This window comes from Coriobacteriia bacterium (assembly GCA_030652115.1).
Lineage (GTDB): Bacteria > Actinomycetota > Coriobacteriia > Anaerosomatales > Anaerosomataceae > UBA6100.
The window spans coordinates 1-54,362 of record JAUSBK010000002.1 but is presented as its reverse complement, the minus strand read 5'-3'; the positions used below and the strand labels follow the sequence as shown (position 1 = coordinate 54,362).

The 54,362-nt window shown below is 63.6% G+C and carries 41 protein-coding genes; 1 reads left to right on the top strand and 40 read right to left on the bottom strand.

Translation table 11 applies throughout. The annotated features are described in order from the left end of the window. Window positions 1-530 precede the first annotated feature (530 nt). The 29 genes from Q7W51_02755 to Q7W51_02615 all read right to left on the bottom strand — a co-directional run bounded on the left by Q7W51_02755 (window position 531) and on the right by Q7W51_02615 (window position 43,035). Entirely contained in the window at window positions 531-4,214 is a 3,684-nt protein-coding gene (locus tag Q7W51_02755) for a DNA-binding protein (protein ID MDO8847295.1), read from the bottom strand. A 439-nt stretch (window positions 4,215-4,653) separates the two neighbouring features. Then, window positions 4,654-4,890: a hypothetical protein gene (locus Q7W51_02750; protein ID MDO8847294.1), complete on the bottom strand. Its 237-nt coding sequence runs from the start codon at window positions 4,888-4,890 to the stop codon at window positions 4,654-4,656. 370 nt (window positions 4,891-5,260) lie between these two features. After that, window positions 5,261-5,926, bottom strand: coding sequence for a hypothetical protein (locus Q7W51_02745; GenBank protein ID MDO8847293.1), 666 nt, complete (start codon window positions 5,924-5,926; stop codon window positions 5,261-5,263). A 95-nt stretch (window positions 5,927-6,021) separates the two neighbouring features. Then, window positions 6,022-8,595: a DEAD/DEAH box helicase gene (locus tag Q7W51_02740; GenBank protein ID MDO8847292.1), complete on the bottom strand. Its 2,574-nt coding sequence runs from the start codon at window positions 8,593-8,595 to the stop codon at window positions 6,022-6,024. Between the two features lie 984 nt (window positions 8,596-9,579). Next, complete coding sequence (locus tag Q7W51_02735) at window positions 9,580-12,969, bottom strand: hypothetical protein (protein ID MDO8847291.1); 3,390 nt, start codon at window positions 12,967-12,969, stop codon at window positions 9,580-9,582. 209 nt (window positions 12,970-13,178) lie between these two features. Continuing rightward, window positions 13,179-14,042: an NgoMIV family type II restriction endonuclease gene (locus Q7W51_02730; GenBank protein ID MDO8847290.1), complete on the bottom strand. Its 864-nt coding sequence runs from the start codon at window positions 14,040-14,042 to the stop codon at window positions 13,179-13,181. Beyond that, window positions 14,042-14,998, bottom strand: a complete 957-nt coding sequence (locus tag Q7W51_02725; GenBank protein MDO8847289.1) for a DNA cytosine methyltransferase — start codon at window positions 14,996-14,998, stop codon at window positions 14,042-14,044. Before Q7W51_02725 ends, Q7W51_02730 begins: the two co-directional genes overlap by 1 nt. 740 nt (window positions 14,999-15,738) lie before the next feature. Next, window positions 15,739-16,380, bottom strand: a complete 642-nt coding sequence (locus Q7W51_02720; GenBank protein ID MDO8847288.1) for a hypothetical protein — start codon at window positions 16,378-16,380, stop codon at window positions 15,739-15,741. A gap of 1,024 nt (window positions 16,381-17,404) precedes the next feature. Then, a complete protein-coding gene (locus Q7W51_02715) occupies window positions 17,405-18,082 on the bottom strand; it encodes a DUF5063 domain-containing protein (protein MDO8847287.1) in 678 nt (225 codons plus the stop codon). Beyond that, window positions 18,079-19,974, bottom strand: coding sequence for a hypothetical protein (locus Q7W51_02710; protein ID MDO8847286.1), 1,896 nt, complete (start codon window positions 19,972-19,974; stop codon window positions 18,079-18,081). The genes Q7W51_02715 and Q7W51_02710 overlap by 4 nt, the downstream gene beginning before the upstream one ends. Next, on the bottom strand, window positions 19,971-20,429 hold the full coding sequence (locus Q7W51_02705; GenBank protein ID MDO8847285.1) for a hypothetical protein: 459 nt from the start codon (window positions 20,427-20,429) through the stop codon (window positions 19,971-19,973). The genes Q7W51_02710 and Q7W51_02705 overlap by 4 nt, the downstream gene beginning before the upstream one ends. A 14-nt stretch (window positions 20,430-20,443) precedes the next feature. Then, window positions 20,444-20,596 carry a hypothetical protein gene (locus Q7W51_02700; protein ID MDO8847284.1) on the bottom strand — a complete coding sequence of 51 codons (153 nt, stop codon included), beginning with the start codon at window positions 20,594-20,596 and terminating at the stop codon, window positions 20,444-20,446. Window positions 20,597-20,674: 78 nt separating this feature from the next. Further along, window positions 20,675-21,148: a hypothetical protein gene (locus tag Q7W51_02695; GenBank protein MDO8847283.1), complete on the bottom strand. Its 474-nt coding sequence runs from the start codon at window positions 21,146-21,148 to the stop codon at window positions 20,675-20,677. Window positions 21,149-21,336: 188 nt separating this feature from the next. After that, a complete protein-coding gene (locus tag Q7W51_02690; GenBank protein ID MDO8847282.1) occupies window positions 21,337-22,854 on the bottom strand; it encodes a CHAP domain-containing protein in 1,518 nt (505 codons plus the stop codon). Between the two features lie 89 nt (window positions 22,855-22,943). Beyond that, entirely contained in the window at window positions 22,944-25,382 is a 2,439-nt protein-coding gene (locus tag Q7W51_02685; GenBank protein MDO8847281.1) for a type IV secretion system DNA-binding domain-containing protein, read from the bottom strand. 334 nt (window positions 25,383-25,716) lie between these two features. Beyond that, complete coding sequence (locus Q7W51_02680) at window positions 25,717-25,866, bottom strand: hypothetical protein (GenBank protein MDO8847280.1); 150 nt, start codon at window positions 25,864-25,866, stop codon at window positions 25,717-25,719. A 240-nt stretch (window positions 25,867-26,106) separates the two neighbouring features. Further along, window positions 26,107-27,399: a ThiF family adenylyltransferase gene (locus Q7W51_02675; protein MDO8847279.1), complete on the bottom strand. Its 1,293-nt coding sequence runs from the start codon at window positions 27,397-27,399 to the stop codon at window positions 26,107-26,109. After that, window positions 27,393-27,977 (bottom strand): Mov34/MPN/PAD-1 family protein, encoded by a 585-nt coding sequence (locus Q7W51_02670; protein ID MDO8847278.1) that lies wholly within the window; start codon window positions 27,975-27,977, stop codon window positions 27,393-27,395. Before Q7W51_02670 ends, Q7W51_02675 begins: the two co-directional genes overlap by 7 nt. Then, on the bottom strand, window positions 27,977-28,705 hold the full coding sequence (locus Q7W51_02665; protein MDO8847277.1) for a hypothetical protein: 729 nt from the start codon (window positions 28,703-28,705) through the stop codon (window positions 27,977-27,979). The genes Q7W51_02670 and Q7W51_02665 overlap by 1 nt, the downstream gene beginning before the upstream one ends. Window positions 28,706-29,257: 552 nt before the next feature. Beyond that, entirely contained in the window at window positions 29,258-30,010 is a 753-nt protein-coding gene (locus tag Q7W51_02660) for a ubiquitin-conjugating enzyme E2 (GenBank protein ID MDO8847276.1), read from the bottom strand. A 135-nt stretch (window positions 30,011-30,145) separates the two neighbouring features. After that, window positions 30,146-30,403, bottom strand: a complete 258-nt coding sequence (locus tag Q7W51_02655) for a hypothetical protein (protein ID MDO8847275.1) — start codon at window positions 30,401-30,403, stop codon at window positions 30,146-30,148. Window positions 30,404-30,463: 60 nt separating this feature from the next. After that, window positions 30,464-31,066, bottom strand: a complete 603-nt coding sequence (locus Q7W51_02650; GenBank protein MDO8847274.1) for a 4Fe-4S single cluster domain-containing protein — start codon at window positions 31,064-31,066, stop codon at window positions 30,464-30,466. Window position 31,067: 1 nt separating this feature from the next. Beyond that, entirely contained in the window at window positions 31,068-32,267 is a 1,200-nt protein-coding gene (locus Q7W51_02645) for a hypothetical protein (GenBank protein ID MDO8847273.1), read from the bottom strand. Window positions 32,268-32,283: 16 nt separating this feature from the next. Further along, on the bottom strand, window positions 32,284-34,191 hold the full coding sequence (locus tag Q7W51_02640) for an ATP-binding protein (GenBank protein MDO8847272.1): 1,908 nt from the start codon (window positions 34,189-34,191) through the stop codon (window positions 32,284-32,286). A 1-nt stretch (window position 34,192) separates the two neighbouring features. After that, window positions 34,193-35,443, bottom strand: a complete 1,251-nt coding sequence (locus Q7W51_02635; protein ID MDO8847271.1) for a hypothetical protein — start codon at window positions 35,441-35,443, stop codon at window positions 34,193-34,195. Window positions 35,444-36,149: 706 nt separating this feature from the next. After that, window positions 36,150-36,968, bottom strand: a complete 819-nt coding sequence (locus Q7W51_02630) for a hypothetical protein (GenBank protein MDO8847270.1) — start codon at window positions 36,966-36,968, stop codon at window positions 36,150-36,152. Window positions 36,969-36,987: 19 nt separating this feature from the next. Next, window positions 36,988-37,146, bottom strand: a complete 159-nt coding sequence (locus Q7W51_02625; protein ID MDO8847269.1) for a hypothetical protein — start codon at window positions 37,144-37,146, stop codon at window positions 36,988-36,990. Window positions 37,147-37,309: 163 nt separating this feature from the next. Continuing rightward, on the bottom strand, window positions 37,310-39,325 hold the full coding sequence (locus Q7W51_02620) for a sigma 54-interacting transcriptional regulator (protein MDO8847268.1): 2,016 nt from the start codon (window positions 39,323-39,325) through the stop codon (window positions 37,310-37,312). Continuing rightward, a complete protein-coding gene (locus Q7W51_02615; GenBank protein ID MDO8847267.1) occupies window positions 39,322-43,035 on the bottom strand; it encodes an ATP-binding protein in 3,714 nt (1,237 codons plus the stop codon). Before Q7W51_02615 ends, Q7W51_02620 begins: the two co-directional genes overlap by 4 nt. 110 nt (window positions 43,036-43,145) lie before the next feature. On the opposite strand from Q7W51_02615, the gene Q7W51_02610 reads away from it, so the two are divergent. Then, window positions 43,146-44,138: a hypothetical protein gene (locus tag Q7W51_02610; protein ID MDO8847266.1), complete on the top strand. Its 993-nt coding sequence runs from the start codon at window positions 43,146-43,148 to the stop codon at window positions 44,136-44,138. Window positions 44,139-44,523: 385 nt separating this feature from the next. Here the strand turns inward: Q7W51_02610 and Q7W51_02605 are convergent, their stop codons facing one another. From Q7W51_02605 to Q7W51_02555, 11 genes are all read right to left on the bottom strand, one after another. After that, window positions 44,524-44,976, bottom strand: a complete 453-nt coding sequence (locus Q7W51_02605; protein MDO8847265.1) for a hypothetical protein — start codon at window positions 44,974-44,976, stop codon at window positions 44,524-44,526. Beyond that, window positions 44,976-45,407, bottom strand: a complete 432-nt coding sequence (locus Q7W51_02600; protein ID MDO8847264.1) for a DUF4065 domain-containing protein — start codon at window positions 45,405-45,407, stop codon at window positions 44,976-44,978. Before Q7W51_02600 ends, Q7W51_02605 begins: the two co-directional genes overlap by 1 nt. A gap of 504 nt (window positions 45,408-45,911) precedes the next feature. Further along, window positions 45,912-46,478, bottom strand: coding sequence for a hypothetical protein (locus Q7W51_02595; protein ID MDO8847263.1), 567 nt, complete (start codon window positions 46,476-46,478; stop codon window positions 45,912-45,914). A 113-nt stretch (window positions 46,479-46,591) separates the two neighbouring features. Further along, entirely contained in the window at window positions 46,592-47,353 is a 762-nt protein-coding gene (locus tag Q7W51_02590; GenBank protein ID MDO8847262.1) for a hypothetical protein, read from the bottom strand. 105 nt (window positions 47,354-47,458) lie between these two features. After that, window positions 47,459-48,226, bottom strand: a complete 768-nt coding sequence (locus Q7W51_02585) for a hypothetical protein (protein MDO8847261.1) — start codon at window positions 48,224-48,226, stop codon at window positions 47,459-47,461. Between the two features lie 125 nt (window positions 48,227-48,351). Then, entirely contained in the window at window positions 48,352-49,683 is a 1,332-nt protein-coding gene (locus tag Q7W51_02580) for a hypothetical protein (GenBank protein ID MDO8847260.1), read from the bottom strand. A 75-nt stretch (window positions 49,684-49,758) separates the two neighbouring features. Continuing rightward, window positions 49,759-50,220, bottom strand: coding sequence for a hypothetical protein (locus tag Q7W51_02575; protein MDO8847259.1), 462 nt, complete (start codon window positions 50,218-50,220; stop codon window positions 49,759-49,761). 116 nt (window positions 50,221-50,336) lie between these two features. Next, entirely contained in the window at window positions 50,337-51,071 is a 735-nt protein-coding gene (locus Q7W51_02570) for a hypothetical protein (protein ID MDO8847258.1), read from the bottom strand. Window positions 51,072-51,182: 111 nt separating this feature from the next. After that, entirely contained in the window at window positions 51,183-52,091 is a 909-nt protein-coding gene (locus tag Q7W51_02565; GenBank protein MDO8847257.1) for a hypothetical protein, read from the bottom strand. A 62-nt stretch (window positions 52,092-52,153) separates the two neighbouring features. Then, complete coding sequence (locus tag Q7W51_02560) at window positions 52,154-53,200, bottom strand: DUF4238 domain-containing protein (protein MDO8847256.1); 1,047 nt, start codon at window positions 53,198-53,200, stop codon at window positions 52,154-52,156. A 104-nt stretch (window positions 53,201-53,304) separates the two neighbouring features. Then, the gene (locus Q7W51_02555) at window positions 53,305-54,117 is read right to left on the bottom strand and encodes a hypothetical protein (GenBank protein MDO8847255.1); all 813 of its coding nucleotides are present in this window, start codon (window positions 54,115-54,117) and stop codon (window positions 53,305-53,307) included. Window positions 54,118-54,362 lie beyond the last annotated feature (245 nt).

Below are 54,362 nucleotides of genomic sequence, written 5' to 3'. Positions count from 1 at the left end.
TACACACCCTCTGACCTGCGCTTTTAGCCTCCAACCGCTTTCGGCCCGAAGACAATTGTGGCCCGATTTCACGCTCGAAATCGGGCCACTCAGGCACTCTGACCTGCGGTTTTATGGTGCCCCCAAGGGAATTCGAATCCTGATTGTGCTTGTGACTATTGGGACTCGTTGGGACTCGTTGGTACAGCGGAGCTGCGGCGAGTCCCAATAGGTACCAACGAGTACCAATAGTCACCATGTATTTGGGCAACAAATCGGGCAACAAATCCCGGACAGACACAGAGTGCGCCGCCGTAAGACGATTACCGTGCGCAACGGCGTGTTGTCGTTCAGTGGCCAGACTTAGTGGGCGCGTTTGTGTGGGCGTTGGCAGCGGTCGCTGTCTGAAGTCGAGGTGTCAACAAGAGCGGGGCAACTCCAACTCCACTATTGACTGTTGAGTTGTTGCGGAGCTGACCAGTGCTGTCGTTCTTCCCCCAGCAGGAAGGATGTAGACCTCTTCGGTCGGCAGGCGCTCTTGCGGTTGGCCACTAGGCCTTCCTCATGTTGACCCTGAGCTTATTGCCGACAACCTCATGTGAGCTCACGATTCCCAACTGCTTGAGTCGGTCGATCAGCGCAAGATTCGATTCAGTGTTGACCAGTTTCGGCCGTCTGCCGTTCCGTGCCGACACGGCGGCATAGTCACCACCAAGGGAGACCAGTAGTTGCGTCAGCTCGGCCTCCGACACACCCAGCAACATGTTGGACAGCAATTGCACGACCAGGGCAGATTCGACGCGGGCACACGCCCATCGATTCAGCTCCGCCACGGGAACTCGCGATTCCTCTTCCAGTGCGTACTGAGCGAGCACCGTCAGCGTTACCCGATCAGCGTCCGCCGTGAACTCGGCCGGGCGAGCGAGCAATGCGGTCTTCACAACCTTGGGGATGATTGAACTACGAATCAGCGGCGCAACCTCGTCCTCAGGGATCTGCGCGGGGGTCATGTACGAAACGAAGTCCTTTGACTTGCTGATCAGGTATTCGCGTGTTGCCCAGTCCATGTCCGCCGCAAGTTCGAAGGTGTCTTCGTCGTCGGCAACAACCTTGGCCTCAACGAGTATGCCGATGAGTTGGCCCGACTCCTTCGGAACCGCGTCCCCCGGCAGCCAGTCGCCCAGTCCGAGGCTAACGACCAACTGTGTCCGAATAGCGGGATCTGGCAGCACATCCTTGGCGTCAAGGATGTACTTGGCCAAGGCTGTCTTGTAGGACTCTTCGGTATCCTCGGCGACGACGATCGATTCCGCCGCTGTTAGCAGACCCGCAAGATGCTCGTCGAGCCGTCCATCCTGCGCGACATATGCGAACACGTTTGCAGAGGTTGCCGGAAAGCGATTGCCCTCGGCCAAGAATGGCCATGCGACCTGCGGAACTTCCTCGAGGTCTTGGATCATGCAATCAGGCGCGGCCAGAGCGATCACCCGAGCGAGCTGACTTCCATCGTGCTCAGCGACGTCACTCAGGATGGCTCCGAAATCGTCGGCCGTGACGATTGAAACGGACGGTTCATCCTCGACCAGTGCCTCCAAGTAGCCAGGCAGGTTGTCCATGACGTAGGCGTAGACAACCTCGTCCGTCGTCTTGATGGTATCGAGGGCCAAGCTCGCAGGCTCACCCAGAGCAAGCACAAGATTGTCGCGACTGATGATGTAGCGATTTGAAGCCACCATCGCATAACGCACCTCGGGAGCGATCCCAATGAGCTCCGCAATACGTACGTCGGCTGCCGCGAATAGCTTCGCAACAATCGCCGCGCGTTCGGCAGTCGTGTCTTCTGAAGTGAGCACTTGGAGTTCTGCATAATAGCCCTCAAAGTACTCGCGAACGGCTTCATCGCTCTCGTATTCGAGCTCATCAACGATGCTTCCAAGAGCGACGTTTACCAGGCGAGACTGTACTTCATCTCCAAGTTGAGCGTCATTGAGAATGAATCTAAAGATGGCGGTCCATCTCTCCGCGAGCTTGCGGACGAGAGCGTCCAGTTGAGCCCCACCCGCGAAGTAGGAAACGAGGAACACTCGCTCATCTTCGCCATCGATCATCAAAGACCGCACGAGAGCCTCAACCCTTGTGTCCTTCTTCTCTAGCAGGTGGTCCAGCACGTTGATGTTGTACATCCCGCGCTGACGCAGAACGGACTCGCCGCGCTCGCGGAATACCGCCTGCACATCGGCCGAGCTCAGCTCGAAATGCGGATCCATCAAGTTCGGATCGATGTTGTGAATCATGAAGTTCATCGCCTGCGAACTGACTCTGTTCGCGTAGTAGGTCGAGGTGTAGAGAGTGAAGTTGCGGTCGATGTAACCGGCCGCAACGAGTTGACGCGCCAGGTTCGAGCCCAGATGATCGGCCACAAGTTCACGGAATGAGAATTGCCCCGCATCCACCTTGGTCAGCTTGAACTCCTCGCGATCAAAGAGATCGCGCATACCAGCCGACCGAAGGAATTCGCGATCCTGCCTGATCTTCTGGAGACGCTCTCGCAGCTGCGCTCGATCGCTCATCTCCCAGTTCTTCGGTGAGAGCGACTTGCCAAGTGCCAACTCCAGCTCGGCACGGGTCAAGCTGAACGCTGCTATATGGTTGTTCGGCTGCCGCATGTTCACCACAACGGGCTGTTCGCCAGCCAAGAGGCCTTCCCAGAACTCCTTGGTCTTGAGGTGGTCGGCATTGATGTTTGCATTCGCATACGTGAACACAGTCTCATTGGCGCTCAACTGTCGCTGGAGTCGATCGATGTAGTCCAATAGATCTTGTCCGAGAGCCGCACTTCGACTCTCGACCGAGTCAAGACTAGCCACGCGCCGTCGCACGTTGGCCTCATCCGACGCTAGCCCGGCCATGTTCTCTGCTACCAGCTGTCGATAATCCTCATAGAGAACATCAAGTCGGCTTTCGCGGATCTTGATGTTCTCGAAGTCTTTCAGATGTGTGCTCTTGTAGAGCATCATGGCGAACAGGGCGTCCTCGCTCAGGCCAAGCCCGCCACCCTCACCATCGAGAACCTTTGAGCGAAAGATCACAAACTCGTTATGTACGTTCTTGATCAGCCGCATGTCGACCAAGTGCTGAGCGGACAGGTCAATCAGCTCGCTCGATATCGTCGAACCGGACTGCTTCATCACCCGATCCATGAGGTCCCGAGCATTGCGGTGAGTGATGAACGGGACGACAGGAATGACAAGGTCAAAGAACTTGGTGCGGTTGGTCCGAGCCATCTCGCGATCAACCGCATCGACTCTCTCGGGCGAATCACTGTCACCCTCTTCGGCGGCGGCCCGCACGCCGAGCTTGTCGAAGATGCTGTCTTTGATGGCATAAATGAAGCGAATCTTGCGACCCTTCAACTGGCCCGCGCGATTCAGCAAGCTATTGAGTGCTCGGAGGGTCTCGAAGATATGAGGATCGTCGAAACGATCGATGTCCTCGAATATGACGATGTCTCTACCAGTGATCTCGAAGAAGTAGACGATCTCATCTAGGTACTCGTCGAAGTACGTCCCCGACTCCCCAGACAGGGCGATGGTAGCCGCGCCAGCAGAGAGCTTCTCAATCCGGATGCGATTGTGAAACAACCATTCAAGCGCAAGCGCAAGAGCTGTCGCAGCGAAGAACACGGCCGCGTGCGCGTAACCGCCGAGCTTGATATCCGACGGCACGAGAACAATTAGTCTTTGAGTCCAGCCCGCCAGAAAGAATACGAGTGTTGTGACGAAACCAACCAGCGCGGCTTCCAAGGCCTGACGCCAGAACTTGAATCGGCCGATGCGACGAAAGCGCGAGCCGGGCATCTTGGCCGGATCTTCCCTGTAGAGCAGCTGCTTGACGATCTCTTTCTGTATCAGGTTCGTCTTCGTAACTGGCGCACCTGAAGCGGAATCCGACTTCGGCAGATCCGAGAAGCCGAGGGTCGAGAGGGATACCTGCACGACTTTGTCGTCATGCCGGTCGGCAACCTCTTGAAGAATGCTGCTCTTCCCCACGCCATAGCTGCCCGTAAGGGCGATGTTGCGGATGGCAGAGCCGCTGTTCTCCTTGAGGGCAGTCTCGATGGCATTGACATACGTTTCGTGATCAGAGGTGACGTAGATGGGAGTAAGAGGCAGAAGGGCTGCATGTGCGACCGAGTCGCGTGCAGTGTCTCCTGCGTCTTTGCCCTTCCCCTTCACTGGTGGCCACCTTGAGCGTCCGCCATCGTGAATAGACGGACCGCCCTGTCAAAGTCCTCGGCCATCTGACTCGACCGCACTGCGTAATCAAGCTCGCCGCTGCTGTTGCGGTCGGTCCAGTAGTGTCCTCTGAGTCTCGTTGGCACTTCCCCAGTGATCCCGAGAGAACACGATCCGCGATGAATTCGGTCAGCTTCACGAGCTTGGCGATGATTTCGGCGGTGGTAGGCGCCCGGCTCGTGTCCAACGTAGGGTGCGGTCGCGAGCAGGTCGACCTCGTCCAGGTCAACTTCGGAGTCAGCGATGTAGCGCAGCCGCAGAATGCGCCTCTCTTCGAGCATGCCATTCCCCCGTCAATGCGCAGACCATGCAGTCACCCCGAGTCTACGCCATGAGCGGCAGTAGAGCTCACGGCCGAATAGTCGGCTGTGAATCTCGCCTAGTCTAGACCCCAGAATGGTTCCTGGTAGAAAGTGGATCCGAGAGTATTGCGCCGAACCGACTCGACGAAAGCTTCCTCAGGCTTCCAGGGCTCATCGAAGAGATACACCCGCTCCTCAAGACCCTTGTGTGCGAGCAGCACCCTGCCGAGATCATGTTCCATGGCCTGAGCGATCTCACCCGCCACGCCAAACTCACGGTATACGTCGTCGCGAGTTTCCACAGTTGCGCCCATCGTCTGGTCCTCTGGACGGACTACTTCCTATTCCGCAATCCAAGGTAGAGACCTACCCCAATGGCGACTCCAGCCAAGACTATGGCTCCGCCGTAGATCAGGGCTGATTGTGTCGCGGCACTCGCCGCAGTCGTTGCAGCCGCCCGAGTGGCGTTCGCATTCGCATAATCACTGAAGTCAGCGTTAGCGAGTGCGGGCCATGCGATGAAGAACCAAGCGGAGATTGCGAGCTCAAGGATGCGTCGCCGCATGTGGCTTTCCCCCTCTGCAGTGTGCCTAGCGTAGTTGCGCATCACCCGCAAACACCAGCCCATACGCTTCCCTTCAGCCTACCGCTCTCCGCTGCGGTTTGTCGCGGTGGACGCGCGGGTTAGGCCAAGGATGCCGACTGGCCGCCGAACTTCTCCAAGGCTCCCGCTACAACCCCCGAGTAGTAGTCAATGCCGATTCGGGCCACGGTGGCCGGAGAGGCATCCTGAAGTAATTGGCCCCGATAGGCTGTGGGAGGTGCGAACCTGCCGCCGTGTTTCTTGTTCTCAATCAGCGGCAGATGTGGGCGACCCGGTGAGTGGATGAGAGTCGGTGACGGTACAGATGGGTGAGCTGGCACAGCGTCGATTTCGAATGTCCCGTCCTCAAACGCCTGGAACCCCCGGATTGCACCAGAGAACCCGGGAGCCACCTGTAGCCGACCCTCCTCCCAAACAAGAGCTATCCTGCCGTGCTGGCTCTGGTGTCTCGCCTGGACGAGATACTGGAGCAGGGGCTCGGACTTCCTGAAGGACAGCACCGCGCCCGCCCACGGCTGGAAGCTCGGAAAACGGGACTTCCCCTCATCGAAGAAACGCGCCCAGAACTCCTCCAGAGAGTCCACGAGGCGCGTCCATCCCGCTTCAAACTCAATCCTGTCTTGTGCTGCGCCCATTTGTTCTACGGCGGCAGTCGCTTCGTCGAGCTTCTCGACCGCAGCTACCCAGAGATCGCGCTGCACGGGCGATATGCCGCCGGGCTCCATCTCGATCTTCTGGCGCGCCACGCCTCCCCCTTCGGCCTAACGTTCCTTGAGATGAGAGGCGACGCGGAGCGTTGTCCGCTCGATCTCAGGGTTGGACGGGGCCGCTATTCCCACAATTATGCCACCGGCAGCGACGAAAGCGACGTGTTGACAAGTCGCTTGCGCAGGTCGACCGCCGACAGACCTCGCTGCGAGTACACACTCGTTATCAGAGAAGCGAGCGAGTCATGCATGGTGCTGGTCGCGACGGCTCGTATCTCACCGAGCGCGATTGCAGCAACGTCTAACAGCGCAAGTGCGTCCGCAGGCGCTAGTACACGTATGTTGCCAGCGATCTTGGCGGCCTCGCGGTCGATCGTGGCCTGTGGCGTGAGAAGGAGTGTGTCCACCGGGAGACTGCCGAGCTGGCTGTCAGCTCGCACCCGCGTCTCATGCGTCAGGGTCTGACGGACCGTGTCGATGGAGACAGCCCTGTCAGGGCTGGAGTCGCTCTTGGCCTCGAGCACCACTGCGAAGGTGTCAAAGACCCACAGACCGTCTGGTGCGCCGCTGCCCGTCGGCCGCGATGCCTGCGCACCGAGCATCTGGCCCAGTGACTTCAGGCCGCGCTCGAAGTCCTTGGCAACGGAGCTTGTGAGCAGCCCACGCGTCTCGCTGACTCGCGAATCGAATCGGGATCCCAGCAAGCGATACTTGTCGAGGAAACGCGTAACCTCAGCGACAAGTACTGCGGATTCTTGTGCTGGCGCACTCTCGAGCTCGAGCGTACCGACAAGCATCGCCTCGACTTGAGAGAGCCAAGTAACCGTGTGTGAGCATGCCTTGGCTCCGCGTATAAGTTCTATGCACTTGTCCCGGTGCTGCGACTGGCCGCTATCCTTCCATGCGAGGAAGGATGCAACCGCTGCCGCGTGGTACCAGAAGCCACGGTATGGGCGCAGTTCCTCTCCGCCCTCCAGCGAGTCGAGCACCTTCACGGCGGCCGCGAGTGCTCCTGCGTAGTCGGCACGCCACATCAAGTGCGAGTAGTCAATCTCGTAACGTGCAGCCACCACGAGTTGCCCCGCCTCCGCATCGCTTACCTTGGTGCAGCGGTCACGGAGAGCCCGCACGCCCCGGTCGACCTCCTGCCTCGTGTCTCGCTCATCCAGGAAGGACACGCACAGTTCAACGAACTCGTCCTCGGTAGTCTCAAGAGAGTTACTCGCTCCAAACTGAATCTCCGCTTGGCTCTCGGGGTGCATGCCCCGAGTGTTCGCAGGTATTGCGAGCCAGTTGTGCAGCGATCCACCCACTACCAAGACAAGCGAGTAGTCCGTCTCGTCTCGGGTGCAGCGACCGAACGCCTGGACGACGCGAGTCCTGATTCTGTCGCGAAGCTCCGCCTGTGCTTGCAGCTTCTCGTAGAGGAATCGCTCCTGCAGCCCAAGTGAACGAGGGAGTCCCTCAACGACCGCCACCCTGCATAGATCGCCGGGGAGATCGATTCCGTCATAGCGGCACGCAACTACCATTGCTGCGGGGTTGGCGGTACGTGCGAAAGCGTCGCTCATGCCGTCTCGATTTGTCAGTCCAACGACCGCGAATCCGGCCTCCTCCAGTTCTCGACTGATGCGCACTTGGGCGACTGAACTGTTCGCGAGCCATAGTCCTCTGCCGGCATGCTGCATGATTCTGATGGCGGCAGCTCTCGGGTTTTCGATACTCAGCCCTGGTTGCATGACCAGGCGTCGGCCAGTTCCACGGGTCTCCCAGCCTTCGGGTATCGGAAGTCGCGAGATGTTGCGTCGTCCGAATGCGCGCTCAAGATCGCCGTCCTCACCGAGAGTCGCAGACATATAGACGCGTTGCCGCGCGCCCTTGAACAGCTGATGAGTGTCGGTGGGGGGTATTACGGGCCGGATCTCGATCTTCCGCGAGGAGCAGTACAGACAGCACCCATCAATGTGGGCCGCTATCTCGCCCCAAGCCCACTTGAGACCGTCGTCCTCGCTGGCGAAGCGCGACATCAGCGCCTTCAGCCGGTCCATGTACTCGTGGAGTCGAATGAGAGAAACCAAGTCAACCGCGTCCTGCTCGTGCGCACTTTCGATGGCCACTGCCACATTGGTGGGAAGAATCGGTGCCAGTAGACCCATGACCCCGTCAAACAGGCCCGGATGATCCTCGCGGGAGATTTCAAGCGTCCAGAGGCCGGACACGTAGTCCGCCGCAGCGTGGGCGTCGTCGCAGACGAAGGTGTCAACACCCTGAATCGCGGGGTTGGAGTTGAACACGGTGCTGTAGGTGGCAACTGCAATCGCTTGACCCTGCTGAAAGCGGTAGACGTCCTTCTGGCTCCAGTTGCGGTGACTACCCGTCAGATTCACGGTTGGAATACCGTAGCGTTCGGCCTGCTCGTCCACTTGCTTGCAGAGTTGCCGAGTGGGACATAGGAAGACGACAGCTGCGACGTGCTTTCGACGCGCATACTCCGCAGCGAGCAAGCCTACCAGGGTCTTGCCTGACCCAGTAGGCAACTCCAGAGCCACATCCGGTGTCTCTAGGTGATTGGCGTAGTAGTCATCAAGCATCTTCTCCTGGTGACCCCACAGAAACTTAATGCTTTCGTCGCGAGGCAGGTCTCGGAACAAGAGCGATGGGGACTCTACACTCGCCGAGTCTTCGCCTGGCACCTTGAAACGGACCATTCGCTCCCCCTGATCTCAACGACCCCCGGCGGTCTCACATCGTGGTCTTGCTAGGCCTCTGTCCAACCCACAGTTGAGCAGTCTGCAGAACCTTCACCCCACATCTTACCTACTTCTGCATGACACGCCTCCAGCTCAATGCGCCACCGGGAGCGTCGACGGCACCTCCAGTCCGTACAGATCGGTGCCCATTGAGCCAGATGTCGGCAATCGGCCACGAGGAGCCACCTTCACGCGCGGGCGGAATCCGCCATCCCCGAGGCGGGTGAATGGCTGTTCTGCCGCCAATAGGCGAGTGAATGGCGAGTATTCGGGCTCTCCCCACCCTCACCAGGCAGCGCTTGCCGACCTCTTTGCGCAGGTCAGCCCGCCCATTTCGCATTAGACGGACTGCCCGTGAAATCGGGCGACAAATCGGGCGACAAATCGATCTCGATGACCGATTCCGGATTCCGGGCGCCGAAATGAGATTGAAACGGCCTCTGAGCTGCGGTTTTGCCCTGTGTCTGGCCCTCAGAGGAGCGTGATTGGTTGCCCGATTTCAAGCACGCAACAGGGAATTTCAGGCCTCTGACCTGCGGTTTTATGGTGCCCCCAAGGGAATTCGAATCCTGATTGTGCTTGTGACTATTGGGACTCGTTGGGACTCGTTGGTACAGCGGAGCTGCGGCGAGTCCCAATAGGTACCAACGAGTACCAACAGTCACCATGTATTTGGGCGACAAATCGGGCGACAAATCGGAGGGGTCCGACCGACCGCGAAGCGCCAGGTCCTCCGAACCGTCAGTTCCTCTGCGCCCATCCGGAAATCGACGTCCATGTCTTGCCGGCGGCTGACGGCCCTGCAGAGGCCCTGAGGAAGGTGCGCACCGCCGGGTGAGTGCCGAACGGCCGACCGCCTTGGGAAGGGCCGCGCTCATGGCCATCCCAGCGTCCTGACGGCGGCATGCGTCCGCCCACTGAATCGGCCTCGCACGACCGGTATCAGACTCGGCCCCAATTCTCCGACAGCGCGAACTGCTGGAAACCGCTCATCCCCTTGGCTGCAAGACGGTTCGCCAGCTCGCGAGACTTGGCCCGTACAGCCGGATCAGTCGAACTGACCCCAGCCTCAACAATGGTCAGGTACTCTCGGCGCGAGGATTGATGGACATAGCCTTCAGGGTCGTGGACCAACAAATCCGTTGCTGCATCGACGATTCGACCCGGATGCGTGACGACATCTTCAGCGAGGCTCTGGATGACCACGTAGTCGGGCTCAACCCAGTGGACAAGTGCAAGCACTCGCTCAAGTTGTGTCAGCCACCAATCAGACGGGAACAGGCTAGAGTCCACCATCGCGCCGAACGCGACGATCTCGTCACGATGCGCTTCGAGCGATCCCACGGCATTGGCCTGTTCCGCGAGCCCAATCCGACGTTCCCATAGAGCACATGCACGATCGAGGAAAGCCGGCTCCACCTGCTCCTTCGCGTCCCTGCGAGCCGAAGCCAGACGCGGTGGATGGACTGACGCGGTCTCCCAGAAGGGCTGCGCTGAGTCGGCGTAGAGAAGGTCCATGAGCTCATCATCTAGCTCGATCGCTCCAATCTGATACAAGACGACGATGTGCCTGGCCAGAGCTAGGGTTGGCTCGTTCCGCTCCCAGACTACCGGTAGTTCCTCAGCGATGTGCGCAGCACGGAAGTGGTATTCACTGCGCAAGTCCGGCAAGATCGGCGTGCGTATGGTACCGAAGGTCAGGTACGCGTCGAACACGACGTGGCGGCGCGCCATGTCAAGGGCGGGGAAGAGGCTCTCCCAGTGTGCGCGCAGCCATTCGGGATCAACGATGGCGATCCAATCCAGGCGAGCGCCGATTGCCGCGCGCACCGCCAGCGACTTCTCGTTAGTGATGTCGAGGAGTTGTTCGAGCTTCTCCGCCACCTCAGGACGCGACGAAATGCCGCGTCGGTCTTCCAGGTCCAGGTCGAACACGCCATCCTGCTTTGCAGCTTCGACCATGTACGCCATCAGAGCATGAGCCGCCTTCCCGCGAACCGTATTGAGCGACAGCGTGAAAGGGTCCATGTTCGTTCCGCCGAACTCCGCCTCATGCGCTTCGGTGGGGTTCGGGTCCTCAAAAACGGGCAAGAGAATCTCCCACACGCTGGGCAAGAGCAATGCTGGGATAGGCGCAACCTGAGACAGCATGCCGTCTGCCAGCAGGCTCGCCGACGCGGCAAGTGTCTCATCGCCCTCGGTGCGGCCGGACCCCGTGTACTCGTAGCGATGTTCCAGCGTGCATCCCCGCAGGAGATCGATGACGCCGTCCCACTGGAACTCCGTCTTGTTCCGCAGCGCTTGCTCGAACCCGCGAATCACGGCGTTCACATAGTCCTGTTTGAGATCGAGGAATTCGGGTGCGACGGGGGCGAAGCTGCCCGGATCAGATTCGATGATGGATTGAACTTGGGAGGCCAGGCCTCGGATCGTGGGCCCCAGAAAGTCGTCCTCCTTCTCAGGAGCCCAATCCCTGAGATACGCCGTAAGTTCTTCAACCGTCATCCCGGCAAGTGTTTCGCGGTCCACAGGCGGGCGATCACCCCATCCGCTGCGGACCTTGAACTGAGCATAGTCATCCCATGCGGGCTGCGTTTCGAGTGTCTCCGCCATTCGCTCGTATTCAGAAAGGTGCTCTGCTGGCAGGCAGTCCTTGACCGGGAAGAGGCGCCTCGCGCGCCATGCGCGTATATAGCCATCCTCATCCTCGGCAGATGGGGTCGAGCCCTTCCACTCGAAGAACCTTGCTCGCCATTCCTCCAGTTCGGGTCCTTCGAAGACGGTGCGCAGGAACTCGTCCCTGGCAGCTTCGGGGACGATCGGGTAGGCAACAGACTGGAGTCTGACCATTTCCAGGCTGGTGCGCTCCTCGTCGTCGCGAATCCCTGACAAGAAATAGCTGGTAGTCAAGTCCACGTCGTTGGCGGGATGCTGAGCAAGCAAATCGATGGCAACGCGCGTGAACACCATGGGTTTGCGTTCTGTGAGTCGCTCGACGCACTCGGCGATTGTCATTCGCCCGGAGACTGCGCACTTCAAGGCGGCGTCTCGCACGAACGACACCAGGGCATTGCGTGGTTCGGAATCGCGGTTGTCGTCGCTGTCACGAATGTCCGGGCGCCAGTATTCGGACATGTCCCATTGGGCGTCGCGTTCACCGTTCACGAGAGCGACAGCTGCCTCAAGAAGATCGGCCGCAAGGCTCAACGCCCTCTCCGGGTCCGCGTCTATGAGGGCGCCGCTGATTCCACTGCATGCCTCACCGAACCCCCAATCACCGTACTGGCTGACTAGGTCGCGAGTGAGCGGTCCCTCTCGAGCGTCGAGTCGGAGGAGCGGCGTCGCTAATAGATAGGCTTCGTCGAGTGCCCCGCCAGAAGCCAGATTCGACACCAGTTCAGCGACGTCGCGCTGGGAAGGCAGGCGCGAGGCGAGCGCGATGCCTCGTTCGACCTGTGCCACAAGACGTGCAGCGCGTGACGCCGACATCTGCTTCGCAGCGTCGACGACGTTCTGGTAGGCGTATATGTTCTCGGTCGGCGAAAGAGTCTCCAGGATTCCCGTAACCTCGTCCTGTGCTGCCTGCACCGAGGCCATCTGGGTCAAGTAGTCCCCGGCCGGCCAGCTGGAGTAGCGCTTCCCCTCAGCGGTAGTCACAGGCTCAGGCGGACAGGTCAACAGTCCGACGTTGTGCAGGGGCCCCAACCATGCAGGATCCGCGCATTGTGCGAACAGCTCACGCATTGTAACGAGGTCCCTCGGCATGCGAGCAGCCAGGGCCTCGGCCGACTTCGCGGTCGGACCGCGGCGGACGATCTCGCTGATGTGCTGCTGGATGAACACGGAGCGCCGCTCGAACACGTCGAGAAGAGCATCGAACATCGCTGAGTGCAGCCGCCAGAACCTGTCGAAATCGTTGTCAGTCCCACGCAGTCGATCCAGGCTGGAGCTGTCTCGATGTGCCCACCCTGCCGGCCGAAGCTCCTCTCGGTTGCGCTTGGAGGCGAGCTCCACCCACGCCTCATCAGTGCCGAGCTCCAGCGCTTCGATGATTCGTTTCCGCTTCGCACCCTCGCCATCGGGCTCGCCGGCGTCGTTCTTCCCTCCCTGGGGATCAAGCATCGCAGTGAGCGTCGACTCGATCTCCCTCACGAGGTGCGCGACCAGGTGCGCTCGCGATTCGATCTGCGTCCCTATGCTCATCAAGCGCGTCGCATCCATGAACATGGTCGCCGCCGCCGGGGCGATCTTGGCGAGTCGCTGGTACAGCCGCAGCTCCTCGGCCCCCAGAGATAGACCGGTGTTCTTCTCGCCCGGAAGGACTTCATCCAAGTGAACCATCTCCTTGAGACACATGGCCGCACGTAGAGTGGCCCTGCTTCCATTCAGCAGCCGACCTGGGCCGGGTGCATCAGCGCTTGCGCTTATCAAGCTGCTTCAGGACACCGGAGGAATGCTATGCATGATCGCAGGCGTCATCATAGGAAGTGCTGCGATTCAAACTTGAAGTCAGGCACGTGCCGCCGTGACCAGTGCGCGTTCTAGACTGCCAGGTCGAGCGGTAGGTCGGAGATGTCCTTGAGACGATCGCCTTCAACCATGACTGCGAGAGCGTCCGCAGCATCATGCATGCCGAGCGCTTCCACCGTCTGCTGCAGTTCATAGAGCGCGAAATGGTAGACACAGTCAACATCGCCGGTGCCCAAGGCAATCGACGCCAGTCTGCTGGGTGTCGGCTCTGCCGTAACGACCATGATGTGAGGCAGTGGACCTTTACGATTGCTAACCAGGTTCAGCGCCTCCGACCTGGCATTCTGCGCGCGGTCGCTGCGAATCGTCCACTTACAGGAGATGCTCGCATGGAGAAGCGGGAGGCCGCCCTCCCGCTCCCGAAGGCTCGCCAGGGTCGCGACGCTGTCATCTACGAGCATCACCGGGCTGTTGACGGCATCGTCGCTTTCGACGTTGCGCACAACGACGACGTCGGGAGTGATCGTGTAGTCACTGCCAAGAGCTGCCGCAAGTTCCGGATCGTTCTTGGCAGCGCGGTCCAGAGCGACCAGGTGCGAGTACTGTTCATAGCGCGCAATCTCAAGCCGGTTGCGCCCTTTCACGTGCAGGACTTGCCAATTGCCGGGCCTGAGATGGCCAAGCTGGCGGAATGTACTGTCCACGAATTCCGCGCATATCGCCTCAAACTGGTTTCCCGAGGTCTGTCCGGCCGCGCGCTCACCAACGGTCTCCGCCTTCAGCAGGTCTGCGATTCCCTTCGCGAGCTTGATGCTTGTCTGATTGGAGCCGTCGCAATTGCTGGGTCTGCCCTGCGGATCGATTGTCAGGCAGCTTTGCAGCAGAGCGTTGTGGAAGGCCTTTCGAGCCTCTGCGAACTCAACGCGCCCGTACATCAGGCAACCCTGATGACACGTTTGGCGGCTAAGGCAATGCCGATCTGACCCGCCACGGCCCGAGCGACAGGAGGCGGGAAGGCATTGCCAATCTGCCGATAGGCCGCGGTCTTGCGTCCGGAGAACTGCCAGTCATGCGGGAAGCCCTGAACGCGTGCGGTCATCTGCGCCGTCAGGCGTGGCATTCCAACGAAATCCGGATCCGGCGCCGCATCCCAGAGCCCACGACCATCCACGCCGAGCGACTCCCATGCACGACGAGCTCGAGTAGGACCGAGATCAGGGCCACCGTGCTTCTTGGAGCCACCCACTAGCGTCGGTGCGATGGAGTTGGCTCGTTCGCGCCACTGGTCAACACCCCGCCAGCCGTTTGCCGCCATCAAGTCGTAGAGCAATTCGCCGACGGTCGGAGGCTCAATCGCCTGCGGAACTGGCCATTCGAAATGATCAGCAACATCCTTTCGGATGCCCACAAAGACGACCCGTGGCCGCAGCTGAGAGACGCCGAAGTCCGATGCGTTCAGTAGCCGCCAACCCGAGACATAGCCGAGACTCTTCAACTGTAGCTCGACCTTGTCCCGGTAGTCTTCGAACACAGCATCAAGAAGCCCGCGCACGTTCTCGAGCATGACGGCACGAGGCCGACACTCATCGACCAGACGAACAGCTTGGGGGAACAGATCACGCTCGTCGTCTGCGCCCAGTTGCTTACCGGCCTTGGAAAACGGAGGACACGGCACGCCGCCTGCGAGAAGATCGATTCCCTTGTAGGGTGTTGCATCAAATGCGTGCAAGTCGCCCTCGATGACGTTCCAGCTGGGGCGATTGAGCCGCAGAGTCTGGCAAGCCGCGGGCTCGATCTCAACGAGCGCCCTATGGTCGAATCCCGCGAGCTCCAGCCCCAGGGCCTGGCCACCCGCTCCCGAACAAATCTCGACTGAACTGAAGCTCAAGATGCTGTCTCCCTCTTACCGCAGAGTGCTCTCACGGACACATCTGGATACTAGCAGGCTTGTAGACGCGCTGGGTGATTGCCGTACGTCTGACGTGCCCAGAATACACGAACACCTGTTCGTATTCCAGCAGGATGCCCGATGTCCCGCACTGTGCCTAGTGAGCGGGTCCAGTCACTCGAACGTCGCGGTGTACGCTGAGCGCAAGTCCTCTTCGAGAGCCCGAATCCGCAGGTCGGCACGCCGATTTCGCAATGGCCGCGCTGCCCGTGCAATCGGGCAACAAATCGGGCAACAAGTCGATCTCGATGACCGATTCAGGATTCCGGGCGCCGAAATGGGATTGAAATGGCCTCTGAGCTGCGGCTTTGTCCTCTGTGCGTTTCTCAGGATGGCATGATTTGGTGCCGGATTCTATGCACGTAAATGGGAATTTACGGCCCTTGACCTGCGGTCTTGTGGTGCCCCCAAGGGAATTCGAATCCTGATTGTGCTTGTGACTATTGGGACTCGTTGGGACTCGTTGGTACAGCGGAACTGCGGCGAGTCCCAATAGGTACCAACGAGTACCAACAGTCACCACGTATTTGGGCGACAAATCGGGCGACAAATCGAGAGGCGCGATCTCGGCGTGAGTGCCTCTGTCAAACCCAGGGTGTTACAGTTGCCGCTGGCAGATCAGCCGAGGGTTGCTAGGAGTATCGCCGTCGTCTTGAATCACCGGCAGAGCCCGACTGGCTGAGCTACTCGACAACAAGCCCCGTCGACTCAAAGGCGTCTCCACCGTATTCGGGCATGGCCTCTTCTGCCAAGGCAAACGGGGTGAAGACAAGATCCGGGCTCGGTTCCCCTAAGAGCCTTCCCATCAGCTCCATCAACGGCGCCTTTGCCGCGGCAAGAGCCGTCTCCGCAAGTTCGCGGGAATCATCATCGAAAGAGCACGGCACATAACCGCCGTATTCGTACTTGTCGCATGGGGCAACGAGGATCCGAAAACGATCGTCAGACAACTCGTCTATGTGGAACCATGGGCAGTTTCCGAGGTTCAGGGCGAGTTCGATCTGCTTCCAGCGCCCTCGGATCGGCTGGATTCCGGGCAAGCTCCGAATGAGCTTCACTTCTACGATGTGATTGCCATCACCGTGGGGCTTGTTCCCGGGAATGACCTTCCGCACCCGCGGGCGTGACCACAGCAACTCAGGGCTATCCAGGCCCAAGAAGGCAGAGAAGAACTCGCCCACTGCCGGCCATAGCTCAGCTGTTAGCTCCAGGTATTCGTCGATGTCCACATCCTCCGGGTCTTGGACCGAAAGCGAATACTCGATTTCGACGTATCCCTCGGAAGGGTCCGCTTCGAGTCGGATGTAGTTAGGCCAAGAAGGCATCGGTGCTCCTTTGCGAATCGTGCGAGCCAAGTCCACCGTGTGAGACTCGGTGGCGGACGTGGTCCCGTCGAATCCTCCAGCCACGGACATTTGTAGCCCTATGGCGCCCGCTCCGGACTCCACATCTCTACGCGGTCAGAAGCACCGCGCCATAGTACTTCGGAGTGCAGCCCCGCATACTCTAGCAGCACGCGCGGGATGTATATGCGCCCCCGAGCATCAGGCTCGACCTCTGCAGCTGCTGCCTCGAAGAAGCGAGCGACCTTGCGCGTGTCCTTCTCGGGGGCCATGCCTAGCAGCTGCGCCAGATAGGAAGCGTACCCCTGCGTTGAGAAGAGAAGAAGGCAGCCCCCGAGGCCCCTGCAAAGCACCAGTGAGTCATCCGGAAGGTCCGCACGGAGCCATTTGGGCAGGGTCACGCGCGATTCGCAGACTGTCCCCCGGGACTCCCCCGTAAACATAGACGATCCCTCCCGTGCACCAAAGGTGGCTGTGGTCAGTAAAGCGGTTGTCACATGATCGCGCCATCAAGGTTAGTCTACCGATGGCGCCCCACCGGTAGTCGTGCCCAGATCGACCTCGACGGAGGGCGCCGCACCCTGAGTAGTCTCGGCATCCCGCGTACCAGCTCCGGGCAACAGGACAAGCCCTACACGATCAGCTGCGCAGAAGTGCAGCCACCTGAGCACGGGACGCGCGCGCACAAAGAGCATCGATCGTAGGTGCCGCATCCACATTGATGCTGTAGACGGTCGCGATCTCGTGCGCAAGGACTTCCAGAGCCGAGCACAAGTGGAGCACAAGAGCTCTGAGTGCCTGCTGGTCGTAGGCGCCGTTACGAATCTGCTCTCGCAGCTCTCCAACCGTCCGGACTGTTGTCAGGGGCTTCATCGAAATTGTCCGACAGCGAAAGCCTGAAACCCGACCCCAGGGGGGAGCGGTCTAACTTACTGGAACTCCTCGGCGTGATCGGCCCAACGGAAGATGGGTCCGTCGAGGTGCTGGTGGCGGCACGCGATGCGACTCAGTCCGCCGGCATCGCCTGGTCGATCTCCAGGGTGCCGGTGAAGCTGACCTCACTACAGGATGCTGCGTCCTGATCCGATACTGAGTCCCACGCCTCTGATGTCGATCCTACGAGCAGACTCATCCTGTCTCCAGCGTAGAAGTGCAGGCATCCGAGCACCGAGAGGCACCTCGGGCCCCAGTCACCCTCCTCGAAACCGTAGACCCAAGTGGAAGCAGCGTCGTCGAGTCGTCCTTGGTCCCACTCCTCGGCGCCCTTGAGAAGATCGCTGTAGATCCACGCTAGCTCGCCTGAAAGGGTGAGCTTCTCGACCGTGTCTTCATCCGGCCATGTGACCCCGTGGTAGGCGTCGTCATCGCCCATGCAGGCCTCGACGGTGTCCCCTATGTGGCGGATGTGCCTGGCACGATACTTGGCCTTCCTCGGATCGACCGCTGCGTCGGGCACAGACTCGCCGTCGTCTGCCTCGTCCGGCATGAAGGGCGAGTAGGGCGGCATCTGCGTACCGGATGCGTACAGACGCGCGAGGTGCGTGATGAGCTCCCACCTGAATGCGAAGCTGCTTCGAAGCTCGGCGGTGCCGAGCAGCTCGGCGAACTCCCCCACGTGCTGCCTGAATACGGCGAAGTCGAAGTCGTCGTTCCAGGGATAGTCGACTGGCTGGTACATTATCATTCGGCCTCTTCCATCGAGACCTGCCGAAGGACCTCGCGCGCCCGCAGCACCTTGGGGTGCTCCGAATGGCGCAGGCGCCGCTCCGCCCGGAGTGCCGCGGCAGCCGCAGCGCATAGGGAGCGATCCCGTGGCCCCACAGCCCATTCCGCCGCAGCCCACTCCGTCGTAGCCTCCGCCGCCACAGCCGAGCCGGGACCGAGCAGCGCATCGGCGTCGTCCGCGATGAACTGCAGTTCGTCTACAGCGCGAAACTCACCGAGTCTCACAGCCAGAGTCGCCTGACGGAGCCTATGCAGCAGCCTGTCGTATTCGATACCGCCCGGGGGTTGCGGCGACCGGTGGTCGTCATCCGTAAATGCCTCCGGCCAGGCGAGGAGGCTGCGAGCTTCCTCGGCTCGCCCCATGGCGAGTAGGTGCTCGGCCAATCTGGTGCGAACTGTTGCGACACCCATACTCTCAGCGCCGTGGTTCTCCATGTCCCGGTCGAGCTCCGCTTGCATCAATCCCTCAGCGGCGGCCAGGTCACCCGCGGCTGCGCAGATCTCGGCCCGCAGCCAACGGCCCCACTCCGCACTCGAGACGGAGGCGCACCTGTCACGCTGTCGGTACTCCAGAGTCTCTTCAAGCAGCGCGAGGGCTTGCCCATGGTCGCCGTGCCAGAGCAGCGAGCGGGCCAGCCTCCTGCCACTGTAAGCCGCCAGGAAGTCCTCACCGGCCGACCGATTCCCTTCGTACACTAGGCGCAGCAGACAGTCGGCCTCCGGTAGCTCACCGACCATCTCGCACCAGCCTGCGAGCGCGTTCGCGGCCTGCGTCGACTCCTCCCACGTCTGATACCCCGAGCAACCGACGAAGTCGTCAGCCCTCACGAACAGCCGCCGCCAAAGGCGCAAGATCGGTTTCCATCCGCGGGCGAGCTGGAACGGGCGGCATGCCCGCTCCAGCCAATCGCACATCTGGTGGGTGTCCATCTCCGTCCACGCGACCCCGAACTGCCGCTCGAGTTCGCACACGTCTGATTCCTCGAGATCATGCGGATGAGTCTTCTCCATCTGCGCGGCGTAGGCGTTCAGCTCGGCGAGAACGCCCAATCGCGCGGTCACCCCCTGGACTGCTGAGGAATCCGTTCGTGAGCGATACACTTCGTCCGCCTTGCGCAGCCACTCGGCGATGCGGTCATGCGGCACCCGATCACCAAGCGAAGCCAGCTGGCCGAGGAGCCGAAGCATGTATCGCCAGTCACCCTCTGTGAGGCCTTCGAAGACCTGCTGGTCGAGCACATCGAAGACCGCTTCGATAGCGGAGTCGGTCGCCTCGGTGCCGAGCAGCACCTCAAGCTCCATCTCCTTGATTAGACGCAGAGACTCGGCATGCCCATCGGTTATGGGTCGCCCGAGACCCAGTGCTTCCACGAAATGCCTGCTCGCCTCAACCCGACGGTTCTGCGACCAGAGTGCTTGGCCAAGCTCACGGTGAATGCGGAAGGTGATATCCGGGGAGATAGCAGGATCTCTGAGACCCTCGCCCACCTTCGCCAGGGTCGCGATGCACTCGTCCATGCGGCCCGTGCGCGCGAACGTGCGAGCCAGGAGGAGTCCGGCTTCCGCGTGCAACTCGGCGCCAGAACCGCTCGCTTCGAAAGCGCGCCTGCAGCACACCTCGGCTGATGCGTAGTCTGCCGAGCCGAGCGCGAGCAGCGCTCGCAGGACGTCGACTTCGAGTCCGAGACGGAGGGAAGGGCCGTCAGGGCCAGAGAGGGTCTCGATGCGGCGCAGGAGGCGCTGCGCCTCGTAGTGACGGCCCTCCTCATAGTACGAGCGGGCGCGGGCGAGCAGGGAGTCACCACGGACGATGGCTTCAGGCGGAGGCGCGAGAGGGTCGACTCGTCTCATGTCACTCCGTGTCCCTGATGGAGCCTGTACTCTGGCTCATTGTTCATCATCGGCACGATCACCTGCTCGATAGCCGCCTGCCTCGCCTCATCGTACGTAACCAGTGGGTGGATCACGCCGTCTTCAGATTCCCAAGCAGGGCTGATCGCCGTGATCAGTCGCTGGTCGACCACGAGGCTCAGCATGTGGATCGCAGTCACCGGTCCGCTGGCGTCGGGTACTGTGATGCCGTCGAAGACCGTGTCCGAACACGTCTGCGAATCGACCAGGTGCTCGAGCCGGAATTCTGGCGCGAGGCGCAGCATCCACGTGATCGTGAAGGTGCGCGCGTAGTGCGCGATCATCTGGGCGATGGACTCAGCCTCGGCGGCTCGCCCGGCCGCCAGCGCCTCCTCGAGCGCGGCTTGATAGCTCGAGGAGGACTCGATCCAGTCGTCACAAGGTCCCGCGAACATCAGACGTCCCTCCATCAGCCGTTGACGAGCTTGCGTGCGCGATTCCCGCGAGCGCCCGACTCGCTCAGTAGACGCTTGAGCAACTCCTTCTCCTGGGCGGTCAAAGCAGCGGCACCCCGCAACTCGGCCTTCAGCAGAACACGGTCGTACTCCTCGGCACTAGCCATCGTGACCTCCTTTCAGGATCCACCGTTCCCCACCCATTACAACCCTCCTCAAGGGAGGCGGCCCTACACCTCCCTGCCTCACAGGTGCCCGTCCATCGCAAGGTTGAGCGTCGAGTCCACCGCGGCGCCGACCATGTCTCCGAATGGATCTAGCGGGGTTGCCAGCGGCATTCCCACGACGACCGCCAGAAGCGCTACTGCTGCTGCTGCCGCACCGATGTCACGCACCTTCGGCGGCAAGGGCACCAGCAGCCAGAGAGCCCCACCATCGAGCGGAGGAATCGGCAGCATGTTCAAAGCGACGAGCGTGATGTTCACAGCCAGCACAGCAACGAGGGCCCTCCACGCCGCATAGGGGATGTCGTGCGGCAGGACAGCCAGCGCGATGGCTGCGACTGCGGCAAGCGCTGCGTTCGCGGCGGGACCGGCGAGCTTCACGAGTATCGTCGCGAGCGGCTCGCGGAGTCGCATGGACCCCGGGCGGTAGTGCACCGGCTTCGCCCACATGACAAGAAACGAGCCCGAGGTCAGGAACAGCAGCGCCGCCGGCACGACGAGGGAACCCCAGAACGAGAGGTGTCGGTGTGGCCACCAGGTGAGGCGCCCCTGCTCTAGGGGCGTCGAGTCACCGAGGAAGTCAAGAACTCGACAGTGTGCAATCTCGTGAACCGCCAGACTGCCCCAAAGAACGACGAGTAGGAGAAGGGCGCGGGCATCCACGATCTCGCGTACTGCATCAATCACTGCGCGAGCCAGAACGCCACCCCCTCGTAGCTGTAGATCGCACCGAGTTCGGCGATAACGCGGCCCTTCTCCTCTTCGGAGGCGGTGTAGAAGTGGCTCCCGCCGTAGATCTGGTAGAAGCGGTACACGGGGAGCTTCCCGGGGCCGGTGGCAGTCGAGACGGGGTACGTCAGTCCTTCATAGCGAAATACGCCAGGCCACTGCACGCGTACCGTCTCGGCCTCGGCCGACGACGCCGTGTAGAAGTGACTGCCCCGCACAACGTTGTAGAACCGTGTGAGCGGCTGCGTGTTCCGCGCCGGGTCGAGGGTGTAGGCGATGCCTTCGTAGCGATACACATCCGGCCACGTCGCGATAACCGTGTCCCGCTCAGCCTCCGACGGAGTGTAGAAGTGAGTGCCGGTGAAGTGGTTGTAGAAGCGATAGACCGTGATCATTCCGCCCGGCCGCGTGGTGTCGGGTGGTGCGGGCACGGCCTCCGGCGGGGTCGGCGCAGGGGCGGGCTGCGTGACAGGAGGCACGTACGTGAGCCGAATGGCGTCGAACCCGATCTTCGGCGAGGACGAGTTCGTGTAGGCCTCGCCGGTGGCGTCGTCGAGCTCGACCCAAGCGGCCCCTTCGGCCAGACTGTACGTGCCAAGGTCGACCCACACGTTGTAGTAGGCATGCTGGTCGACGACCTTGTGCGCAATCCCTGAAGACGTGCTGATGTGGTAGTCGGCCTTGCGGGTAGTGGCGTTGACGGAAGGGATGTAGGCCTCGACGCGATACGTGCCGGAACCAGCCAACTTGCTGAGATCGAACGTCCAACGAGCGTAGTTCGCGCGAACGTTGCCGTTGCAGTACGTGTAGATGCCCGTGCCAGCGTAACCGCTGCCGATCGGCCACCAGTAATCCGGGTTCCCGTACTTCGTGAACCCAGGGTGGGTCGGATAGACCGGATTCGCTGCGGGCGGAGCGGGCGGTTCGGGTGCGGCGCTCGGTTTGTGCAGCCACCCCTTGACCGGATACGAGGAGTTGAAGCCCGCAACGGTGTACTTCCCACCCGACACGGACATCGAGAGCGTCATCGCTGCGTCACGCGAGTCGTTGTACCAGTTCTGCTGGATGACACGGATGTACGTGGCGCCGACTTCCCGGACGATTGCTACATGGCCGTAGTCACCGCCATTCGAGCACAAGACGTCGCCTGGCCGAGGGGCTACTGAGCCCGCGTTGGTGTAGGCCTCGAGGCCGCGTGACGCCGCCGTCCCGAAGTACTGGTCTGCATTACCGGTCCCGCGCATGTTCTTGTGACCCAGCGCCAGCACGTAGTAGCGGTTCACATACTCGACGCACTGGTACTGATAGCCGTAGGTCGAGTACGAGCCGTTGACGCCGTGGTCGTAGCCGTTGGAGTATGCAACGACCCCCGAGTAACTGCCGAGATTCGTGCCGAAAGCGACGGCGGCGAGGGCGGGCGCGGGTGTAAGGCAGAACATCGCTGCGACCGAAAGCGTGACCAGTGCATGCAAGACGCTAAGAGCCAGATGGGACCGCCTCGGAGCAGTGCCGCACCGCCCGCATCCGGTTCCGGGGAGTCTCCCCGCTGCAGTCCGGCGTTTCACGATTCCGACCTCTCGTTCGACCCGGCCGTCCGCAGGAAGCGAAGTGCTTCTTCCTCTGCCAGGTCCCGCGGCGTTCCCCAACGCACGCGCGAGAGCTCCATGAGCTCCAGCCGACGCACTGCCGCCTCAGCGTCGAGCTCGGAGAGCGCGACCGTATGAACGTCGAAAGGCGTCATCACGCGCCCGGAAGCCGAGGTACGCAGCACGCATCGGAAGTTCTCGAGCCGGGTGAGATCGCGCGGGCTGTAGCCCTCCAGCTCCTCCGCGACAAGCTGGGCATCGTGCAAGCCCAACCTGAACGCACAAAGCGTTCCCACATTGCCGAATAGGGCTTCCCGCAGGGTGGTGGAAAGTTGCCCCGAGTGTTGGTTCATCAGCGTGAGGGCCAAGCCGTACTTGCGGGATTCGGACACGAGTTCGTCGAACTGACTGAGTGCGAACGACTGAAACTCGTCAACGTAGAGATAGAACCGCTTGCGCTGATCAGCCGACGTGTCCCCGCGCCCGAGCGCGGCGAGCTGAAGCTTGCTCAACAGGATCATGCCGAGTATCTGGGCGTTGATGCTGCCGATTCGGCCTTTGGCGAGCCTGACCAGCAGCACCTTCCGTGAGTCCATCACCGTCCGGAAGTCGAACGCCGAGCGGTGCTGCCCGAGAATCCGGCGCATCGCCCCATTGGAGAGGAACGCGCCCCACTTCGCCAGGAACCAGCCGAGGACCTCGGACTTGTGGTAGTCCGACGTCCTTGACTGCTCGTCCAGCCAGAACGACCGGACGACCGGGTCCTGCACGTGCTTGAGCTTGGCGGCTAGTAGCCTCTCGTTCGTGAACATAAACGGGATCTCCAGGAACGTGCCGCCGGCCGGATCCGCCATCACTGTGAGGGCAGCACTCCTCAGCATGTGCTCGAAGCGAGGCCCTATGATTCCATCGTGATGCGGGTCATACAGGCGGTAGAGCATTGAGATGACCTGCTGGATCACGAAGTCCTGCTCGAACTGGTTCTTCGCCTCGAACAAGTTCAGGCCCAGGGCGACCGTGTCATCACTGGGGTCGAACAACACGAGATCATCCCTACGTTCTTCCGGGAACCGCAGCAAGATCTCGTCGACCAGATCACCATGGGGATCGATGACGCAGACACCTTCTCCCGCGCGGATGTCGCGCAAAGCAAGGTTGGCGGCTAGCGTGGACTTGCCGGAGCCAGTCTGGCCCCAGATCAGCATGTGCCGGGAACGGTCCTCATCGCTGAGCGCCACCTCTCTCGGCGCCGGGGACGCGAAGTTCGACCCTATGAGCGCGCCCTGGTGCGGCACCATACCGGGAACCGCACGCGGCGCCGGCTCGGCGAGACTCGTCGGCCCTTCGGTGACCTCGTCGATAGGCGGCAGCCAAGCGCACGCAACAACTTCGGTGAGGGAGGCAAGGTATCGATCACTCACCATCCGATGCTCGATGCCCCGTTCGGCCAACACCCCCCAGGGCTCGAATCCAACGGAGGCCAGATTGCGCCGGAACGTGACCTGCTCGCCCAGCTCCGCTGCGGGGGCGTAAACAAGCGGCCCTGCCGACCAGCCGAGACTCGCTCGCGCAGCCGCGAGGAACGTCAGCGGCATCTGCCCTGCGGAAGCGACGGATATCCTGAGGGAACCCAAGCGAGAGAGATGCTGCATCCTGTGCGCGAGCGCTGCTGCGCTAGCTTCGAGCCGTGCAAGCGGTAAGTCCTCCGCAATGTGTGCGCTAGAGGTGTGCCCAGCCGCCTCTGAGGGGCGGCGCGCTTTAAGGACCATCTGCTCGAGAGTTGTCATGTCGCGATCGAGCTCTCGCCGCTCGAGCAGATCGAGCGCGAGCGGTGCTGCCACGAGGCTAACGCAGACGGGCACAGGGGAGTCGCTCATCTCCCGAGCCAACAGGGACCGCGCGGAGAGACCCGGCGTCAGCGGTGTCGGCACATCAAGCGCGTGTGCGTTCGCGTCAACTTCGAGCATGCTACGCAGCAGGTCGCCACCTTCGCCGCCGTTGCCCACCCAGGCGACCGGCGCCGCGGCACCCTCCACGGCCGCCAGTGCTCGCAGCCGGATCCCGGGCGAAACACGCTGTAGTAGCGCTCGAGCAGCCGCACCGATCCGGCGGGCTTCAGCCTCGCCCTCAGCACTCGTCAGACCACGGTGGCGGACAAACAGATATGTACGCAGCAAGCCCTTCGAGGCGACCCATCGGAACTCGAGCGCTCCGTCTTCCAGGAGCGTCCAGGCGAGCTCCCAGAAGCGTGCTCGCGTAAGTATGTCATCGTCCGAACGAACAAGCGCCGTGGTCTGCGTCAGTTCGTAGCCAACCACGGCGTGACCGAGCGAAGACGCCTCTGGGCCTGCATCCGCATCCGCATGCACGGTCGGGATCCACACCGCCGCCTGAGTATCGTCCGCCTGTCGCATATTCGCCTCCCTTCTCCGAGTTCGCTAAGCACGAGTCGGCGGTATCTAGCGCGCCGCCCAATCCTCCAGGGAGCGCTGAGTCACCCGAAGCCCGTACCAGTCGGGCCGCGCCGCCGCGCATCCTCGACTCGAGGTCGTCCAGCCGGGAGACCTCGACGACACACGGTCTAGTCTCTCCGGGGTCTCTTCCATCGTGCGTGCATCCTTCCTTGGGTACGAAGTCGAGGCCGGAGACTGCGCGACCACCGTCCGGTACGCGCCTCCCGCCGTCGGTGGAACGGGCCTCCCTCCACGCCCCACCGACGCTTGTGCGAAAGGCACGTGCGCGATGTGCCTACTTCTTGAAGGCGCTCTTCACGTAGTCCTTCATCGCTGCCTTGCGGCCTTCCTCGGCCGCATGCCGGCTCCGCTCCTCGAACTTGCGGCGCTCGATCGCTTCCTTGATGCGCTGGGCTGCTGCGTCCTGACTCGCCGTTCCGCCCATCTGAGGTGCCTCCTTCTGGCATGGGGCACCCGGCCCGATGCCGGGCGCCCCGCGGGTATGTGAAAGCTACTTGCTGAACCTGTGACCGCAGTCCTGTCACTCGTTTGCCGGGGTGCTTGAATCATCAACGGTGACGCCGATTCGCACGGTGTGGGTGCTACCGCAGTTCGGGCACTTCATGGGGCTCATCCTCCCTCCGTGTGGCTCGCATGCGCGTGGGACTGTCTAGCTACTGGGCCATCACGTGCCATCGGTCGCGCTCATCAAGCGATCGCGCATCGCAGGAGTAGCCTCGGCGGCCTTCACCTCCCTCCCGCACAGCGCGAGCGTGCCAGTCGGCACCACGTAGCCCTGCCAGTCGCCTGCGCTCGCCTTGAGCACGTGGCGCTCGGGCAGATGGTAGTCGGCGAGTGTCAACCCGTCGCCGTCGTCCAGGTACGGGTGGAGGATGACCGGGATGGTGTCCAGAGCGTTCTCGGACACCACGTATCCGCACGCGGTACAAGCGAGCTTGCCGGCGCGTGACGCAGCGATCCGCGGCGTTGCCACCGCGTGGCAGTTCGGGCAGATCCACTCGTGAAGCACGTCCCAGTGCACCTCGAGCGCCACATCCTCGGGCGCGCAGCCTGCGCTGCCTGCCACGAATGTGCGCACGTCCGAGATCATGGTTTGATCCGTCAGCGGATACTCGAGCGCGTTGGTCGCGTCCAGCCGCTCGTGGTGCTCGCAATCATCGCGACGCGTGAGTCGCACGCCCATCACCGGCCGCGTCACGTCGAAGCCGTCGAGCAGATACTGCATCCCGGCCGCCGGCTTGGGGAATGCCGAGCCTTCCTCGCGGGCGAAGATGCACTTGAGGACTTCGAGGCACGCGAGGCCTGCGGTCGCCGTTGCGGGCGCCACCAGCATCGGGATCTTCGCGCCGTGCTCGTCGAGATACAGGCCCTGACACGACTTGCGGACGTCCCGTGCCAGACGTTCGCGAGGGTTGCCCCAACACGCGAAGCACGCTGCATCGGCATCGTCCGGCCACGTCACTGTGACCTGGCCGTAGAGGCCCTCCGTGCCGCACTCGACCACGGGCACGCCCATCAGCGTCGCGTACCGGTGCGGCCAGTGGCGCGCGGTGTAGTTGTCGGCGGCGAGCACCACCACGTCGTACTCCGCATAGCACGCCGCGCCGAAGCCGGTCACGATGTCCACGCACAGTGGTTCGAGCCGAACGCTGGGGTTGATCCGTGCGAGTTCCTGGCAGCCGACCTCCACCTTGGGCACGCCACCAGTGCCGTCCCATCCCGCGGCAAGCGAAGGCTGCTTGCCGAGGTTGCGCTCCTCGATCACATCGAAGTCCGCGATGGCGAGTGTCCCGATCCCGAGCGTCACGAGCGTGCGGCAGATCGGATCCCCGAGCACGCCGTAGCCGATGACGAGCACCCGGGCGGCCGACAGCCGCTCCTGGTCCCAGCCGTTGATGAGTGCCTGGCTCGCGTACCTGCCGAGCTCCCCCCCCGTCGTGCTGTTGCCGGTTACCACGCCAGCACCTCCTCTCCCCACATCCGACATGCGGTCTGCTCGCGCAGGTGCCACCGCAGCTCGCTATCCGGACCGGACCACACATGCGCGGGGAGGCGGACATCTGGCCGAAGAGCGTCTTCCGTCCACCCGAAGAACGCGCGCTGCGGCCCGGGAGGCGCCACCACGTAGCTCACCTGCCAGGGCAGCGAGAACTGCGTCCGCGCGTTATCGACATCGGTGCCGCTCATGAACACGTCCATGTTCGGGTGTGAGTGCCACCACCCCACCACGAGCGGATCGCGCCGCAGCTCATCCAAACCGAGCCGGTGCCACGCCTCCCGGCAGCCGGCCCACGAGGGGCCGTACGCCTCGGCGGGCATCTCGACGTGGATCGCACTGCCGGTCTGCCCCGCGGCCAGATCGGCGTGCACGATCCACACCCCCCGCTCGCCGGCCACCGTCTCGAACGGAAGCCCGAAGAGCAGCCCGATCACCTCGGTGCCGGTGGCCTTTGTAGCGCGCCCTGCGAATCGGTCGATCGCTGCAGCAGCGCTACGCGAGATGACCACGCCGTCAAGGTGTGTGTGATCGGACATCACTGCCACCCCCGCGGGCGTGCTGTGTCATCGAGCTCTCCGCTCGTCTCCGTCGTGGCTGCCGAAGGGGCCGCATACGGGCTCGGCGTCGTCACCATAGACGCAGCGGGCGCCGTGGACCTGGTGACCGCTGCCGGCATCACTGGGTCTTCGGTCACCTCCTCGTCCAGTGTCGTGACAACGGCACCATCGGCCGCGGCGTTCGACCCGACCGTCGCGAATCCGCGCGCCTCGATGAGCTGGACGGCGAGCGGCACCGATACGAACGGCCCGAGCGCCGCGGCCACCAGCAACACCCAGAGCATCGCCGGAACCGAGACGCGAACGGCGTTCCGCCGGGCCTCACGGCGCGCCACACGCCGGGCGCCGCGCACGCGAACACGTTCGCCGGCGATCACGCCAATCGGAGCGGCAACGGTCGCCCGTGCGCCCTCAACGTTCGCGACGGGAGCGGCAGCCGGACGCTGCCTGACAGCCGGTCCGATCGGCTGAACGTAATCGGGCGCCGGCCGGCTGGGCCGTGCCTGTTCGTGCGTCGCCGCCAGCGGACGGGTGGGCGTCTCTGTCCACGTCGGCATGCCGAGTGACGCAAGCGGTACCAGCTCGAAGGTGGGCGGGGTAGCGATGCGCTGCGGCGCATCGAGCCTCCGCAGATCACCAATCGGAGTCACGAGCGGTGCCCCACCCACCGGAGGCACCCGATCCGTGTCGCCCGTGTACGTATTCATCGTCAACACTCCTTTCGATCTGATCGTGGGTTAAACACGTCCGCACCCACTGCTACGCACAGCTCGCGCAGCGGCCGCCCATGGCGGCGCGACACTCGGCGTGTTCCGCGTGACCGCGCTCGCACGCCACTCCTTCGTCAGGCCCCACCGGCTGCGCGCACCAGCCGCAGATGACGACCGCGGCGGACGGCTGTGCTTGCGCGGCCGTACCGGCGGGACGGACGGGAGAGATCGGTGTGACGAGTGGGGCCTGCGTAGTCGCGACCGCGACCAGCTGAGGCGCGATCGGTGTCAGCGGTAACGGGGCATCCGACCAGGTAGGGTCGCTGTGGGGATGCTGGTAGATCGGCTGCGCTACCTGCGACGGTGCAGACACGCTCGAAATCCGCGTTGCGAGTCGCTGCAGACGCAGCTCACGGCGACGCCTCCACCGCCTGCGAAGACCACGCCCGCCGGCCGTGAACAGACTGCGCGCCAACCAGCACACCGTCACGAGCCCAAACGCGAGGGCCATCCACACCGGCACCGGCTCGGTAAGCCAGGTCATCGTGATCACGCCTGTGCCACGGGACGCGCGAGTGACAGCGCGCTCGGAACGACGGGCACCCTGAACGGCCAGGCGGTGTTCGCCAGACGCGACACCTCTGCGGGGTGCGCACCGTACCAGTCAGTCGCCTCGGCGTTGGCGGGGCGCCTCTCAAGCAGAAACGTGCGTGCGCTGACGAACTCGAGAAGCGCGTGGATCATCTCGGTGCCAGACCACTGCGGGCGGTACGTGTAGCAAAGAGCGCCCGACGCCCAGCAGTTGGGGTGGAACATGTCAGGACCCAGATCGACCTTCGGCTTCTCGAAGGGGTAGCCCTGGGTGAGCGTGATCTGGATGCGATGATCGTCCACCTCCTGAATGCGACCATCGCGCTTGCGCAGGCCCTTGATCCCGTCGACCGCGAGCACGTAGCGACCGGGAGCGGTCTTGCGGCCGGCAACCCGGCCGCAAGACGCTGACCCGATGAGGGCCAGGCTCGCCTCGAACTCACGTACCCGGTCCTCCCGGAGTCCGCCTCCTCTCGAATCGCGGGCGAGCAGGAGGACGTCGCCGTCCGCAACACCGTTCTCCTCGAGCGAACGCCCAAGCTGCAGTGCCTCGCTCGTGCGCTCGAGGATGGGCTTGATGACCTCGTCCGGACCGATCACCGCTCCGAGCGAGGCTGCCAGCTGCTCGAGCAGGCTCGAGACCGGCACGCCGCCGGTGACCTCGAAGGTCTGCTCCACCGCGCTGGACTTGTCACGAACTGTGATCCTCATCTCTCCTACCTCCTTCATCGTGGGCCGCGTCGCGGCCCGTTTCCCTTGACATCTCGACCCCGGGAGCGCCGGCTCCGGGATCATTCACGCTGCACCAGTCCGTGGGTGGCAGCCCGATGAACCTGAGGTGTCCGCTTAGGGGTCTACATAGCAGGACCGGGCGAGCAGGAGGACATCGCCGTCCCGAACGCCGTTCTCCTCGAGCGATCGTCCGAGCTGCGGTACCTCCTGCGTGCGCTCGAGGATGAGCGTGGAGGCCTCGCCCGGGCACGGCCCGACCGTCGCTCCGAGCGAGGCCGCCAAGGGCTCGAGCAGAATCGAGACCGGCACGCCGCCGGTGACCTCGAAGGTCTGCTCCACCTCGCTGTACTTGTCACGAACCGTGATCCTCATCTCTCCTACCTCCCTTCCTCGTGGACCGCATCGCGGCCGGTTTCCCTTGACGTCTCGACCTTAGGAGCGCGCAATCCCGGGGTCATCCAGGCTGCGCCAGTCTGGGGGCGGCAGCCCAATGAACCTGAGGTGTCCGCGCACGGTGCGGAACTCGAACCGCAACTCAGGCGGACGGCCCAGCGTGGACGCGCGAACACGGGCGCCGACCTGGATAACCCTCTGGTTGGTCGACCCCCGCACGCCATCGTCTGCAGGCATGTCGGCCATGTACGGGCCGTCGACGAGCACATCCACGTACTCGAACAACTCCCGGGCATAAGGCACGTGCACTAGATCCTCGAGCGCGTAGCCCGTGTAGGCCACCACGCCGAGGCGGGGACGCGCCTCGGCAAGCAAGGCGCAGAGCGAGGCGGCCGCGCGGGCTTGCCCGAACGGTTCTCCTCCCGAGAGAACAAGCAGTCTCGTCCTCGGGCGCGCGGCGATCGCGTCGGCGAGATCGCGCACATCGAGCAGCGCGCCGCCGGTCGCCGAACGGTATTCCTGGTTGCAGCAGCCCGAACAGCTGTGCGGGCAGCCCTGCGCCCACACGTGCGTCGCCTCGACGCGGCTGATGACGGAGAGGCCGTGTACCACATCGGCGCAGTGGATTTGCATCGCGCCCATCTCACATCTCCAGTCCGGTGTAGCCGGCCACACCGGACTCGGCGAGAACCGGACGCGCCGGGGTGTTGCGGGATGGCTCGCTGCAGCGACGCGCCGCGGTGCGGGGCTTCAGTCGGCCCTTGAGCAGGCTGGCGAACGACGAACGAAGCGCCTCGCTTCCCGGGTAGGCACTCAGACCCCCGGCGAGAACACGTCGAGCAGTCTCGTCGTGGTTAGGCGCCAGCGCAGCAGCAAGCTCGGCCGCATCGACCGGGCGCCCCTGCCGCGCCGCGCGTACAAGCCTTCCGACATCTACCGGAGCGTTCGTGTCTCGCGCGAGAGCACAGAGCGCGACCGTAACAATCGCCCAGGGTTCGTCATCCGAGGCGATTCGCTGCGCCTCCTCGACCCGACCAAGATCGAGCGCGATACGGGAGCGGACGCGCGGCACCCACGCCTCGCCCTCGCCTGCCGCATCGCAGGCACTCGCCGCGCCGCCCGGATCCCGCGCCGCCATGGCGATACGGGCGCGCAACAGCGCGTCTCCTATGTCGCGGACGTCGGTGACCGACGCATCGCACTCGGCCTGGGTGAGTGCGTGGGTGTCTGCGACATCCGCGTACGCGCGTGCCAGCGCACCGGGCTCCCGGACGGGATGGCCGGCGACGTGCTCCGCCCACAGTCTGAGCGCACCCGAGTGGTAGGGGGACAGCGCAAGCGCGCTGCGCGCCAGTGATCCGATCTCCTCGTCCGGCACCGGCACCACGTACCGCAGCGCCGTCATCGGGCCAGCCAGTGCGACCAGGGCATCCGGGTCCGCGGTACGCGCGCGGACGTCCTGCACTGCACGAAGTGCGCAGTCGCGCATGCGGGCCGGGACTTCGCCGACGAGCGCCGCGACGCCCGTCGCGTACGCTACAGCGGGCCAGGGGTCATCGCCAGGATGACGTTCGAGTGCTCCCTCGCTCGCGGCGACGAGCCGCTCGGCCGCTCCGGGGGTGCCTCCACGCTTGAAGTCCTCGAGCGCAAGCCGGGAGAGCAGGCTCGCACGCTGTGCCTCATCGGAGAGAGCGCCCAGCCCGGCGATCGCACCACCCAGCGCTCCGCCCGCCCACGCCCGCATCACCTCGGTCAAGGGGTCGCTCTCACCCGCGAGAATCCGCTCCGGCATCCCGGCATCGAACGGCGAGCGGGTGACACCCCCGGCGATTGCGGTCTGCATGGCGTCCTCCTTTCTGTTAGGCATGCTCGACGCGCGTCGCCGTGTAGGCGCGCACGATTTCGGCCTCAAGCCGGTCGCGGTCACGGGCCAGCCCATGAGACGTGACGCCCTCTCCGATCCACGGCAGCGGCACCTCGGGTAGGTGGCGAAGGTAGCGGCACGCCTGGATGGCCCGCAACGTCATCAGCCGCTGGGCCCAACCTTCCGAGGGGACGTACTCGGCGATGCACTCCTCAAGGACTTGCTCGTTCACCGGCGCGCCCGAGGAGAGGTCGCACGCCAGGTCCCACACCTGTCGGATATCGCGACCCGACAGGCCGGCAAGAGCGGCTGCAACGCGCTCGACACTAACCTGTGGATCGAGCGGAACCCCGTTCTGGGCGGTCATGGCCATCAAGATCTCGGCCCGGTCACCCGCTGTCGGCGCGAGAACGGGATACACGCGCGCACGAGACAGGAGCGCAGGATCGAGCTGCTCGGGGTAGTTAGTGGCAGCGATCACAACGACCTTCCCCCGCACGGGCTCGCTCGAGAGGAACTTGAGAAGCTTGCTCTGCAGGCGGTTGCCCACCGAGCTGCCGGCGTCAGCGCCGAATTCCTTCTCGATCTCGTCCACGAACAAGACGGCGGGAGCGAGGTCGACGAGCACCTGGAGCGCGTAGTCGAACCGGCGCTCGGACTGACCCACCCACATATCGAGCAGCCGCCCGAGCTCCACATAGGTCATGGCGGCAGAATATGCCCACGATTTCGCGTTCAGCGACTTACCGGTGCCGGGCGGACCGACGAGCACGATCAGCTGCGGCAACCGCTTGCGGCTCTCGGCGTCAGCCGCGCGGAACCGCTCCGCGAGAGTGCCGAAATCGGCCTTAAGGGCGCGATGTCCGCCCACCATCTCGGGCGTCACGAGCTCCGGCATGAGGTGCAGTACGCCGTCGGTATCGGCCGCAATGCACGACGACTTGCGATCGGCGACCGTAGCCGCGTCCATTCGCTCCTTTCGGCGCACGGCACCCAGACCGAGATCGCGGATATCGCGGTTCGTCATGCCGCCGGTGATGTTCGCGGCCTGCGCGAGATCAAGTTCTTCCGAGAGCGGGAAGAGGTTTGCGTCGCGCAGCGTGCTGATGAGCGACAGGCGCTCCTCCTCTGACGGACGACCGACAGCGATTGTCTGCACACCGGAATCCTTGCTTGTGAGTTCCGAGCAGAGCAGGCCGAGGTCCGGCGCAAGCAACGCCACGACCGCCTGGCGCCGACGACGGCTGCCGTCGGGCTCCACAACCGTGCGTATAGCCGGATCGCTGGTCCACCGGATGACACACTCGGCCAACATGCGCTGGTCGGTCGGAACGCTCCCTCCGGGCGCATCGGGCAGCAGATGATGCACGAAGTCCACCAGCACGAGCAGGCCTTCGCGCGTCCGGAGCAAGCGGTCGACGATACGGAAGGCCTCCTCCGGAGACGCGGGCCCGTTCTCGCCGGCGGTCTCCCGGGCGATGTCTCGCAGCACGCGCTCCGCTTCGGTCTCATCGGCTGGTCCGCGATCGCGCTGCTCTTCATCGGCCGGAGAGTGGATCTTCTGCCCCTCGATCACGGTGCGCTCGAGGTCGGTGAGGCCTCCGCTCGACAGCGGCAGGACGAGCTCGACGCCGCGTGAGAGAGAGACCCGCACGCAAAGCTGGATGTCCGGCAGGCGGTTCCGCAGATACTGCTCGATCGGCCAGAGCGCGGGGCGGCCGTCCACCGTCAGGGCGAACTCGTCGCGCACGTTACCGTGAAGCAGGAAGACGTGCGACGTGCCGCCCTCGATCTCGCGGGTCAGCGCGCGGAGCCACAGCGGGCGCGGGAACTCCACCTGGGCGGCCTGCGGTTCCGACTTCGGCATCGGTTGCGCGAGCTGGGCGGCGGTGTTGGCGGCCATCTCAGAACACCTCCTGCACTCCGACATGCGACAAGGTCGTTGTCTGCTCACTGGCCCGTCGCCTGGCGGTCAGCTCGTGAGTGCGCCCGGTGGTCGTCTGACCGCCGGCACCCGCAGCGTGCACGAGCTCCTCGATCCGAAGATCGATGCCGAGGCGGGAGACGAAGTCCTTCCGCACCGCCTCGAGCGCTTTCACGCACGCACGGCCGCGGAACGCGCCCCGCGTGTCGAAGAGCGCCGATCCGTCGGCATTGATGACCGCGGTGACGTCCTGCCGGCCGCCCGGCGGAACCGCTTTCACAACCGTCCAGCCAGCCCGACCGTCACGCTCGGCGATTCGGATGTGCGTGTATGACAGCGCGCGCAGCGTCTCCATGAGCAGCCGAACCTCTTTGCGATGCCCGATGCGCCGGAGCACGGCAGCCTGCTCTTCGGTCTCGAACGCTTCGACCGCCGCCTTGGCCTCTGCGAGCACGTCTCGCGCACCGACGAGCACCACGAGCGGGTCCTCTCCGAGCTCGAGCGATGCCGCCAGGCGGTCGAGCGTCGCGCCAAGACTCGCCGCCTCCTCGAGGCCGATGGTCTCGGCGAGCGCCACTTCCTCCGCCGCCGCGACGAGCGAGTCGCGGGCCGCCATCAGCGACCCATCGAACTGGAGCGTCCCACGGACGGCTGCCCCTTCTTCGGCGGGCAGCAGCAGGACAGCACCGTCTGCAGGCGTCTCCCGGTTCCAGACGATCGTGACAGGCTGAATGCCGGGCTCGACCGCGAGGGCTGAGGTGACCACTTCCGCCGTCTCAGGCACGAAGGGCTCTACCGGGCTCGGGCGCTCAACGCGAGTCACGGCAGGTGACCCGATCGACCGCCCGACATCCTGTCGGTCTGTCACAGGGCGCACGGTCACGGCACGCGGCGCCGCGGCCGACGAAGACTGACCTAGGCCCGGTGCTGCCGTCGGCAGCGGGAGTGCCGGTTGCACCATGCGGCGACGCATGTCGACCGCCACCGGCTGATCACGGGCCGCCTCGCGCCGTGCTTCGGCCTGGTTGCGAATCCGCGAGAGTCCTGCGCGTGCGGCCGGGAGCGCATGCTCGACAGCGACCCGACCGCAGAACCCCGCGGCTTTCGCTACGCCTTTGAACGTGAGCCTGGCAACCTGGAGGGTCAGCCAGCCGACACCGTAGGCAGCGGCACCCGCAACCACCACCGGTACTCCCAGCAACACAGGCAAGACTGCGAATGCAGCACTCATCGCGCACCTCCTCGTATCCGAACGGGATTCCGGATCAGACGCTCATGCACGCGCAGCACCGCCCGCCCGAATCCAGGCACACGCGATGGGACACGTGACCACGCACGCACGCAGCGCCGTCTTGCGTGACAGGTTCGAGGCAGGTCGGGCAGATCGGAAACACGGCCACTGCACCGCTCGATGCGGTACCGACGTTCCGAGCCGACGCTCCGGCGGAGGCGCTCTTCGGTGCGGCGGGCCTGGGCTGCGTTGGCGCCGGTCGCCCGGTCGTGGCCTTTGGCCGCGCAACCGATCCGCCGGATGCGGCAGTCCTGGCCGACGTGAATGGTCGACCCTGAGAGGTCGATGCACGCCCGGCCGACCAGGCACCCGGGCTGCTCGAAGGCCAGGCAGCACTCAGCCAGATAGTCGCGGCCACAACGACTGCTGCCGACCATACGAGCCACGCAAGATCGCCGCCCCTGGCCAGGCGGATGCCGTCGGCGAGCGTGAGCCCCGCCGCCGTGAGACTCCGCTCCGCTACCCAGAGACCCGCCCCCAGCACCCCGGCCGCGAGCCATCCCGCCAACCGCCGCCTGCTGTCAAGCCGCGCCACGAGGGGCAGCAACGTCGCAAGCAGAACAAGAGCAGCCTGATCGATGAAGTCCACCGCGTTCCCCTCCGCTTCGTAAGTCGCCAGACACCCTGAACACTCGGCTGTCGGCCGTCAGGCTACGGCGAGCGCCGGGGCGGGCTCGCGGGTCGAGGGACAGGATGAAACGGCGTCCTGGTCGGCGGCCGCACGCCGTGTGTCGAGTGCATCGAAGGCGCGGCCGAGATAAGGCGCGAGCTCGTCCCGGCGCTCACCGGTTGCGCGCTCGACAGCGAATCGGAACGCAGAAAGAATCCAATCGGAGGAGGACAGGGACCGGACCTTCACACGGACCTCAGGCTCAAGGACGGACGCCACCGCAAGGAGTGTGTCCGACACCTCCTCTGCCACGTTGATGAACGTGATCGACACGTTCATCTCACCAAGCTCGAGCGCCAGGTCGTGCAAACGATCATCGTCCTCGATGAACAGGTCGCCGTTGGTGATAACGCGGAGCTGGGCCGTAATGTCGTCAGGCAGCCCGTCGAGGACCGCCGCCAACGAGTCCAAGCATCGGCATATGCTGGCAGGCGAGTCCTGGGTGCCACAGGTCGTCTGATCGACCGCGAGATGGGTGGCCCACTCGGTTGCGAACTTCCTCCGCGCAACGGTTTGAGCTTCGGTCCCGAAAGTGACGACCGCGACGCGGGAGCCGGGGGACTTGCCCACGTTGTGAAGCTCGGAGCGGGCGGCAAGCCGGCCGATATCGTGCTGCGTGGCTCCACCGACTGCCGGGTTGAGCATCGAGCGCGAGGTCTGGAGCGCTACCGCGCGGAAGACGCGCTCGGCTCCGTCACGAGTCGGGCGGTGCGGTGTGCGACCCGGTGCGTCGGTCGGGGCGGTAGGGGTTGCTATCCGGTCGATCGTCGTATCGGTACGGATGTCGTCATTCATCTTTCTCGGACCTCCTCGTTCAGCCTGCAGTGACTGTGTCGTTAGCGATCGCTCGAACCATGCGGATCGGGAGCGGGTGACTCGGCTCGTCGCAGATCAGGTTCTGGGTGCGGAACTCCTGCGGGAGCCGGGTGCGCGGAGCGGCCTGACGCACGGTTGCAGAGACGAACAGCGGCATCTTGAACACCTCCCCTCTTCTCGCTCGGAACCGGGAGTGGGAACCGGTTCGACTGACTTGCTGGTTCACAGCATGGCGAGAGCCGAGAAGGGGTCGGGGACAGTCGCCGACACCTTGGTGGGACTAGCTGGGAGATCGGTCCGTCGGGCCGGCAAACCGCAGGTCAGGGCCGCTTCTGGGCGCGGTCCTTGATAGCGTTGACGGCAACCTCGACGTCCTTGATGGCGTTGACGGTACGCCTGTAGTCGTTGAACCGCTCTCGGGTTACGGGGACGACGATCTCCTCGGCGCACTCGCAGCGTCCCGAGAACTCGATGCCCCCCTTGGAGGCCTCGATGCGGATCCGAGCTTCGCCCGAAGCGTCGTTGAGACCGGCCCGCTGCAGCTTCTTTTGGATTCCCTCGACGCTCTTCGCGACGATCCTGGGTTCGTTCTCGACGAACTCCACGTGCAGCGCCCCGAACCCGCAGACGGGGGCGATGAGGCACAGGCTGCGGGCCCAGTCCGACATGTCCACGGAGAGGTCGTCGAGCGGTTCGCGGCGTACGAGTACCAGTTCGGGACCCGATCCGGGCGCCTTTCTCACGTTGACCTTGTACAGCCCCGCGATGATCGCGGGAGAGGTGACACCGGCGGATGTGAAGTGGACGTCGCCGCTTGACGACCGAAGGGTGAACCGTACCTTGCGGCGGCCGTCCACCGCGTCGATGAGCAGCCGCCAATCCTCGGCGTAGCCGGGATCCGCCGCTCTCGCCTCCGAACTGGCCGCGAGCGCCGGCACCTCGGCTCCGGCGTGCACCGCCGCCTCCCCACGCATCGCGATCTCTGCGCTCACGTCCGCGCCGGTGATCCTCGTCGCGAAGCACCGCTCGTCCAACGAAGCGAGGAAGCCCTCGATCTCCTTCAGGTTGCCCGGCCACGGACGCCCGCGCAGCGCCGCGATCGCTTCGGGAGCCAGCTCCTCCACGAGTGGCACACCACGGTCGCGCCGTCGCCGGTTGATGAAGTCCATCGCGAAGCCGGCCAGATCGTCGAACAACTCCGGTACCGGCGGCAACACCACCCGGCTCGCGATCGCGCTGCGCCAGGAGTCGGACAGGTCGCGATCGTCACCGACCCGGACGGCGTCCTCCATACCGACCACCAGCGCTCCCGCGTACTCGCGCGCATCGTGGGGTTCGCCTTCGCGCCCGAAGAGGAATCGCCCGGTCACGACCGCGTCGCGGACGAACCGGTCGAGCGCGTGCCCGAACTGCGGGCTCCCATCGATCGGATCCACGAAGACGACGCCCCGGCCGGCCTCTTCGAGCTTGCCCGGCTGGCCCGCTGCTCCGAACAGGCTCGCGCGCAACTGCACCGGCGGATGCCCTCCGCCGGTGTGCAGGATGCTCCAGTGGGCCGGTTCATCGGGGCGGGTGCGCAGCTCGTGCATCCACCGAGCGAACATCTCGCGTCCGGAACCTGCGGGCCCCTCGACGAAGACCAACGGCGCCCGGCGCAGGTCGTGCTCCCGCGCCCGGATCGACTGGAGGGCCTTGCTGAACCGCGCGATGCGGTTGAGCTCGCTCGTCGCGAACCCCTGCCTCCAGCGCAGGTCGCGCGCGCGGCAGATGGCGTTGCAGAGCAAGCCCTTCCACGTCGTGGTGTCGAGAAGGACCGACTCGTCATCGCTGCCGAGTCCGGTGGGCTTCTGGACGACGAGCAGCCACGGTGCATCGCTCGGCTGCGCCCGCAGCTCCTCGTCGAGCCATGCCCCCACTCCCGAGTACTTGTTCGTGGTGATGACCACCAGCGGCTCGTCAGGCATGCCGTCGAGCCCGCGTATGAGGCGGAGGGCGCCACCGGCGTCGGTGAGCGGCGCGCCGGGCGAATCCTCCGGCATGAAGACGTCGGCGATGACGACGTCGTAGCCGGTGGTCCCCACCGCCTCGAGAGCGGCGCCCACGTCCTCGCACCGATCCAAGACAAGATCGACCTCGGCCGACCTCAGCGGTCCCGCCACAAAGGGCCACGCCGAGCGAATCGCCTCCTCGGTGCGGTCCAGATGCTCGGTCTCGTCGTCGAGGAGCAGGACCCTGATGGGCGAGGCGGCGGCGTCGGACGCACTGGCCGCGGCGGTCTTCGCCTTGGCGGTCTTCGCCTGGGCGACCTTCCCGTCGGTCGCCGCACGCGGACTCATGCCGGCATCTCCGCCTTCGGAACCGAGAGCGCGACCCTGTGCATGTTCGAAGCCGCGCTCACCGACACTTCGATAGCGCCGTCGAAGCTCTCGACGAGCTTCCTCATGACCGACACTCCCACGCCGTGACCGCCGCTCGAGGCGTCGACGTCTGGCCGGAACGCGTTCGACACGGTGATCCCGACCATCCCTGCCACCTCCGAACGGTCCTCGTCGTCCTCGACTGACCCCAGTGAGACAAGGATATCGCCACCGCCGGCGATTGCGGTGGCGCGCACCGCGTTGCGCAACGCGTTCTCGAGCGACATCTCGAGTGCCCACTCCGGCATCGCGACCGGGCAGTTCGCGGGCCTGTCGTACGAGATCGTGCAGGCGTTCGGAAGCGTCTCCCGGGCCGAGGCCACGACCGCATCCACGACGCGCGCTGCGTCACAGTACGCGACCGACCTGCCGCGGACCCTGCCCGCCTGGAGGTCGCCCGCGATCAGCTCGAGGAACTCGTCGCACTCCCTCAAGACGACGTCGATCGGCACTTCGGGAACGGCTCCGGCGGTCCCGTCATGCGCCCTCGCGTGGCCCTCGGCGTCATAGACGAGAGAGTGGAGCTTGCCCATCAGGGTCCGCCTCGGCACGTCCGGGCTCAGGTTCAGCCAATGCGCGACTGAAGCGAGCGCGTCGTCCAACACGAGTGTGAGAGCCGCCGCGAGGTCACCCGGATCGGCTACTTCCTTGATCGCGGCATCGAACATCGGGCGCGCCTGCGGGTGGAACGTGCCGCTCGTAGCGCGGGTCTCCAGGTACTTCGTCTGCGACTCCGCGAGGAACGTACTGTAGCGGGCCCAGGTGTCCGCGACACCGGCGGCGATGGCCCAGGCAGGGCTCGCCTTCGGCAGCAGCTCGAGCGTGACGGTCCCGTCGGCGGTCACGTTGCGCATGTCGCATCTCGCATCCCAGAACACGAGCGCGTCGAACTCCGCGCGAGTGTCCGCCTCGGCAGAGGCGATCCTCTCAGTCGACACTCTCGTTCGTACCGAGACTGCGTCGAACCGGACCGTAGCCCTGAAGCCGTTCTCGCTCATGCGCCACTGGACCGCCCAAGGCCTGCACATCCAGAGCGGACCGAGGGGCCCGCGGTCCGAGTTTGCGAACCTGGTCAGGAACGAGTGGAGTTCGAGTAGAGCGCCTGCTGGAAGGCCTACGGGGCTGCGACCATCGTTGAGGCACGTGACCGTGCAGCCACGTTCTTCGGTCAGCTTGATCGGGAACGGCTCGGGAAGGAAGGACGCCGCATCTTGAAGGTCCGTGCCGCAGTAGCCGGCGGGGAGCGTCTCTGCAGGCACCGCGCCATCCAGCAGCCTGTGAAGCGGGTCGATCACGCTCGTCGTACCCGGCTCGCCAAGATGGTCCCACTCTGCCAGCACGCCCTCGATCAGGCGGTGCTGGTACATGACGTGCCGGGCGACGTACTCGGACGTGAGCGCTTCCCGCATCAGGCTCACCACCAAGTAGACGAGGTCGTCGCGGCTCTCCGCATCCTCCGGCAGGATTTGGACGACCGAATCCACCACGACGCGGAACCGCTCCGGGCCGGCGCTGAAGTACGCCGCCACGAGCCGCTCCCCCAGCAGTGAGGCCACCGAACGGGCGGCATCCTTCGCCGGGCGCCCGAGACGTACGGCGCCCTCGTAGCTTCCCACCACGGCCGCGTAGAGCTCAGCGGGCGCACCCTCCACACCCACGAGTGCCGCGGCCACGTCGTCGTAGAGCTCGCGCGAACCACCACGAGGTGGCTCCGAGAGAGCGGCGATGAGCGTGTCGACGAACTCGCGCTTGTCGGGGCTGCCGGCGAGGATCCGGAGCGCTGCCGTGCGGTCCCGACGACGCCCATTCCGGACCGCGTCCGCATACAGCCGCGCGGCCGCGGGCGTGTCGCCGGAGGCCAGACGGAGGTGTGCGCGACGCAGCGCGGAGCCGGGCAGCGCGCCGTGACCGTTCGCCCGCTCGGCCCGGTCGAGGGCGTCCAACCCCCGGCTCACGTGCAGCGCGAGCGAACTCCCGTCACTCGCCCTGCGCGCGAGTGCGGTCTCGACGTCCGCAATCTCGAGAAGCGCGGTTACCCGTGTCTCGGGCCACAGCCTGCCGTCAGGTTCAGCGCCGGCTATCTTCTCGAACGCGGCCAGCGCCGCGTCCCACTCGCCCAGCCGAGCGAGGCACCGCCCCAGCGGCAGGTTCGCGTGAAGGAAGCCCGGATCGCGGCTGCTGGTGGCGATGCGAAGCGCTTCGACCCCGAGCCGCAGCCGCTCCTCCAAACCCTCCACAACGACGCCCGAGAAGAGCGGCGCAGCGAACCGCGCACACACGTAGCCGACCCGGAAGGCGTCGGGCCCGGTCGGGGGCTTCCAACCGCCCTTCAACTGGTTCCAGTATGCGGAGCCCTTCTCGTAGCAGTGGAAGACCGCCTTCCGGACCTCGTCAGCTTCCTCTCGTGAGCGCAGCCAGCCGCTCCCGTAGATGCGGAGCAGTGTGTAGTAGCTGCCGAACTGGGCCGCGTCCCCGCCCCGCTCGGTCTGGATGAGGTCGGCGCGAAGACCGGTGACATGACTCCACAGGTCCTTGAGCTGCTCGGTGACCCAGGCCGATTCCTCGCCGTTCGCGAGCCCGCGACGGTAGCGGATGAGCTCCTGTACCGTCTCGTCAAGGGTGCGGATGACGTCCCTGATCGTCCCCACCCGACCGAAGTAGCAGGTCGCGTGGTCCTGCACTTCGCGAATGTGAGTGAGTTGCCGGTCGATCTCCTCGAGAGTGAGAGCCCGGTCGTCCGCGAGCCGGCTGAGTACCACAGGGGCCTGGAGCGCTCGGACCCACAGCGCGCCCTCCCGCATCGCACCGGGCTGCGGGTCCGGTGCGAGCAGGGGCTCCAGAACGTCGAGCAACCCTGGGTTCAGGCGCTTGAACGACCCCAGAACGTCTCCGATGGTGGACTCGTACGCGTGAGCGACCACGCGGTCATCCTCGTACACCTCGTCGGCAAGATGAGTGATTACTGCGGCGACAGCGGCTTCGCGACGATGGAGATACCCGAGCATCTTGAGGCGGCAGCGTGCGACGAACGACCAGCGGGTACCCAGGACCAGCGACGCGCTATCCCTGCCCTCTGTCCGAGCCGCCATCACGCACGCCTTCAGAGCCTCCTCCGCGTCGGCAGCGAGCGCGATCAGATAGTCGGCAAGCTCGCCCCAGTACGGATCCTCGCAGGCGGCACGGCCGCCGGGGTGTTCGACGAACGCACGAACGTAACGGCCCTCGGCGGCGAACATCTTCTGCAATGCGCGGTCGTTCCCGAACCGCTGGTCGAACAGCGCGGATGGCTCAACGGGGTTGGTCTGCAGCACGAGGTCAGGACCGGTCGCTATCGCGACGGCAAGCGACTCCCGCTCCTTGGCCGGGATGGCCTCCCCGAGCTGCTCGAGACACTTCTGGAGCGCATCGTCCAATCGCGGAACCGCGCGGTCCCGGCACTCGTCGACGAGGGGCGCGAGGTGGGGGGTGTACATGTCGTCGGCGAACATCGCCCGGACGGTGGCGTCGCATTCGATCAGGCGGCACGCCGTGACCTTGATCGTCCGCAGATTGCCCGCGAAGTCCCGGATGCACTGCTGGCGGCGATCGCGCCGCACCGGGGGATCTGGATCGACAGACTCAGCAGCCACGCCCCCCCCCCTTGCTCTTGCCCGAGAATGCACCGCCCGACGAGCCCGCTCCCCGCGCGCGTGCGCTGCCGAACGCGACACGCAACCGCCCCTCGGTTAGAATAGCGCCCATGACTCAGGACGCCAAGGAAACCAAGAGCGAGCGCTACGGGGTCATCGAGCTGGGCACCCGCGGCTACCGCATACTCGTCGCCGACGCCACGCCCACCGGAATCGAGCGCGTCGTCTTCTCGACCGGGGGGCTGACGCCTCTGTACTACTCGCCCCACACCCGGACCATCCCGCCCGCATCCCTCGCTGACACCCTGCGACTCGTGTCGCTGGCCGTGCGCCAGTGTCGCAGCAACCACGGGTCGGCCAAGGTCACGGCATTCACGACCGAGGTGGTACGGGCGGCCGACAATCGCGCAGAGGTGCTCCAGACGATCCCGGGCCTGCTCGTCCTCGATCCCATGCAGGAGGCGTACCTATCCTGCCTCGGCGCGTCGTCCTCCTTCGAATCCACCTGTGGATTCGAGCAGGGATTCGTGACAATCGACCAGGGCGGAGGTAGCACCGAGGTCGCGTTCGGACGCTATCCGCGAGTCGGCGCACTAGGGGTGGTGGACCATTTCAGCGTACCGGTCGGGACCAAGGCGCTCGAAGCGTCTTGGTCGACAGCGAAGTCGATCCCTGACGCGACGGAGACGCTCGCGGACGCAGTGGCCGAGGCCCTCGACCGCAGGAAGACCGGCGCGTTCCGCCCGGCCATCGCGATCGCCGTAGGCAGCTCGATCACTCAGTTCGCCCAAGAGTATATCCGCAATACGACCGGCCGACGCGTGTCACTCCCCGACCTGCACGGAACGACCGTCCCGCGCTCGGCCCTCAGGGAACGCGTCGACTCCTTCACCGCCGAGACCGCCAAGATCAAGGGGCCTATCGGGGACACCGTACCGCCCGAGCTGCTCGACCATGCGGCGCAGATCGCGGGCTTGTCCACCTACCTGCAAGTCCTCGATGCATTCGAGCTTGATGAGATCATCGTGTCCCGACAGGCGCTTAGGCACGGAGTGCTTCTCAAGCGCGCGGGCCACGTCGTGCAGCGACTGGCTGCCAGCTAGGGATCGGCCGCCCTACGGGGTGTGACGAAGCTGAGCGAGAGGTTCCCCGATCGCGCCTAGGTCGCCCGGGCGCCCGTCTTGTCGAGAACGCAGACCGGGAAGCCGAGTTCGTCCATGCGGCGAGACCCCTCCCCGCCGCAAGCGCGGTCGACCCGCTGGTATGTTGTCGACTGGCCGTAGAGGAATCCGGACGGCTCGATCTCGTCGACGACGTCAGCCTCGATCGAATCGAAGAAGTCCTCCGTGAGGTTGCACGGCTTGAGTAGCCCGGCGTGCGTGATGCCGACAAAGCCGAGCTGGGCTTGGCACTTGACCTCCAGGTGCGCGCTTGCGGAGACGAGGGCTGTGGCACGAGCCAGACTGGCGAGCGGCGGCTAGAGTCGCATCAGTCAGGGTCTGTCGGCCAAATCAGGTGGTCAGGGTCCCACCACAAGACATTGAAGACATTTCCCGATACGAATCCGAAGAGACGGCAACTGCCCCAGAGTCTGAGCAGGTACAGCCTGTCTTGGTCATCATACTGTTCCGCAAGCACCCGCTTGGCATCAGGATTTGGCACAATGTCCGGCGGTTCATAGTACTTGCCTGGCTTTCTTGTGTAGTGATGGAAGAGACGTTCGACGTTCATGCCCTCGAAGTCTCGAAGGTGCAGCATCAACTGCTCGAAGCCGCCCTTGGCAATGAGGGCATCCCACCCGAAGAACGACCCCTGTCTATGGAAGTACTCGAAGCGCCAAGCGATGTGCTCGTCTACGAAGCGCTCCGACGCAGGGAGCTTCGGCCGCTTCAGAGCCTGTGCAGGACGGGCCGTCTCAGGCGGACTCTTGCGTGAGGCCACTACAACGACTCGTAGTACTCAGCCATAGATGCTTCGGTAATGACGCTGTCACCACGCTCGCCGGGCTGAAGCCCTGCCCGAGCGGCCCGCCAAGGAGCTTCGCGGTGCGTCTGTTCACTGAGGTCGAATGGCGTGTAGTCGCCATAGAAGCCCAGCACGGCGTCGACCGAGCTCACTTCGTCGATAGACAGTTGCGTCGCGTCGCCGCCGAATACCCCCGGGACCACGACGAACATTCCCTTGTGCATGTCGTAGAGAGACCTAACTACGGGCCCATTCGCCCATGCCTCAATATCGTCAGGGAAGAGAGACTTGCCCTCCCAGACGAGGTGCCATGCCTTCGAGTAGTAGGCCAGCTTCTGAAGCTTCATTGCGGTCATCTCACCGCGACTGGCCAAGATGTATTCCGCAACATCAACTGTGCGTGCCACCGGTCGCTCCCTTCGTCCCTCCACCCAAGGATTCGGAAGTGCCCTTGGAACACCACCGCTTCAAGACGGCTGCGACGTTCTTACTACATGCCCCTGACATAGTCGAGTATACATCGCACGGGAGTGTGAGGCTGGGGGCGACGGACGACGCAGTAGCCATTAAGACGCTCTTGGCGCGCAGCCGTGCGCCTCCAGTGTGCCCCAACGGCTCGTGATGACGCGCAATAAGGAGCGGCGACCGAAGTCGCCGCAGCTCAGGTGTGGTGCCCCCAAGGGAATTCGAATCCTGATTGTGCTTGTGACTATTGGGACTCGTTGGGACTCGATGGTACAGCAGAGCTGCGGCGAGTCCCAATAGGTACCAACGAGTCCCAACAGTCACCATGTATTTGGGCGACAAATCGGGCGACAAGTACGGGGCGCAATCCCAGCGTGAGTGCCTCTATCAAACCCGGAGCGTTTCACGAGAAGAAGAGAGCTAGACGGTGCAGTACAAACTTGAACCTACGCAGACGCATCCCCCAGAGCAAGCACTGCTGCGACATACTCGCGGCAATAGAGAAGCATCGGCTCCAGCACAGTATCGATGCTGAGAGGAATGCGTTCTTCGCTGGCGACATCAGGAAAGAGCCGAGCGAAGTCTCGGTGGAGCCGACGGTGCTCCGGCTTGGATAGGTCAAAGCGTCCCGATCCGTGCCCGAAGTGCTGTCGCAGTTCCTTGAGCAGTCTCACGTGGTCAGCTCGCACTGCGCCGCCGCGAATTGGCTTGGTGAATCCGTTGCTCTCGAGGATTGCCCAAAGGCGCAGAATGAAGTTCTCGTTGTTCCAAGTCGCCACGGCGTTGTGCGCCGCCCGGGACTCCGGGGTCACGGACTCCTTGAAGATGATGGATTCGTATGGAGTCGACCCGTCGTAGTAGTAGCCCGGCATCAGGCGCCGCATCCCGATCGCGCTGGGAGGCAGGTAGCCGCACAGTGACCGGTTCTTGAGGAACATCACCCAGAACTCATCGAGAATCTCGAGCACGTCGGGGTTGGGTCGTGACGGCTTCACCTGATCGCTCGTGCTCATCGCGAACCCCATCGTTCTGTCTAGCGTCTTGGCGCTTCAGCTGAAGCGCCGCCCCCAATCACACTCCGCCCGAGCATACCGCACACGGCGGCGCTTTCTGCTGGAAGCGCTTGTTAGGCCGCCCCAGTAGACTTGCGATGCCTGCTTACAAGCCTGGAGAGGAACGACTTCGCGTCGATCGCGGCAAGCTCTCCCGCCGTGGCGCCACGCCGAGTCCTAGTCCCGCGGCCGAGCATAGAGCGCAGCGAGTACCTGCGGTACTTGATCACTGGGCGCCGGCCGTTGTGATACAGCTGCCACAGAGCCTCATGAAATGCATCCAGGAAGGCGCATACCTTCTCGAGTTCGACGTATCTGGTCTTGGCGAAGAGATCGGCCCGCTCGAATTCCGTGATGCGCTCGCGGTGCGCCACGACCTTGTGACGGATGTCCCGGTAGTTCCTGCGATAGACCGCCTCCCACTTGCCGACGTGCTTCCGGAGACGCCGCCAGTCGTCCGCGGTTGGCTCATACGCATCATGTACGTAGTCGTCCACCCGGTCCGGTGCATCCTTCATCTCACCAAGCTTGCGGACTCTCAAGGCCGACTTGCTGAAGACCTGCGGATGGTCTTGCGCAAACTTCAGGAGCCGACGAATGTTGTGCGATTCCCCGTGTTGATCGAACACACGGCCGAGCGCGCTGAGCGAGGAGTCTCGCAGGGCGCCCATGGTCGTGTTCCAGAACATGGGATTCCAGTTCAGCCGAGTGAGCAGACGTTTGTCTTGCGAGGCCATGTAGTGAATGGCTTGGAAGGTGTAGAAGAACTGCGCGGCGCTCTCCGAGTCCACGCGAAACGCTTCAAGCTCCGCTAGAAACTGCTTCTCAGCGTCCATGCCATCCTGTCGGCCTGACGTCCGGTGCTTCAGCTGCGCGCCGTTGACTCACAGCTCAACGATAGCGCTTTGCGCGTCGGCTGGAAGCGCTTGTCAGACGCGCCGCTAGTCGTCTTCGTACCTCTCGAACGCATCCTTGAGCTCGTTGCGGAACCGCATCGTCCGCCCATCTTCGTCACGTACGAACAACTCGCTCTCCTCGTCGAAGGAGTAGCCGAACAGTTCAAGAACACCCTCCGATTCATCTGTCGAGAGCGAGAGACGTTTCGCGAGGTCATCGCGGTCCCAACTGCGCCGATCAAGGATGAAGTGGAAGATGTCCTCCGGCTTCGCGCGCCGATCTCGCCAGTCATCAAAGTGGGCCTTGATAGCCTTCGCTCCTGCGAGCGCGAGCTTGCCTAGCTCGCGAGCGCTGAGAATGTAACCGAGGACCTCGAAGAAGCGAGCCCACTCCATGGGCGGGATGCCGTTGCCGTACTGATGCGACTTGACGAGGCGAATCTCGCTGGGATCGTCGACCAGTCCCGCGAGGTGACTATCCACCAGGTTTCGATAGGTGATGGAATCCCACTCTCCGCGGGGAACCCACCATCGCACGGCGCCGCGGTCATCCAGTACGGTCAAGTAGTCTCCGTGGGAATCAGGGACCATTGAGCCGTAGCGTTCATGCAACTCATGGCCAAAGGTGATCGTAAGCCCACTATACTGCTGATCCGCGAGACCCAACTCGACTTCCACTTCCGCCACAATCTGGGCAAGGGAGGTGGACTCTTCTACCTGCAGCACGGCATGAGGAAGTGTCGCGCTCAGCACATCGAGCCCGAGATACGAGTCAAGAGAGTCGGCCACCGTTCCCCAGACGTCTACTCTCATGTGCCCCCCTGCTGCGTCAACGTGTTAGGCATGAGCGGCGGCCCATGACCTACTGGTCGATTCTACCTCTCGCCGTCCGCTCGCCTTTGTTGGACGAGCGGGCACAGCCTCGCGGGTCTGACAGACTATGGCTTCGCAACCGGTTCACCGAGCCAACAGCTATCCAAGTTCAGCTCTACCACACCGGGTGGCATGTCGAACGGAGTCGGCTCGATGTTGAACGCGAAGCGAACCCCATAGATGCTGAGCGCGACGATAGTTGCCTGACCGAAGTCGTTCCACGCGGCCGTCACTCTGCCATCCGGCTTGACCTTAGTGGACAGTAGCAGGTGATTTGGGAAGTACCCGTTGCCGAGAATAAACGCTCGCGCCGCGTCGTACCGAGACGCGCACGCCGCTGTCTCACCAACATCGTGAGCCACCAGGCCGAGCCCGATCTTGAACAGGCATCTAGCGAGTCCTACCGGATCGAAGATCCGGCGACCGTGAGCCTTCATCTGAATGCGAACCCGGCCGTCCGGAAGATCCTCGAAGACGAATGGATCCTGGTCCGGCTTGACCTGAAAGTGAAGCTCGCGCGGCTTTGTCTTCTGCACGTCAAATTCGCGAAAACTCGCACGCGGAAACTTGCCCTTCTTCGTGAGCGGCACGTTCACCGCACGCAAGAGCGCGAGGGGCTCGAACTCAGCTAGGCGCTGGTCCAACGCCGACAGCGCGTTGTTGCAGTTGCCGCAAACGGCACCATTGAGGATGAGTTCATCGATGCCGAACGCTTCGGGAATCACATGTTCCTCAGGCCCGAAGTCTCCGTCGTCACGGAGGCAGTAGATGCACCTCGGGCTGTCCGCATTCTGGATGGCCAACTCTGGGTGATTCCGTTCGAGTTCGAGAACCGCGTCCAAGAACAGGGCCACTACCCCGGCGTATCGCCGACAAACGTTGTGGAATAGAAACTGGATCAGGTGCCAAGCGGGCGCCATCGAGAACTGCGCGAGGACGCCTTTCGCCACATCGTCGTCTGCGAAGAGATGTCCTTCCGCGTATGCGAAGTAGACATCCCTCGAAGAGAACGCTTTGCCATTGACGACCATCGACATGAACAACTTGTTGTCAGCGTCCTCGAGCGCAGAGGCGAGGCACGAACAGACAGCTGGGTCAACGAGGCCCGACGAGGAAACGGCGCCTAACACCGAGTGCAGTTCTACGGCCGAACCAGGAGCCATGAAAGGGCGCAGCAGCGCGGCGTAACGTGAAAGCGCAGCGGTCTCGTCGAACGAACTAGCGGCGCCTTCGGGCCCGGCGCTGATGCTCAGTGAGCAGCTCGCGGACTCGCCACTCAGACGAAAGCCCTCTCTCAATCGAGATCCGCGACGCTTGAACGCGCGAATGACGAGGCGCAGGGAATCGATGCAATCCGGACTGGTGTCCAGGTCGACCTCCTCCTGCCGTCCGTCCAACGTCCGGTGCTTCAGCTGCGCGCCGAAGCCTTGCAGTTCAGCCTACGACTCTGGCGCGTCAGCTGAAAGCACTTGTCAGGCCTGCCAGAATTCCCGCTCACTCTCAGGCAGGACCAAGATCAGTTGCTCAAAGGCCGAGTCAATCTCACGACGGAGTTTGCCGGCTGGCCATGACCGGTCATCAGACAGCATGTCGTACGTCAAGTGACTACGAAGCTTGTTGATGGCCTCGATATGAGCCGCGAGCGTGTCGAGGCCATCCGGCTTCCAGCCTCCGAGCTCGCGGGGCAGAATCTGACATACTGCAACGTCACCGCGAAGGCGCGGCGAACGAAGGAAGAAGCCGTGAAGGTTACGGGCGTGCATCAGCAGCGAATCCAACACCGCGACCCGTATACACCATTCAGCCGTGAGATCATCGAAGAAGAGGTCGATCAGTGCCTGGTCGAGGTGCTGCACCATCCGCCACTCGTGCCGAATGTGCGTGCGAATCTCCTGCCTTTGAGTCGGCGTGAGTTCTTCCTCCCAGTCGTGCAAATCTCCCCCTGACTAGGCCTAACCTCCGGCGCTTCAGCTGCGCGCCGAGCACCTCGCTTCGAAGCCTACACCGTGGCGCGTCAGCTGTAGGCGCTTGTCAGCCGGTTGTCCACCGCTCACTGCATGTCATCGACCACGACAAGCCCAGCGGCAATCGCTCTTGCATCGATGTGCTCGACCAGGGCGGTAACCGCTGCTCTGGCATCCCGGACTGTCGCCGATGTGAGCTTTACGGTCTCATTCTCATACGCCCCAAACCCGGGGAAGGTTGAGCAGAACTCCGGGGTGGCAACCCCATCCGCGTGTACCAGAAGGTGGCGGAGCTCCACGTACGGCTGCGCCGCGGACACGATGGCTCCGTCCAGGTTCAGACCGAGCACGTCATCAAGCAGCTGAGTAATGCGCTGAGTGTTGCTCATGCTCCCGAGTCGATCGAAGACCGATTCCGTGACAAGGTCGAGGACGCCTTCCCAGGAACCGCAGTCAAGAATCTCGTTGGCGTCGAGGGTGACCTTGTGGCCCGCGGCAATACGGCGCGGAGTGAAGCCCTTTCTGGCGACATTGACGATCTCAGCCAGGTACTCCGAGAAGTCCTCGTACAGGTCCTTGACGTAGGATGCGTAGACCGACTTGCGAAGGTGGCCGACTACATGATTCCGGTTGCCCTCAGAGATCTTCTGGCTCGAGAGTCGGGGGTGCGCAGCAGCCTCCACGTGGAGGAACAGAGGGTGGTCCGCCGACGGGGTCAGGTCGCCATGAAGCACCGCGGAGTAGATGACGTCGACGAACTCGATGTCTCCGTCGAATCGTGCCGCTCGATTCAGGAACTTCAATCGGGCCTTGGTCCCCACGCCACCACCAATCCGCCTAACGTCTTGGCGCTTCAGCTGCGCTCCAGCTACTTCTCAGTCTAGCCGACGAGTCGTGCGCGTTCTGCTCGATCCGCGGCTAGGAAGGGGCACCTACACGTAGCGATCAGTCAGGTACTGCACGTACTCCTCGTGCTTATCACCGAACGTGCGAGCCATGCCCAGAACCAACTCCTGATAGGTTAGTGCGTGAAACAGCACGCCGTCACTGGTAGCCGCGGATGCGAAGTGCTCCACATCCCGACGATGAGCCACCCCTTCTGGGCCGAGAACGTCGTACCAGAGGTACAGCAACCGAAACCGTCCGTGACCGTACTCTCGTGTCAAGCCGAGAATGTGCTTGATCAACTGCGCACCGTGAAGCAGTTCGAACACGGCGTCAGTGGGTGAGATTCGGACGGCAAGATCACGGAGCGCGGGTATCTTGCCCCAGACGTATTCAAGCCCCAAGTAGGCCGGCTTCAGACCTGCGTGCTCACGCGACCCGTAGGCCTCCGAGAACTTGCACTCGATCGCGTGTGCCCTGATTCGCGCCCCGGACCGATTATGGATGACGACATCGAGATTGGGTGGCACGGCGAAACGGTCATCGATGGGATACTGCGCCTCGAATTCGATGCGCTCCGGATCGCCGGAGCCGCGTCTGCACAAGCCGCAGGCCGCTGCGATTGAGGCTGAATCGTCAACCGTGATCCAGTACTGGAACACATTGACGCCGAGCGCAGACGATGAATGCAACGCCTGCATCTTCCCGGGATTGAGACCGCCGCCCAGTTCGCCACCGCTACCACGCAAGAAGGACGCTTCGACATCCGGAAGCAGCGGAGCGAACAGGTTCTGCTCGAGCGTCGGAGTGTAGCATGGGCGTCCGCGATCGACCCTGCTACCCACGAGTTCGATGTCTCGCCCTCGCGCCCAGGCGAGCTGCTTGGAGAGTATGTACTCGCGACCGCGAATCGATTCGCCCTCTTCCGAACGTGTTGCGCTTGAGCTGCGCGCCATCGACTTCCAGAGTACGACAACCGCCTGCGCATTTGCTCGAAGCGCTTGTTCGATTGCGGCCACTACGTTGCCCGAAACTCCGACTCTGCGCGATTCTGCTCCTCATGCCACGTGGCCCACGCCTTCTCGCGTTGGGTGAAGACATCCGCATCGACGGTCCTGCGGCGAAACGCGACTACGTCCCTCGAGGGCGAGTCAGCGAAGACATCGTCGAGAGCGGATTCAACCTGCACTTTGCGAAACAGCGCCGTTAGGTCGCGATTGAACGTGAACCGGCGGGGCCGTCGATCGCCTACTTGGGTGTACAACATGTGTCTTGGCGAAAGAGGCATGACGATGTTGCCGTTACGCCGCCCCCACCCGCCGTCCAGATCGTACGTTCCATCTGAGCCGTAGTAGTTCAGCCTGACGACCGGATGATCACTTGTCACCCAGGTTGATCCCTCTGCCGGCTCAACGATTGACCATTCGTGACCCAACGCAACACTGCGGACCTGGCCGGAAATCAGACGCTTCACCTCGTTGAGCCAGAGTCGCCTGCCCGCAAGCGCCCGCACTGCGATCTGCCCCTCGTCACGTTCCGGATAGGCATCTGGGTCGATTGAGACCCTCATCACGTCTGCCATGGAGTCTGGCTGCGAGTTGGCCGCCGCGGCTACCCTCGACGGCAGGACGCCGGCCTCAGCGTCCCGCTTAAGTCGTTGAGCGACGTCCTCGAGAACCCCGCCTAGCTTGTCCCCAAACAGCGAGGTCACTCTGTGATATGTACGCGGTGTCCGCAGGTCCTGTGCTAGGCAGTAGAGAACCAGCCGTTCCCAGTCAGGACGGCGCAACCGTGCGCCGCTCACCGCCTTGTCGATAGCATCCTGAGCTGGCGTCTCAAACTCCTGCTCGAACCACCGCTCGAAGGCGTCGACGTCTTCGTCGTCCTCCAGCAGCGTGTAGAGATGCGGCCTGCTAGCCAGGCCGCGAACCGCAGTCTTGGTCCACAGTGGCACCTGCTTGTGCGAAACGAGCAGCCGATACCGATAGACGCACTCGGACTCATCAGCCCATCGACGCAGATACGCCTGCGGAACGAAATGGTTGTTGCGTGTGACTTGAGGCACTTTGCTGTCGGTCACCCCGTCAATCGAACGTCCGGCGCCTCAGCTGCGCGCCAACTACTTCTCAGCCCAGCCGACGACTCCTGCGCGTCAGCTGGAAGCGCTTGTCAGCTGTTTCGGGCAATTGTCCGGCCAATGTTGGGATCCAGATGGATTCGTTCGATGAAGTCCAAGAAGCTGCTGGCTTGGACCACCAGAACGGTGTTCTCTTTGGCGCGCGCCAGTGTCCCGAAGCCCCAGCCGCTCAGTCGCTCCGGCAGTATGGGACGCGGGGAGAGCTGCTTGCGAAATCGAATGAACTGAACCTCTTCGCTACTTGCCGCGTCGATCGTTCCTGTATCGAGATCGACATCTGCGGGATCGAACTTACATACTTCAAGCTTCGCGGTCGTAGCGATTACGTTGAAGTAGGTTCTGAGGGTAGGTGAATCCTGCTGCTCGAGCAGGAGAGCCTCCTCGCGCGCAAGTGCCGCAGTGGATTCAACCACTTGCGCCGCGACGCGCTCCAGCATTGGCCGGGACTTCGAGTCCTGCCCAGCGACGACGCAGAACGCCGACTCGTAAGAGACTGGGCGCAACTGCAAGTCCAACCAGTCGAAGGTGCGAGCACCCGCTCTGGAGATGTACGAAGCCCAGAACTTGGCGCGGCCTTCCGGACCGTCATCGGGAGCTGGCACCAGGAACTGCCATGTCGCGTCTTGCGGACGCTTGCACTCCACGTTGAGGACGACGGTGCCCGCTTGGTTCTCCACCACAAGATCGATGAATCCAGACTCGCCGGTATCCGGGTTCAGCCAACCGTGCTCGGTGTGGAGGACGTGCCATCCGTGCTTGTGGCAACTCGCATTGATCGCGTGTGCGAGGCCAATCTGCAGCGGAAAGCCGGACGAGTTGATGTGGCTGTGGCTGTCAGCCCTCACGAGATCCTCCGAATACAGCTAACGTCCGGCGCTTCAGCTGCGCGCCGATACCTGACAGTGTAGCCGAGCGCTCCGGCGCGTCAGCTGGAAGCGCTTGTTAGCCAGCGCGAATTCAGATACTAAGTGCACCACCCCCACCTTCGGTGGGCGAGGCAATCTGGGACACTTCAGGTTCCTCGCATCCGCCAAGACAAGGGGAACCACGCATGAAGTATCGCCAGATCACCTCAGGAGAAAGATACGCC

Coding starts and splice junctions, on each gene's coding strand:
- Q7W51_02630 (MDO8847270.1), bottom strand. CDS start 36,968: ATGAATGACGACATCCGTACCGATACGACGATCGACCGGATAGCAACC.
- Q7W51_02585 (MDO8847261.1), bottom strand. CDS start 48,226: ATGAGAGTAGACGTCTGGGGAACGGTGGCCGACTCTCTTGACTCGTAT.
- Q7W51_02625 (MDO8847269.1), bottom strand. CDS start 37,146: ATGCCGCTGTTCGTCTCTGCAACCGTGCGTCAGGCCGCTCCGCGCACC.
- Q7W51_02730 (MDO8847290.1), bottom strand. CDS start 14,042: ATGTACGGGCGCGTTGAGTTCGCAGAGGCTCGAAAGGCCTTCCACAAC.
- Q7W51_02595 (MDO8847263.1), bottom strand. CDS start 46,478: ATGAGCACGAGCGATCAGGTGAAGCCGTCACGACCCAACCCCGACGTG.
- Q7W51_02635 (MDO8847271.1), bottom strand. CDS start 35,443: ATGAGTGCTGCATTCGCAGTCTTGCCTGTGTTGCTGGGAGTACCGGTG.
- Q7W51_02685 (MDO8847281.1), bottom strand. CDS start 25,382: ATGCGACAGGCGGACGATACTCAGGCGGCGGTGTGGATCCCGACCGTG.
- Q7W51_02710 (MDO8847286.1), bottom strand. CDS start 19,974: ATGAGACGAGTCGACCCTCTCGCGCCTCCGCCTGAAGCCATCGTCCGT.
- Q7W51_02660 (MDO8847276.1), bottom strand. CDS start 30,010: ATGAGGATCACAGTTCGTGACAAGTCCAGCGCGGTGGAGCAGACCTTC.
- Q7W51_02715 (MDO8847287.1), bottom strand. CDS start 18,082: ATGATAATGTACCAGCCAGTCGACTATCCCTGGAACGACGACTTCGAC.
- Q7W51_02700 (MDO8847284.1), bottom strand. CDS start 20,596: ATGGCTAGTGCCGAGGAGTACGACCGTGTTCTGCTGAAGGCCGAGTTG.
- Q7W51_02565 (MDO8847257.1), bottom strand. CDS start 52,091: ATGGCGCGCAGCTCAAGCGCAACACGTTCGGAAGAGGGCGAATCGATT.
- Q7W51_02610 (MDO8847266.1), top strand. CDS start 43,146: ATGACTCAGGACGCCAAGGAAACCAAGAGCGAGCGCTACGGGGTCATC.
- Q7W51_02680 (MDO8847280.1), bottom strand. CDS start 25,866: ATGGGCGGAACGGCGAGTCAGGACGCAGCAGCCCAGCGCATCAAGGAA.
- Q7W51_02645 (MDO8847273.1), bottom strand. CDS start 32,267: ATGCAGACCGCAATCGCCGGGGGTGTCACCCGCTCGCCGTTCGATGCC.
- Q7W51_02655 (MDO8847275.1), bottom strand. CDS start 30,403: ATGAGGATCACGGTTCGTGACAAGTACAGCGAGGTGGAGCAGACCTTC.
- Q7W51_02720 (MDO8847288.1), bottom strand. CDS start 16,380: ATGCCTTCTTGGCCTAACTACATCCGACTCGAAGCGGACCCTTCCGAG.
- Q7W51_02705 (MDO8847285.1), bottom strand. CDS start 20,429: ATGTTCGCGGGACCTTGTGACGACTGGATCGAGTCCTCCTCGAGCTAT.
- Q7W51_02740 (MDO8847292.1), bottom strand. CDS start 8,595: ATGGTCCGTTTCAAGGTGCCAGGCGAAGACTCGGCGAGTGTAGAGTCC.
- Q7W51_02665 (MDO8847277.1), bottom strand. CDS start 28,705: ATGAATACGTACACGGGCGACACGGATCGGGTGCCTCCGGTGGGTGGG.
- Q7W51_02590 (MDO8847262.1), bottom strand. CDS start 47,353: ATGGACGCTGAGAAGCAGTTTCTAGCGGAGCTTGAAGCGTTTCGCGTG.
- Q7W51_02650 (MDO8847274.1), bottom strand. CDS start 31,066: ATGGGCGCGATGCAAATCCACTGCGCCGATGTGGTACACGGCCTCTCC.
- Q7W51_02640 (MDO8847272.1), bottom strand. CDS start 34,191: ATGGCCGCCAACACCGCCGCCCAGCTCGCGCAACCGATGCCGAAGTCG.
- Q7W51_02750 (MDO8847294.1), bottom strand. CDS start 4,890: ATGGGCGCAACTGTGGAAACTCGCGACGACGTATACCGTGAGTTTGGC.
- Q7W51_02620 (MDO8847268.1), bottom strand. CDS start 39,325: ATGAGTCCGCGTGCGGCGACCGACGGGAAGGTCGCCCAGGCGAAGACC.
- Q7W51_02670 (MDO8847278.1), bottom strand. CDS start 27,977: ATGTCCGATCACACACACCTTGACGGCGTGGTCATCTCGCGTAGCGCT.